Source organism: uncultured Jannaschia sp., from assembly GCF_947503795.1.
GTDB lineage: Bacteria > Pseudomonadota > Alphaproteobacteria > Rhodobacterales > Rhodobacteraceae > Jannaschia.
Genome location: NZ_CANNEZ010000003.1, coordinates 1 through 53,952 on the forward strand (window position 1 = coordinate 1; position 53,952 = coordinate 53,952).

60 protein-coding genes and 1 tRNA gene (1 of these 61 only partly in view) are annotated in these 53,952 nt (G+C 68.3%); 27 read left to right on the plus strand and 34 right to left on the minus strand.

The window, feature by feature from the left end; all coding sequences use genetic code 11:
• Positions 1–224: 224 nt before the first annotated feature.
• The gene (locus Q0833_RS15415; RefSeq protein ID WP_298436947.1) at positions 225–434 is read right to left on the minus strand and encodes a zinc-finger domain-containing protein; all 210 of its coding nucleotides are present in this window, start codon (positions 432–434) and stop codon (positions 225–227) included.
• A 105-nt stretch (positions 435–539) separates the two neighbouring features.
• Between Q0833_RS15415 and Q0833_RS15420 the strand changes: the two genes are divergently transcribed.
• Entirely contained in the window at positions 540–1,469 is a 930-nt protein-coding gene (locus Q0833_RS15420; protein ID WP_298436950.1) for an ABC transporter ATP-binding protein, read from the plus strand.
• Between the two features lie 170 nt (positions 1,470–1,639).
• Here the strand turns inward: Q0833_RS15420 and Q0833_RS15425 are convergent, their stop codons facing one another.
• Positions 1,640–2,485, minus strand: coding sequence for an EamA family transporter (locus Q0833_RS15425; RefSeq protein ID WP_298436953.1), 846 nt, complete (start codon positions 2,483–2,485; stop codon positions 1,640–1,642).
• Positions 2,486–2,553: 68 nt separating this feature from the next.
• Between Q0833_RS15425 and Q0833_RS15430 the strand changes: the two genes are divergently transcribed.
• The 3 genes from Q0833_RS15430 (at position 2,554) to Q0833_RS15440 (ending at position 5,188) form a co-directional block, all read left to right on the plus strand.
• Positions 2,554–3,729: an FAD-binding oxidoreductase gene (locus Q0833_RS15430; RefSeq protein ID WP_298436956.1), complete on the plus strand. Its 1,176-nt coding sequence runs from the start codon at positions 2,554–2,556 to the stop codon at positions 3,727–3,729.
• 59 nt (positions 3,730–3,788) lie between these two features.
• Positions 3,789–4,367, plus strand: a complete 579-nt coding sequence (locus Q0833_RS15435) for a VPLPA-CTERM sorting domain-containing protein (RefSeq protein ID WP_298436959.1) — start codon at positions 3,789–3,791, stop codon at positions 4,365–4,367.
• Positions 4,368–4,513: 146 nt separating this feature from the next.
• Positions 4,514–5,188, plus strand: a complete 675-nt coding sequence (locus Q0833_RS15440; RefSeq protein ID WP_298436962.1) for a hypothetical protein — start codon at positions 4,514–4,516, stop codon at positions 5,186–5,188.
• Here the strand turns inward: Q0833_RS15440 and xylA are convergent.
• The 5 genes from xylA to xylF form a co-directional block, all read right to left on the minus strand.
• On the minus strand, positions 5,124–6,425 hold the full coding sequence (xylA, locus tag Q0833_RS15445; protein ID WP_298436965.1) for a xylose isomerase: 1,302 nt from the start codon (positions 6,423–6,425) through the stop codon (positions 5,124–5,126). The two genes, Q0833_RS15440 and xylA, sit on opposite strands and share 65 nt — an antisense overlap.
• On the minus strand, positions 6,422–7,837 hold the full coding sequence (gene xylB / locus Q0833_RS15450) for a xylulokinase (protein ID WP_298436968.1): 1,416 nt from the start codon (positions 7,835–7,837) through the stop codon (positions 6,422–6,424). The genes xylA and xylB overlap by 4 nt, the downstream gene beginning before the upstream one ends.
• A 67-nt stretch (positions 7,838–7,904) precedes the next feature.
• Positions 7,905–8,657 carry an ATP-binding cassette domain-containing protein gene (locus Q0833_RS15455; RefSeq protein WP_298436971.1) on the minus strand — a complete coding sequence of 251 codons (753 nt, stop codon included), beginning with the start codon at positions 8,655–8,657 and terminating at the stop codon, positions 7,905–7,907.
• On the minus strand, positions 8,657–9,955 hold the full coding sequence (locus tag Q0833_RS15460) for a sugar ABC transporter permease (protein ID WP_298436974.1): 1,299 nt from the start codon (positions 9,953–9,955) through the stop codon (positions 8,657–8,659). Before Q0833_RS15460 ends, Q0833_RS15455 begins: the two co-directional genes overlap by 1 nt.
• Positions 9,956–10,061: 106 nt before the next feature.
• Positions 10,062–11,093, minus strand: coding sequence for a D-xylose ABC transporter substrate-binding protein (gene xylF, locus Q0833_RS15465; RefSeq protein WP_298436977.1), 1,032 nt, complete (start codon positions 11,091–11,093; stop codon positions 10,062–10,064).
• Positions 11,094–11,378: 285 nt separating this feature from the next.
• Between xylF and Q0833_RS15470 the strand changes: the two genes are divergently transcribed.
• Together Q0833_RS15470 and Q0833_RS15475 are read left to right on the plus strand one after the other, a co-directional pair.
• Entirely contained in the window at positions 11,379–12,551 is a 1,173-nt protein-coding gene (locus tag Q0833_RS15470) for an ROK family protein (protein WP_298436980.1), read from the plus strand.
• The gene (locus Q0833_RS15475) at positions 12,548–14,008 is read left to right on the plus strand and encodes a CRTAC1 family protein (protein ID WP_298436983.1); all 1,461 of its coding nucleotides are present in this window, start codon (positions 12,548–12,550) and stop codon (positions 14,006–14,008) included. Before Q0833_RS15470 ends, Q0833_RS15475 begins: the two co-directional genes overlap by 4 nt.
• A gap of 62 nt (positions 14,009–14,070) precedes the next feature.
• Here the strand turns inward: Q0833_RS15475 and Q0833_RS15480 are convergent, their stop codons facing one another.
• A complete protein-coding gene (locus Q0833_RS15480) occupies positions 14,071–15,354 on the minus strand; it encodes a cytochrome c peroxidase (RefSeq protein ID WP_298436986.1) in 1,284 nt (427 codons plus the stop codon).
• A gap of 143 nt (positions 15,355–15,497) precedes the next feature.
• Between Q0833_RS15480 and typA the strand changes: the two genes are divergently transcribed.
• The 5 genes from typA to Q0833_RS15505 all read left to right on the plus strand — a co-directional run bounded on the left by typA (position 15,498) and on the right by Q0833_RS15505 (position 21,039).
• Entirely contained in the window at positions 15,498–17,318 is a 1,821-nt protein-coding gene (typA, locus tag Q0833_RS15485; protein ID WP_298436989.1) for a translational GTPase TypA, read from the plus strand.
• Positions 17,319–17,609: 291 nt separating this feature from the next.
• Complete coding sequence (locus Q0833_RS15490; RefSeq protein ID WP_298436992.1) at positions 17,610–18,350, plus strand: leishmanolysin-related zinc metalloendopeptidase; 741 nt, start codon at positions 17,610–17,612, stop codon at positions 18,348–18,350.
• A gap of 68 nt (positions 18,351–18,418) precedes the next feature.
• Positions 18,419–19,432, plus strand: coding sequence for an ABC transporter substrate-binding protein (locus tag Q0833_RS15495; RefSeq protein ID WP_298436995.1), 1,014 nt, complete (start codon positions 18,419–18,421; stop codon positions 19,430–19,432).
• A complete protein-coding gene (locus Q0833_RS15500; RefSeq protein ID WP_298436998.1) occupies positions 19,432–20,181 on the plus strand; it encodes an ABC transporter ATP-binding protein in 750 nt (249 codons plus the stop codon). Before Q0833_RS15495 ends, Q0833_RS15500 begins: the two co-directional genes overlap by 1 nt.
• Positions 20,182–20,208: 27 nt before the next feature.
• The gene (locus Q0833_RS15505; RefSeq protein WP_298437001.1) at positions 20,209–21,039 is read left to right on the plus strand and encodes an ABC transporter permease; all 831 of its coding nucleotides are present in this window, start codon (positions 20,209–20,211) and stop codon (positions 21,037–21,039) included.
• A 13-nt stretch (positions 21,040–21,052) separates the two neighbouring features.
• Here Q0833_RS15505 and Q0833_RS15510 read toward each other — a convergent pair.
• From Q0833_RS15510 to Q0833_RS15525, 4 genes are all read right to left on the minus strand, one after another.
• Positions 21,053–21,129, minus strand: a tRNA-Arg gene (locus tag Q0833_RS15510).
• Between the two features lie 42 nt (positions 21,130–21,171).
• Positions 21,172–22,185, minus strand: coding sequence for a glycosyltransferase family 2 protein (locus Q0833_RS15515; protein WP_298437004.1), 1,014 nt, complete (start codon positions 22,183–22,185; stop codon positions 21,172–21,174).
• Positions 22,182–22,658, minus strand: a complete 477-nt coding sequence (locus tag Q0833_RS15520; RefSeq protein ID WP_298437007.1) for a GNAT family N-acetyltransferase — start codon at positions 22,656–22,658, stop codon at positions 22,182–22,184. Before Q0833_RS15520 ends, Q0833_RS15515 begins: the two co-directional genes overlap by 4 nt.
• Complete coding sequence (locus Q0833_RS15525) at positions 22,655–22,966, minus strand: ETC complex I subunit (RefSeq protein WP_298437010.1); 312 nt, start codon at positions 22,964–22,966, stop codon at positions 22,655–22,657. The genes Q0833_RS15520 and Q0833_RS15525 overlap by 4 nt, the downstream gene beginning before the upstream one ends.
• Positions 22,967–23,219: 253 nt before the next feature.
• On the opposite strand from Q0833_RS15525, the gene uvrB reads away from it, so the two are divergent.
• The 3 genes from uvrB to Q0833_RS15540 all read left to right on the plus strand — a co-directional run bounded on the left by uvrB (position 23,220) and on the right by Q0833_RS15540 (position 27,214).
• On the plus strand, positions 23,220–25,379 hold the full coding sequence (gene uvrB / locus Q0833_RS15530; protein ID WP_298438335.1) for an excinuclease ABC subunit UvrB: 2,160 nt from the start codon (positions 23,220–23,222) through the stop codon (positions 25,377–25,379).
• Positions 25,380–25,446: 67 nt separating this feature from the next.
• Complete coding sequence (locus tag Q0833_RS15535) at positions 25,447–26,142, plus strand: hypothetical protein (RefSeq protein ID WP_298437014.1); 696 nt, start codon at positions 25,447–25,449, stop codon at positions 26,140–26,142.
• 160 nt (positions 26,143–26,302) lie between these two features.
• Positions 26,303–27,214, plus strand: coding sequence for a hypothetical protein (locus Q0833_RS15540; RefSeq protein ID WP_298437017.1), 912 nt, complete (start codon positions 26,303–26,305; stop codon positions 27,212–27,214).
• Positions 27,215–27,233: 19 nt separating this feature from the next.
• Here the strand turns inward: Q0833_RS15540 and Q0833_RS15545 are convergent, their stop codons facing one another.
• From Q0833_RS15545 to dacB, 3 genes are read right to left on the minus strand one after another with little or no spacing between them, the layout of a single operon-like run.
• On the minus strand, positions 27,234–27,566 hold the full coding sequence (locus tag Q0833_RS15545; RefSeq protein WP_298437020.1) for a DUF5665 domain-containing protein: 333 nt from the start codon (positions 27,564–27,566) through the stop codon (positions 27,234–27,236).
• 29 nt (positions 27,567–27,595) lie between these two features.
• Positions 27,596–28,048, minus strand: coding sequence for a TrmH family RNA methyltransferase (locus Q0833_RS15550; RefSeq protein ID WP_298437023.1), 453 nt, complete (start codon positions 28,046–28,048; stop codon positions 27,596–27,598).
• Positions 28,045–29,499: a D-alanyl-D-alanine carboxypeptidase/D-alanyl-D-alanine-endopeptidase gene (gene dacB / locus Q0833_RS15555; RefSeq protein ID WP_367274977.1), complete on the minus strand. Its 1,455-nt coding sequence runs from the start codon at positions 29,497–29,499 to the stop codon at positions 28,045–28,047. Before dacB ends, Q0833_RS15550 begins: the two co-directional genes overlap by 4 nt.
• Before the next feature lie 101 nt (positions 29,500–29,600).
• Here dacB and Q0833_RS15560 point away from each other — a divergent pair, with 101 nt between their 5' ends.
• Entirely contained in the window at positions 29,601–30,443 is an 843-nt protein-coding gene (locus Q0833_RS15560) for a DMT family transporter (RefSeq protein WP_298437026.1), read from the plus strand.
• Here the strand turns inward: Q0833_RS15560 and Q0833_RS15565 are convergent.
• Complete coding sequence (locus tag Q0833_RS15565) at positions 30,440–31,039, minus strand: nicotinate-nucleotide adenylyltransferase (RefSeq protein WP_298437029.1); 600 nt, start codon at positions 31,037–31,039, stop codon at positions 30,440–30,442. The genes Q0833_RS15560 and Q0833_RS15565 overlap by 4 nt on opposite strands.
• Positions 31,040–31,131: 92 nt before the next feature.
• Here Q0833_RS15565 and Q0833_RS15570 point away from each other — a divergent pair, with 92 nt between their 5' ends.
• Positions 31,132–31,839 (plus strand): YIP1 family protein, encoded by a 708-nt coding sequence (locus tag Q0833_RS15570; protein WP_298437032.1) that lies wholly within the window; start codon positions 31,132–31,134, stop codon positions 31,837–31,839.
• Between the two features lie 74 nt (positions 31,840–31,913).
• Positions 31,914–33,569, plus strand: coding sequence for an energy-dependent translational throttle protein EttA (gene ettA / locus Q0833_RS15575; RefSeq protein ID WP_298437035.1), 1,656 nt, complete (start codon positions 31,914–31,916; stop codon positions 33,567–33,569).
• Here ettA and Q0833_RS15580 read toward each other — a convergent pair.
• The 5 genes from Q0833_RS15580 to fliF are packed head-to-tail and all read right to left on the minus strand — an operon-like array spanning position 33,559 to position 37,405.
• Positions 33,559–34,191, minus strand: coding sequence for a hypothetical protein (locus tag Q0833_RS15580; RefSeq protein ID WP_298437040.1), 633 nt, complete (start codon positions 34,189–34,191; stop codon positions 33,559–33,561). The two genes, ettA and Q0833_RS15580, sit on opposite strands and share 11 nt — an antisense overlap.
• 8 nt (positions 34,192–34,199) lie before the next feature.
• Positions 34,200–34,913: a flagellar type III secretion system pore protein FliP gene (fliP, locus tag Q0833_RS15585; RefSeq protein ID WP_298437043.1), complete on the minus strand. Its 714-nt coding sequence runs from the start codon at positions 34,911–34,913 to the stop codon at positions 34,200–34,202.
• Positions 34,910–35,185: a FliM/FliN family flagellar motor switch protein gene (locus tag Q0833_RS15590; protein WP_298437046.1), complete on the minus strand. Its 276-nt coding sequence runs from the start codon at positions 35,183–35,185 to the stop codon at positions 34,910–34,912. The genes fliP and Q0833_RS15590 overlap by 4 nt, the downstream gene beginning before the upstream one ends.
• The gene (locus Q0833_RS15595) at positions 35,178–35,786 is read right to left on the minus strand and encodes a hypothetical protein (RefSeq protein WP_298437049.1); all 609 of its coding nucleotides are present in this window, start codon (positions 35,784–35,786) and stop codon (positions 35,178–35,180) included. The genes Q0833_RS15590 and Q0833_RS15595 overlap by 8 nt, the downstream gene beginning before the upstream one ends.
• A complete protein-coding gene (fliF, locus tag Q0833_RS15600) occupies positions 35,783–37,405 on the minus strand; it encodes a flagellar basal-body MS-ring/collar protein FliF (RefSeq protein ID WP_298437052.1) in 1,623 nt (540 codons plus the stop codon). Before fliF ends, Q0833_RS15595 begins: the two co-directional genes overlap by 4 nt.
• Positions 37,406–37,536: 131 nt before the next feature.
• Here fliF and fliL point away from each other — a divergent pair, with 131 nt between their 5' ends.
• Genes fliL through Q0833_RS15645 form a run of 9 tightly spaced genes read left to right on the plus strand, consistent with a single transcriptional unit; the run spans position 37,537 to position 45,929 of the window.
• Complete coding sequence (gene fliL, locus Q0833_RS15605) at positions 37,537–38,019, plus strand: flagellar basal body-associated protein FliL (protein ID WP_298437055.1); 483 nt, start codon at positions 37,537–37,539, stop codon at positions 38,017–38,019.
• A 2-nt stretch (positions 38,020–38,021) separates the two neighbouring features.
• Positions 38,022–38,402 (plus strand): hypothetical protein, encoded by a 381-nt coding sequence (locus Q0833_RS15610; RefSeq protein WP_298437058.1) that lies wholly within the window; start codon positions 38,022–38,024, stop codon positions 38,400–38,402.
• Positions 38,399–38,986: a hypothetical protein gene (locus tag Q0833_RS15615; RefSeq protein ID WP_298437061.1), complete on the plus strand. Its 588-nt coding sequence runs from the start codon at positions 38,399–38,401 to the stop codon at positions 38,984–38,986. Before Q0833_RS15610 ends, Q0833_RS15615 begins: the two co-directional genes overlap by 4 nt.
• Entirely contained in the window at positions 38,983–39,846 is an 864-nt protein-coding gene (gene motA / locus Q0833_RS15620) for a flagellar motor stator protein MotA (RefSeq protein WP_298437064.1), read from the plus strand. The genes Q0833_RS15615 and motA overlap by 4 nt, the downstream gene beginning before the upstream one ends.
• Positions 39,847–39,875: 29 nt before the next feature.
• Positions 39,876–41,666 carry a hypothetical protein gene (locus tag Q0833_RS15625; protein ID WP_298437067.1) on the plus strand — a complete coding sequence of 597 codons (1,791 nt, stop codon included), beginning with the start codon at positions 39,876–39,878 and terminating at the stop codon, positions 41,664–41,666.
• A 45-nt stretch (positions 41,667–41,711) separates the two neighbouring features.
• Positions 41,712–43,769, plus strand: a complete 2,058-nt coding sequence (locus Q0833_RS15630) for a flagellar biosynthesis protein FlhA (protein ID WP_298437070.1) — start codon at positions 41,712–41,714, stop codon at positions 43,767–43,769.
• Positions 43,766–44,521 carry a flagellar biosynthetic protein FliR gene (locus Q0833_RS15635; protein WP_298437073.1) on the plus strand — a complete coding sequence of 252 codons (756 nt, stop codon included), beginning with the start codon at positions 43,766–43,768 and terminating at the stop codon, positions 44,519–44,521. Before Q0833_RS15630 ends, Q0833_RS15635 begins: the two co-directional genes overlap by 4 nt.
• On the plus strand, positions 44,518–45,591 hold the full coding sequence (locus Q0833_RS15640) for a flagellar biosynthesis protein FlhB (protein ID WP_298437076.1): 1,074 nt from the start codon (positions 44,518–44,520) through the stop codon (positions 45,589–45,591). Before Q0833_RS15635 ends, Q0833_RS15640 begins: the two co-directional genes overlap by 4 nt.
• On the plus strand, positions 45,588–45,929 hold the full coding sequence (locus Q0833_RS15645; RefSeq protein ID WP_298437078.1) for a hypothetical protein: 342 nt from the start codon (positions 45,588–45,590) through the stop codon (positions 45,927–45,929). Before Q0833_RS15640 ends, Q0833_RS15645 begins: the two co-directional genes overlap by 4 nt.
• Positions 45,930–45,935: 6 nt before the next feature.
• Here the strand turns inward: Q0833_RS15645 and Q0833_RS15650 are convergent, their stop codons facing one another.
• Genes Q0833_RS15650 through Q0833_RS15690 form a run of 9 tightly spaced genes read right to left on the minus strand, consistent with a single transcriptional unit; the run spans position 45,936 to position 50,423 of the window.
• Positions 45,936–46,391 carry a hypothetical protein gene (locus Q0833_RS15650; RefSeq protein WP_298437081.1) on the minus strand — a complete coding sequence of 152 codons (456 nt, stop codon included), beginning with the start codon at positions 46,389–46,391 and terminating at the stop codon, positions 45,936–45,938.
• Positions 46,391–47,113, minus strand: coding sequence for a flagellar basal body L-ring protein FlgH (gene flgH, locus Q0833_RS15655; protein ID WP_298437084.1), 723 nt, complete (start codon positions 47,111–47,113; stop codon positions 46,391–46,393). The genes Q0833_RS15650 and flgH overlap by 1 nt, the downstream gene beginning before the upstream one ends.
• Before the next feature lie 18 nt (positions 47,114–47,131).
• A complete protein-coding gene (flgA, locus tag Q0833_RS15660; RefSeq protein ID WP_298437087.1) occupies positions 47,132–47,563 on the minus strand; it encodes a flagellar basal body P-ring formation chaperone FlgA in 432 nt (143 codons plus the stop codon).
• Positions 47,560–48,345: a flagellar basal-body rod protein FlgG gene (gene flgG / locus Q0833_RS15665; RefSeq protein ID WP_298437089.1), complete on the minus strand. Its 786-nt coding sequence runs from the start codon at positions 48,343–48,345 to the stop codon at positions 47,560–47,562. The genes flgA and flgG overlap by 4 nt, the downstream gene beginning before the upstream one ends.
• Before the next feature lie 10 nt (positions 48,346–48,355).
• Positions 48,356–49,069, minus strand: a complete 714-nt coding sequence (locus Q0833_RS15670) for a flagellar hook-basal body complex protein (protein WP_298437092.1) — start codon at positions 49,067–49,069, stop codon at positions 48,356–48,358.
• Positions 49,069–49,335, minus strand: a complete 267-nt coding sequence (locus tag Q0833_RS15675) for a flagellar biosynthetic protein FliQ (protein ID WP_298437095.1) — start codon at positions 49,333–49,335, stop codon at positions 49,069–49,071. The genes Q0833_RS15670 and Q0833_RS15675 overlap by 1 nt, the downstream gene beginning before the upstream one ends.
• A gap of 2 nt (positions 49,336–49,337) precedes the next feature.
• Positions 49,338–49,613, minus strand: coding sequence for a flagellar hook-basal body complex protein FliE (fliE, locus tag Q0833_RS15680; RefSeq protein ID WP_298437098.1), 276 nt, complete (start codon positions 49,611–49,613; stop codon positions 49,338–49,340).
• A 31-nt stretch (positions 49,614–49,644) separates the two neighbouring features.
• Positions 49,645–50,037: a flagellar basal body rod protein FlgC gene (gene flgC, locus Q0833_RS15685; RefSeq protein ID WP_298437101.1), complete on the minus strand. Its 393-nt coding sequence runs from the start codon at positions 50,035–50,037 to the stop codon at positions 49,645–49,647.
• 5 nt (positions 50,038–50,042) lie between these two features.
• Positions 50,043–50,423 carry a flagellar basal body protein gene (locus tag Q0833_RS15690; protein WP_298437104.1) on the minus strand — a complete coding sequence of 127 codons (381 nt, stop codon included), beginning with the start codon at positions 50,421–50,423 and terminating at the stop codon, positions 50,043–50,045.
• 54 nt (positions 50,424–50,477) lie between these two features.
• Here Q0833_RS15690 and Q0833_RS15695 point away from each other — a divergent pair, with 54 nt between their 5' ends.
• Positions 50,478–51,824: a FliI/YscN family ATPase gene (locus tag Q0833_RS15695; RefSeq protein WP_298437108.1), complete on the plus strand. Its 1,347-nt coding sequence runs from the start codon at positions 50,478–50,480 to the stop codon at positions 51,822–51,824.
• 140 nt (positions 51,825–51,964) lie between these two features.
• On the opposite strand, the gene Q0833_RS15700 is transcribed toward Q0833_RS15695, so the two are convergent.
• The 4 genes from Q0833_RS15700 to Q0833_RS15715 all read right to left on the minus strand — a co-directional run.
• Entirely contained in the window at positions 51,965–52,753 is a 789-nt protein-coding gene (locus tag Q0833_RS15700) for a DUF1217 domain-containing protein (protein WP_298437110.1), read from the minus strand.
• Complete coding sequence (locus Q0833_RS15705) at positions 52,750–53,154, minus strand: flagellar biosynthesis repressor FlbT (protein ID WP_298437113.1); 405 nt, start codon at positions 53,152–53,154, stop codon at positions 52,750–52,752. Before Q0833_RS15705 ends, Q0833_RS15700 begins: the two co-directional genes overlap by 4 nt.
• Position 53,155: 1 nt before the next feature.
• Positions 53,156–53,530, minus strand: a complete 375-nt coding sequence (locus Q0833_RS15710; RefSeq protein ID WP_298437116.1) for a flagellar biosynthesis regulator FlaF — start codon at positions 53,528–53,530, stop codon at positions 53,156–53,158.
• Between the two features lie 111 nt (positions 53,531–53,641).
• Positions 53,642–53,952, minus strand: the 3' portion of a protein-coding gene (locus tag Q0833_RS15715; protein ID WP_298437120.1) for a flagellin. Its footprint extends 955 nt past the window's final position; 311 of the gene's 1,266 nt are visible here — the last part of the coding sequence; its start codon lies off the right edge, out of view — the gene reads right to left on this strand; it ends in the stop codon at positions 53,642–53,644.

Sequence of the window (53,952 nt, forward strand, 5' to 3'; positions counted from 1 at the left end):
ACCACTACGGCGAGGCGCTTATCGAGAAGATCTGCCACGGCAACTGGCTGCGGCTTCTGGAGCGGAATTGGGGCGGCTGACCGCGAGCGCGCCGATCCGTTCGAGGGACGGCATGTCGGGATGATAAGCGCCGGACGGAGTGCGCTCCCCAGCCATATGCATCGCCCCAAAGGGGGAGATCTATTCGGAACCGGTTCATGGGCGACCATCCGCCCCGAACCGGCTCAGTGGCCGTCGCCGTCCAGCACGAATCGCTTGTCGCAATAGCCGCATTCGACATGACCGATGGCCGGGTCGATGGTCAGCCAGACGCGTGGGTGGCCCAGCGCCCCTTCGCCGCCGTCGCAGGCGACGCGCAGGACCGAGACCGTCTCGACCTCCGGCGGGGGCAGATCGTGCGGGCCGGAAGGGGAGCGCGGGGTGCCGGTCGTCATGGTCGGGGCCTCGGGTTGTCGCGTGGGGGCCGCCCCGCTAGGTGGGGCATTGTCCCGGCTTATGCGACAGCCGCCGGGTCGCGTGCAACCGCGCCCGGAGGCCCCATGTCGAACGCCATCGAAATCGAGGGCCTGCGGAAGGTCTATGCCGGCGACGGCCGCATGCCCGAGAAGCAGGCGCTGAAGGGCCTCGACCTGACGATCCCGACCGGGTCGATCTTCGGTCTGCTGGGCCCAAACGGCGCGGGCAAGTCGACCACGATCAACATCATGGCGGGGCTCGTCCGCAAGACCGCCGGACGCGTCCGCATCTGGGGCTTCGACCAGGACCGGAACCCGCGCCAGTCGCGTGCCGCGATCGGCGTGATGCCGCAGGAGTTGAACCTCGATCCGTTCTTCACGCCGGAAGGCGCGCTCGAGGTGCAGGCCGGGCTCTACGGCGTACCCAAGCGCGACCGGCGCACGGCCGAGATCCTCGACCTCGTGGGGCTGGCCGACAAGGCCGACGCCTACGCGCGCACGCTCTCGGGCGGGATGCGCCGGCGTTTGCTGCTGGCCAAGGCCCTCGTCCACCACCCGCAGATCCTCGTTCTCGACGAGCCGACGGCGGGCGTCGATATCGAGCTGCGCCAGATGCTCTGGCGGAATGTCCGCCGTCTCAACGAAGAGCGTGGGATGACCATCATCCTGACCACCCACTATCTCGAGGAAGCGCAGGAGATGTGCGACGAGATCGCCATCATCGCCGATGGCGAACTGGTGATCCGCGACAAGACCGCCGCCCTGCTCGACCGGCTCGACGGCAAGACCATGGTCATCGTCCCCGAAAGCCCGGTGGAGACCATCACGCTGCCCGACGGTGTCGAACTCGACCGCCGCCCGGACGGCGCGCTGGCGCTGACCTACAACCGGGGCCGCGTGTCGGCCGAGCAGCTTCTTTCCGCCGTTCACGCCGCGGGCATCACGATCCGCGATGTCCGCACCGAGGAGGCGGATCTCGAGGACGTCTTCGTGTCGCTGACCCACAAGGACTGAGCGGCGTTCATCTTCCGTTAGGACCCGCGATGTCACCATCGGGTCATGGCTTTCGATCCGACCCTCGGCACCGCGCTCGTCGCATGGCTCCTCATCTCGCTCGGGATCGTCGCGTTGGCCTTTCCATTGCGCGCAGGGATCCTCTTGCGAACGACCTGCAGGCCCGCAGGCTATCCGCGCCGCAGCAGGTCTTTCGCGGCCAGCACCGCACCGCCCGTGATCAGCGCGCAGGCCGCGCCAAGGGTCCAGCTCGCGTCGGCCAGTCCCGCGGCCACCAGAACCAGCGTCGAGAGCAGCGGCGCGGCGTAGCTCGCCGCCCCCAGCACGGCCAGGTCGCCGCGCTTGCACCCGATATCCCAGAGGAAGAACGCCGCCCCGAGCGGGCCCATCCCCAGCCCCGCGATCGCCAGCCAGCCGCCCGCATCCGGCCAGACCCACGTTTCCAGCGCCAGATGGGCGATCGCCGACAGGATCGCAGCCGCCACGCAGAAGCCGCCCACGATCTCGGTCGGCACCTCGGCCACCCGCCGCGAGAGCACCGAATAGCCCGACCAGACGAACGCCGCCGCAAACGCCACGCCATGACCGGCGGAGGGCGCGAAGACCTCGAACCGCCCGCCCGTCACCACGAGGACCGCCCCCGCGAGCCCGAGGAACGCGCCCGCGACGTGGAACCACCGCAGCCGCTGCACCGTCGCCGACATCAGGACGATGAGGAGCGGCCAGAGATAGGCGATGAGGCTCGCCTCGACCGGTGGCGCCATCCGGAGGCTCAGGACGTAGAGAAGGTGGTAGCCGAAGAGGCCTCCGACCCCGAGCGCCCAGACGCCCCACGGCTGGCGCCACGTTCGCCACGCGCCGGGCCGCAGCAGAAGGGACGCGCCGCCGCCGATGGCGAAACACAGCGCCAGGAGCTGGAGGGGCGGGACACCCTGCGCCCGCGTCGTGAACAGCGCCAGCACCGCCCAGAGCAGCACCGCACCGAAACCCAGAGCTGTCGCAATGCCGCGCGTCATGCCGCATCCATCCTCGCTTGCCGGGCTTTTCGCAAGATGCCAGCGTCGCACGGCAAGGGGGATCAGCCATGGCCGAACGGATCGTCATCGTGGGCGGAGCCATCATGGGCGCGTCGCTGGCGTGGTGGCTGACCGAGCTGGGCCATCCGCCGGGCGATGTCACCGTGGTCGAACGCGACCCCAGCTACGCGGCCTGCGGCACGGCCTTCTCCAACTCCTGCATCCGGCAACAATTCGGCAATCCGCTCAATATCGCGGTCAGCCAGTTCGGCGTCGCGTATCTCAAGGCGTTCCGCGCCCATATGGGCGACGACCGCGTCCCGCCGGTGCATCTCCATCCGTTCGGGTATCTCTACCTGGCGGGTGACGCGGCCGAGGTCGCCCGGCTGACGGCGGCCCATGCCGTTCAGGTCGCCGCCGGTGCGGGCACGCGGCTCATGTCTCCCGATGCGATGGCCGCCGAATGGCAATTCTACGATCTGGACGGCATCCTCCTAGGGTCGCACGGGACGCGGGACGAGGGCTATTTCGATGGCACCACCATGTTCGACTGGTGGCGCCGCATCTCGCGCGAAAGGGGGGTGCGGTGGATCGACGGCACCGTCACCGCAATCGACACCGGCGGCGGTGCGGTGCGCGGCGTGGCGCTGGCCGACGGGACGGCGCTGGCGGCCGATATCGTGGTGAACGCGGCGGGCACGCGAGGGGCGGAGGTCGCGCGAATGGCCGGCCTCGACCTGCCGGTGGAACCCCGGAAGCGCTACACTTGGGTGTTTGAGGCCGAGACGCCGCTCCCGACGGACCTGCCGCTGACGATCGATCCCTCGGGCGTCCACTGCCGCACTGACGGCGCGCTCTACATGGCCGGGGCCACACCCGCCCACGACCCGGCCGTCGATCCCGACGATTTCACCGGCGACTGGTCCATCTGGGAGGACCGCGTCTGGCCCGCCCTCGCCGCGCGCATCCCCGCCTTCGAACGCCTCCGCGTCCGTCGCTCCTGGGTCGGGCATTACGATCTCAACGTGCTCGACGCGAACGCCATCCTCGGGCCGCATCCCGAGCTTCCCGGCTTTCACATCATGAACGGGTTCTCCGGCCATGGGCTGCAGCAATCGCCGGCCATGGGACGCGGGCTGGCCGAGCGGATCATCCATGGTCGCTACGCCACGCTCGACCTGTCCCCCTTCGCACCCGACCGCGTGCTCTCGGGGCAACCCTTCGCGGAGGCGGCGATCATCTGACCCGGCATTTCCCCGTCGCCGCCGCAATCGCGTCCGAATCGACGATTAACCATCGATTCATGAAACAGCTCCGCCCCCTTTTCGCCGCTGCCGTGATCGCGATGGTCGCGCTACCCGCGCAGGCCGCGCCGCTGGTGACGTATCAGTACGACTACAACACCACCTTCCCGGAAAGCGCGACGACGACCTTCTCGCAGGTTTTCGACTGGAGCGTGATCTCGCATTACGACATCCAGTCCCTGACCTTCGACCTGACCTTCGCGGATACCGGACCCTCGCTGATCGGCGGCGGCCTACTCGGCCCGCTCGTGCCGCTGGAGCTCTGGCGCGCGAACCTGAACGGCGGCAGCGTGCCTTGGGCGGTGAACAGCATCTCGCGGCTTCTCGAGGATTCGCTCGGCGTGATCTCGGTCACCTTCGACGCGACGAACAACGCCGACGTCTTCGCCGACGCGCTGGGGGCTTCGGCCCTGACCTTCAGCCTTACCGAGGGCGGACTCAACATCAACGACTTCCAGCTCCTCAGCGCCTCGCTGACCCTGGACGGTACGGTCGTGCCGCTGCCCGCGCCGTTCTGGCTGCTGGGCGCGGGCCTCCTCGGCCTGACCGCCGCGCGCCGGCGCCGCCGCACCGCCTGATCCTCTCGATCCACGACCACACGGGCCTGCGCGCATCGTCGATGGCGCGTGACCGCGGATGCGCGACCCCGCCATAGTCTCTCTCGGCCTCATCATTGCGAAACGATCGCCCGAATTCCGTCGAATTGTGACGCCATACCGGCTGCATGGGACGCCTACGATCCTTCGCCCTCGCCGGAGCCCTCGCGCTTTTGCCAAGCCTCGCACCCGCTGCGGTGCTGGGCATCTACACGCATGATTACGGGATCGGGGAGTACGACCCGCAGGGCGACGACGTGCTTGGCGCAGGCTTCGTCGAGGTCACCGAGAACATCGCCAATCCGTTCTTCGACAGCTTCGACTTCTCCGATCTGGCCGGGGCCACGATTGACAGTATCTCGCTGACGATCGACTTCGCGAATGCCGGTCCGAATTCGATCGATTTCGGGATCTTCACCATCGACACCGAGATCTGGGAGCTGGTGATCGGCGGCGCGGACGACACCAGCCTCGCCGACGATCTCGTGACGACGATGTCGGACGATACCGCGCCGCTGACCGTCGCGCTGACCGCGAGTTCCGGGCCCGCGGCGGCTGATATCTTCTCGAACGCCGTCACCGATCTCGGGCTGTCCTTCTGGTTCCAGGAACCGGCGCTCTTCGTGACGGACAGCTTCCAGCTGGCCTCGGCGACCCTGACCGTCTCCGGGGTCTCGGCCGTGCCGCTGCCTGCGCCATTCGCGCTGCTGCTGGCCGCGCTGGGCGGTCTCGTCCTCGTCAGACGTAGCGGTTCCAGATGTTCTCCAACCGCTCCTGGCGACCCGAACGCGGCCGCGGGTTGATCCCGTCGCGGGCGACGCGATCCGCGATAGACCCGAGATCCGAGCTCAGCAGGTCCGATCCCTCCCATCCCGCGTAGCGCGCGTCCCGCGCCCCCTCCAGCTCGCCCGACTCCAGCAGCGCCGCCGCCGCCTTCAGCCCGCGCGCGCAGACATCCATCGCGCCCACATGGGCCGCGATCAGGTCGACGGGATCGAGCGACTGGCGCCGCAGCTTGGCATCGAAATTCGTGCCCCCGGTGGTGAACCCCCCCGCGCGCAACACCTCGTAATAGGCGCGCGCGACCTCGGGGACGTTGTCGGGGAACTGATCCGTGTCCCAGCCCGACTGGTAATCGTTCCGGTTCATGTCGATCGACCCGAGAATGCCCAGCGACGCGGCCAGCGCCAGTTCGTGCTCGAACGAATGCCCCGCAAGGATCGCGTGGCCCTGCTCGATATTGACCTTCACCTCGCCCTCGAGGCCGAACTCCCTGAGGAAGCCATAGACCGTCGCGACGTCGTAATCATATTGGTGTTTCGTCGGCTCCTGCGGCTTGGGCTCGATCAGGATCGTTCCGTCGAAGCCGATCTTCTTGGCGTAGTCGACGACCATGCACAGGAAGCGCCCCGCCTGCCGCCGCTCGCGGGTCAGGTCCGTGTTGAGCAGCGTCTCGTAGCCTTCGCGCCCGCCCCAGAGCACATAATTCTCGCCGCCGAGCTTCCGCGTGGCGTCGATGCAGGTCTTCACCGTCGCCGCGGCGAAGGCGAACACGTCCGGATCGGGGTTCGTGGCTGCCCCCGCCATGTAGCGGCGATGCGAGAAGAGGTTCGCCGTCCCCCACAGAAGCTTCGGCCCGCCGGCCTCCATCCGCGTCCCGATATGGTCGGTGATCTCGTCAAGCCGGGCGGTGTTCTCGGCGAAATCCGCACCCTCGGGACGGATATCGGCGTCGTGGAAGCAGAAATAGGGCTGGCCGAGGATCCCGAACATCTCGAAGGCGGCGTCGGCCTTCATCTTCGCGGCGTCCATCGTGTCGCCCGCCACGTCCGCGAACCACGGCCGCTCGAAGGTCTGCCCGCCGAACGGATCGCCGCCGGGCCATGCGAAGGAATGCCACCACGCGACCGCGAAACGCAGGTGATCCTCCAACCGCTTTCCCATCACCATCTCGTCGGGGTCGTAGTGGCGGAAGCTCAGGTCGTCGGTGGCATCGGCGTCGAAGCGGACGGGCGCGATGCCCTCGAAGAAATCGGTCATAGGGTCCTCGTTGGGGCGTAGGCGGCTTTGAAACGGGCATGGCCATCGGCGAAGGCAGCGGTCAATTTAGGGGTTGGGGCGATGGTGCGCGCGATGGCGGGCGTGGCGGCGACCGAAACATCCGCCCCGTCCGCCATCATCGCAAGGCGGCAGGCACCGAGCGCCGCGCCGAACGCGCCGTCGGCAGGCACCTCGAGGGGCAGGTCGAGGATCGTCGCGATCATCGACAGCCAGTGCTCCGAACGCGAACCGCCGCCCACCGCGAGCAACCGGTCGACCGGCGTGCCTGTCGCCCGCAGCGCATCGAGGCTGTCGCGGAGGGCGTAGCCCACGCCTGCCATCACCGCGCGCCCGAGGGCGGCCGCATCCGTCGCGTGCTCTATGCCGGCCAGCATCCCGCGAATGGCGGCGTCGTTATGCGGCGTCCGCTCGCCGCCGAGATAGGGCAGGAACAGCGTCCGGCCCGGCGCCTTCAGCGTCCCCTCGGTCAGTTCGGCCGCGCGCTTCCCGGTCAGCCGCGATGCCCATTCGAGGCTGTCGGTCGCTGACAGGATCACGCCCATCTGGTGCCAGGTGTCGGGGACCGCGTGGCAGAAGGTGTGCACCGCGCTCGCGGCATCGGGAGAATAGCGGGCCGTCGATACGAAGAGGACGCCCGACGTCCCCAGCGACACGAAGCCCTGCCCCGGCGCGACCGCGCCCGTTCCGACCGCGGCGGCCGCGTTGTCGCCCGCACCGCCCGCGACGGGCGCGCCCTCGGGCAGGCCGGTGGCAGCCGCGCAGGCCGCCGAGATGCGGCCCGCGATGCCCGTGCCCTCGGTCGCGGCCGGCATATGCGCGAGGCTCAATCCGGACCGCGCCAGCAGGTCGTCCGACCAGTCCCGCGCGCCGACATCCAGCCACGCCGTGCCCGAGGCGTCCGACATGTCGGTCCAGGCCTCACCCGTCAGCCAGAGCCGCAGGTAATCCTTCGGCAGAAGCACGAGCTCCGTCGCGGCGAAGATGTCGGGCTCGTGCCGCCGGACCCATTCGACCTTGGGCGCGGTGAAACCGGGGAAGACGATGTTGCCGGTGACCGTCCGCGCCTCGTCGTCGTCCATTTCGGCGGCCTCGGTCGCGGCGCGCGTGTCATTCCAGAGAAGACAGGGCCGCAGGGCCCGGCCCTCGGCACCGACCAGCGTCGCGCCGTGCATGTGCCCGGCCAACCCGATGGCCCGCACGCCGGAGAGATCACCCAGCTCGGCCAGCACCGCGCGGCAGGCGGTGATCCAGCTTTCGGGATCCTGTTCGGACCAGCCGGGATGCGGGCGCTCGACCGTCAGGGGCGCGGTCGCCTCGCCCAAGACCCGCTGCGCGTCGTCGATCAGGAGCGCCTTCAGCGACGAGGTCCCGAGATCCAGTCCGAGATACATCAGGCCGCCTCCGTCCGCCGCGTACCGGCCAGGGGGAGGCCCGCAAGGGCGACCGGGGGTTTCGCCCTCACGCCGCCTCGCGCTTGGGGTTCTTGCCGAGGATGATCATGCTCAAGATATCGTCCTCGGTCACGTCCTCAACTCGCTCGGTGCCGACCATCTGGCCGTTCTTCATCACCGAAACCCGGTCGCAGAGCTCCATCATCTCGCGCGTGTCGTGGGAGATCAGGAAGATCCCAAGCCCTTGCGCCTTCAGCTCCTGGATCAGGTCAGCGACCATCTTGGTCTCGTGCACGCCCAGCGCTGCCGTCGGCTCGTCCATGATGAGGATGCGGGCGTTGAAGTAGACCGCGCGCGCGATGGCGACCGATTGGCGCTGACCGCCCGAGAGCGCGCTGACCGGCTCGCCGATCTTGCGGAAGTTTGGGTTCAGACGCGCCATGATCTTGCGCGTCTCCGCCTCCATCCGGGCGTCGTCCACGAGGCCCAGCGCCGTCGTCAGCTCGCGTCCGAGAAAGAGGTTCGCGGGGGCATCCAGATTGTCGGCCAGCGCCAGCGTCTGGTAGATCGTCTCGATGTTGTAGCGCCGCGCGTCGGCGGGCGACCGGATATCGGCCTCCTCGCCATCGATGCGGATCGTGCCCGAGTCGCGCTGATACGCACCCGACAGGCATTTGATCAGCGTCGACTTGCCCGCGCCGTTATGCCCCAGCAGGCCCACGACCTCGCCCGCATGCAGGTCGAGCGACACGTTGTCGACGGCCTGCACGCCGCCGAACGCGATCGAGATGTTCTGAAGTTGAACCAGCGGTGTCGTCATCAGTCCCGTGCCCCCGTGCGCTTGCGATACCAGATGTCCAGAAGGACCGCCGCGACCAGCACGCCGCCGACGACGATGTTCTGCAAGGGCGCATCGACGCCCACCATCGCCATTCCCGATTGCAGCGACTGCATGATGAGCGCGCCGATGATCGCGCCGTAGATCGTGCCCACCCCGCCCTTGAGCGCGGTGCCCCCGATCACGGCGGCGGCGATGACCCGCAGCTCGTCGAGGATGCCGATATCGTTGGAATGGTTGGTCAGGCGGGCCGACGCGACCAGTGCCGCCAGCGCGCAGAGCACGCCCATCAGCGCGAAGACCTTCACGGTCAGCATCCGCGTGTCGATCCCCGACAGCTCGGCCGCGTCCGGGTTGCCGCCGGTGGCGAAGATGTAGCGACCGAACCGCGTCTTCTTGGCGATGACCGTCATCACGATGGCGACTGCGATCAGCAGGAGGACCGAAATCGGGACGCCGTAGCCCTCGACATAGCCCTCGGGCATGGTCAGGCCCTCGGCCTCGAACCGGCGCTCAAGGACGCGCGACGGCACGGTATAGCCGTTCAGGAGTGCCACGAACCCGAGGATCGCCCCGGCGATGATGGCGGCGACCACGCCCTCGGCCCAGAGCGGCTTGACCGGCGCCTCGTGGGCGATCTTGCCGCGCCGCGCCGACCAGAGTCCCCAGAGCGCGGCGGCCACGGCGATCAGGCCGACGATCCACGACCAGGTCGTCCCGAGCGTGCCGTTGATGCCCCCGAAGAGCTGGAACGTCTCGTCGAGCGGGCCGATCGTCTGGCCGTTCGTCAGGTACCACGCCACGTTGCGCCAGATCAGCAGGCCGCCCAGCGTCACGATGAAGGCCGGGATCGTCAGGTATCCGATCAACCAGCCGTGGAATGCGCCGATTGCGGCCCCCGCGATCAGGCCCATGATGATGGCGATCGGGGCCGTCGCGGGCGAGCCGAGCCCGAAGCCCAGCAGGTCGGGGACGATCATCGTCTGCGTCATCGCCATCACTGCCGAGCAGGTCGCGAGGACCGAGCCCACCGAAAGATCGATGTGGCGCATGACGATGATGAAGACCATGCCGGTCGCCATGATGGCGACGGAGACGGTCTGGATTGTCAGATTGAAGAGGTTGCGCGGCGTCACGAAGCGGCCATCGGAGGCCAGGTGGAAGGCCAGCGCGATCAGGACGAAGGCGCCGATCATGCCGAGAAGGCGCGTATCCAGTTCGAGGGCCGCCAAGCCGGTGCGGCGCGGCGCGCTCGGCGGCGCGGAGGTGGCGTCAGTCATCAGATATCTCCTCAGTGGACATTTCCTTCGAGAAGAAAATGGCCGACGCCTTCGCCGAAGACGTCGCGTGGCGGCCCGCCCGTGGGGGCGGGCCGCCGGTCTTTGGTCAGTTGCAGGGCGCGGGGCCGTTCTCGACGCCCTGGCAGAGCGCCTCGACGGTGATCCAGCCCGCATCCGTGACCGTGGTCAGGTTGTCGGCAGTGACCGGGATCGGCTCGAGGAAGATCGCGGTCATCTCGGTGCCGGCGGGCGAGGTCCAGGACTGCGCGCCCTCGACATCGGCCTTCTCGGTGCCACCGGCCAGGGCGACGGCGATCTCGCCGGCCGCACGACCCAGATCGCGGGCGTCCTTCCAGACCGAAACCGTCTGCGTGCCCGATGCGACGCGGTTCAGCGCGGCATGGTCGCCGTCCTGGCCCGAGACGGGGATGCCGTCGAGGCCCTGCGCGGTCAGCGCGGCCACTGCGCCACCGGCGGTGCCGTCGTTCGACGCGACGACCGCGTCCACGGCGTTGTCCTGCGCGGTCAGGATCTGCTCCATGTTGCGCTGGGCGTTCGCGGGAAGCCAGCCGTCGGTATAGGCTTCGGCGACGATGGTGATCTCGCCGGCGTCGATCGCCTCCTGCAGGACCTCCTGCTGACCGCCGCGCAGGAAGTCCGCGTTCGGGTCGGTGGGCGAGCCCTTGATCATCACGTAGTTGCCCGAGGGCTGGGCCTCGAGCACGGCGCGGGCCTGCATGCGGCCGACCTCGACGTTGTCGAAGGTCAGGTAGAACGCGGCCGGGTCCTCGATCAGGCGGTCATAGGCGACGACCGGAATGCCTTCGTTGCCGGCGGCGGTGACGGCCGGGCCGATCGCCTGCGCGTCCTGCGCGAGGATGATCAGCGCGTCGGCGCCCTGTGCGATCAGGCTCTCGACGTCCGAGAGCTGCTTGGAGGCGGACGACTGGGCGTCGGCCGAGATGTAGCTGGCGCCGGCTTCTTCGAGGGCGGCGCGGATCGCGGCTTCGTCCGTCTTCCAGCGCTCCTCCTGGAAGTTCGACCAGGACACGCCCACGACGGGCGCGTGACCATCGGCGAAGGCGGCGTGGGTCAGCGTTGCGGTGGCGAGCGCGGTCGCCGTCAGAATCTTCTTCATGTAATCCTCCCGTTGGATCGCCCTCCGCGGCCGGGGCCGGGGAGCGAATGCGGCGACCATTCCGCATATTAATTCGATTGTCAAAATTAATTTGACCCCGGACGGAAAGAATCGTTCAATCCGACCCCATGTCGAGTGCAGGATGCGATAGGCGACGGGGGGCGTGGCCCTCCGGGGAAGGTTTTATGTTCCGAGGTCGAACAAATGGGGCTTGACGCACCGAACGGCTTGTCCGGACCCGCGGCGACTCACCTCGCCGACGGTCAGCGGCCCGGTTGCGGCCCATTGCGCGGGTCACATGCGGCGGGCACGCTCCCGCCCCTGCGCCAGCGCATCTACGAGGCCGTTCGCTCCGCCGGCCAGATCAGCCGCGCCGCCCTCGCCAAGGAGCTGGAGGTGTCGCCCGGCTCGGTCACGCCGCTGGTCTCGGACCTCCTTGCCGGCAAGCTCCTGCGCGAACCCGAGGGCGATGATCTGCACCATTCGGGGCGGGGCCGCCCGCCGGTGACGCTGGAGGTGGAGCCGTCGCGTGGTGTCGTGATGGGCCTCAAGGTTTCGGACCACGAACACTCCGCGATGCTCGTGGACCTCGCGGGTCAGCCCGTCGCACAGGCGACCGTGCCCCGTGGGCCCGGTCGCAGCGTAGAAGGGATGCTGGACGAGGTCGCGGCGCTGATGGCGACCGTACTCGAGGGGCACGACCCGGCCCGCCTCCTGGGGGCGGGGCTCGGCCTGCCCGGAATGGTGGACCATTCCAGCGGCATCATGCGCTGGTCCCCGATCCTCAGCGGTCGCGATGTCGATCTCGCCGGCCTTGCCGCCGACCGGCTCGGGGTGCCGGTGACGGTCGACAACGACGCGAACCTCCTGACCATGGCCGAGCTGTGGTTCGGGCGCGGGCGCGAGCTGTCGGATTTCGCGGTCGTCACCATCGAATACGGCGTCGGCCTCGGCCTCGTGGTCGATCACGCGCCCTATCGCGGCGCGCACGGTCACGGGATGGAGCTGGGGCACACCAAGGTCCAGATCGACGGCGCGCTTTGCCGTTGCGGCCAGCGCGGCTGCCTCGAAGCCTATGTCGCCGATTTCGCCCTGGTGCGCGAGGCGGCGGTGGCCATCGACGGCGACCTGCCGCCGCGGGGCGAAGTGCTCGAGGTGCTCTTCGCGCAGGCCAAGGGCGGCAACGAGGCGGCGCGCGCGATCTTCGACCGGGCGGGCAAGTACCTCGCCCTCGGGCTTGCCAACGTCGCGAACCTCTTCGATCCGCGGCGCATCATCCTGTCGGGCAGCCGGATGCGCTACGACTACCTCTACGCCGAGGAGATGCTGGCCGAGGTGGCCGGGTTGACCCTCAACGACCCGCCGCCGATCGAGGTGAACGCGTGGGACGACCTGGTCTGGGCGCGGGGGGCGGCCGCGATGGCGCTGGCCGACGCGACCCCGCGCCTGCTGACATGAGGGCACTGCTGATCGCGGTCCTCGCCGCCGGGCCCGCCGCAGCCGACCCGATCTTCGAGCGCGTCCCCGCCCCCGATCATGTCTATGCCGGCGGCTGGGAGCATTTCGTTGGCGGCGGCGTGGCCGTGTTCGATTGCGACGGCGACGCGCGGCCGGAGATCGTGGCCGCCGGCGGCACCAGCCCGATGGCGCTGCTGCGTGCCGCGGATGCGGGCTACGCGGTCGCGCCTTTCCCCAAGATCACCGGGGCCACCGGGGTCTATGCACTGGATCTCGACGCGGACGGGGCGCTGGACCTCGTGATCCTGCGCGTCGGCCCGAACGCGACGCTGCGTGGCGACGGCGCCTGCGGCTTCGCGCCCCACGACTTCGGCATCGCGGATGGCGGCGACACGTGGACCACGGCCTTCTCGGCCACGTGGGAGCCGGGTCAGGACCGCCCGACGCTGGCCTTCGGCAACTATGTCGACCGTGACGATCCCGAAGGGCCATTCGGCGCTTGCGACACGAACCTCCTGCTGCGCCCCGACGCCGACGGCTGGGCCGAGACCGTACTCGACCCGGGCTTCTGCGCGCTGTCGGTCCTCTTCTCGGACGAGGATCGCGACGGCACGCCGACCCTGCGCCTCTCGAACGACCGCCATTACTACCTCCGCGACGGGTCCGAACAGATGTGGCACCTGGGCGAGGCGCGGTTCCTCGGGCCCGAAGACGGGTTCGCCGCGCCCTCGATCTGGGGCATGGGGATCGCGTCGCGCGACATCACCGGCGATGGCCGACCGGACCTGATGCTGACCTCGATGGGCGACCAGCTGACGATGCTGTCGACGCCCGAAGGGCACGCGATGGCTCCCTTCGAGATCGGCACCTTCGCGCAGCGTCCCCATATCGGCGGGGACGGGCGGCCGTCGACGGGCTGGCACGCGGAATGGGGCGACGTGGACAATGACGGCGACGCGGATCTCTTCATCGCCAAGGGCAATGTCGACCAGATGCCCGGCATGGCGATGAAAGACCCGAACAACCTCCTCCTGAACGAGGGTGCCGCGTTCCGCGAGGTGGCCGCGAGCGCGGGCATCGCGACGACAGACCGGGCGCGGGGCGCCGCACTCGCCGATCTGGATGGCGACGGGCGGCTGGACCTCGTGGTGGTCAATCGCCGCGCACCCCTGGAGATCTGGCACAACCTCTCGGAGGCGGGCGGCGCCGTCACCGTCACGCTGCGACAAGCGGGCGGCAATCGCGACGCCATCGGCGCCTGGGTCGAGCTTCGGACCGAGGCCAGCCTCCAGCTTCAGGAGCATACGCTCGGGGGCGGGCACGCGGGCGGCGCGGTCGGGCCGCTGCATTTCGGGATCGGGACGGCGGACGAGGCGGACCTCCGCGTCACCTGGCCCGACGGCACGGTCGGCCCCTGGACGGCGGTGGCACCGGGGCGCGTCACGATCGAACGCTGATCGCGCGGGAGAGGCCGGGGGCCAGCCCCCGGACCCCCGAGGTATTTACGGCCAGAGGATCCCTAGTCCCGATCCACGTTCAGACCCGACGGAACCGTCTCGGGAATGCCGCTCCGGTCGAAGGCGTCGGGGTCGCGCAAGGTCTCGAGGAAGGCCATCAGCGCGGTCACCTCTTCCTCGGCAAGCACCCGGTCGGAGCCTCTGATCGCGGCGGCGATCGCGGCCGTCTCCGCCGGGTCGTCCATGATACGCCAATCCTCGAACGGCCCGTCGCTCAGCACGGCGTCGCGGGGTGCATCGGCCAGGGCTGCGCGCGGCGCGGCGTGGTCGCGCAGGAACGAGCGCAAATTGACATAGGCGCCCGCATGGCCCCACGGGCCCGTCTCGGTCACGTTGCGCAGCGATGGCGTGCGGAAGGCGAAGCGATCCGCCGCATCGCCCGTCACGCGAAAGCGCCCCTCATCGCGCGCGTGCGTCTCGAACCGCGCGGCCTTGCCCGGCCCGAGTTGCGGCTGGCCCGTGGCATGGAACCCGTGATCGGTCTGGAACGGCCCGGAATGGCATGCGACACATCCCGCCGATCCGTAGAAGAGTTCGATGCCCTCCAGCGCGGTCTGGTTGAGATCGCCTTCGCCGCGCAGCCACGCGTCGAAGGGCGACGTATCCGAGCGCCACTCGGCCTCGACGAATTGCGCGATGGCATCCGAAATGGCGGTGAAGGTGATGTCGCGACCCGGCATTGCGTCCTCGAACATCTCGGCATAGGCGGGGATGTCGCGCACGCGCCCGGCCAGACGGTCCCACGCGCCGCCCGGCCCGGTGATGATGCCTTGGCGGACGGCGCGACTGATCTCGTTCTCGGAATAATGGCCCGCCATCTCGTCGGCCGAAAGCACCGGGAACATAGTCTGGGCCGACAGGAGCGTGGCGAACCCCGCGTCCATCTCGTCGCCCATCGGGGTCCGGAGCCCGTCGGCCAGCGCCTCGATCCGGCCATCGTGGAAAAGCGTGTCGAATTCATGCGCCCCGAGGTTCCAGAGACCCGGCGCGTTGCGAGGAATGCGCTGCTCGGGCGGGTTGGCGGCGTCCATGCCCCGCTCCGGCCCGAGTCCGAGGCCGCCCTCGCCCAGGCCCAGCGACAGCCCGTCGCCCGTGCCGAAGGCGGGGTGGTGGCAGGTGCCGCAGGAGATGTTGCGATTGCCCGACAAGATCGGATCCCAGAAGAGAAGGCGCCCCAGCGCCACGGTGTCGGGATCGGTTGCGCGGTAATCGGCATCGGTCACCGGCGCCGGGAAGTCCATCGCGGCGGCGGGCAGGCCGAAGAGGATAAGGAAGACGCGAAGCATATGCGTATCAGAACCACGTCCGCGCGCGATGCAGAAGGGGCAACGACGTCGCGTCGGCGCCGATGCGCACGACCGACGCTGCCCCTATCTTTCTGCGGCGCGGCGTAGTATCGCGCGCGCAATCCGACATTCGAGGCATTCCCATGGACCTTCGCAACATTGCGATCATCGCACACGTCGACCACGGCAAGACCACGCTCGTGGACGAGCTGCTCAAGCAGTCCGGCACCTACCGGGCGAACGAGGCCACGACCGAACGGGCGATGGACTCCAATGACCTCGAGCGTGAGCGGGGCATCACGATCCTCGCCAAGGCGACCTCGGTCGAGTGGAAGGGCACGCGCATCAACATCGTCGACACGCCCGGCCACGCCGATTTCGGCGGCGAGGTCGAGCGGATCCTGTCGATGGTCGACGGCGTCGTCCTGCTGGTGGACGCGGCCGAGGGCCCGATGCCGCAGACCAAGTTCGTGACTTCGAAGGCGCTGGCGCTGGGCCTGCGGCCGATCGTGGTGCTCAACAAGGTCGACAAGCCCGATGCCGAGCCCGACCGCGCGCTGGACGAGGTGTTCGATCTCTTCGCCAATCTCGGGGCCGATGACGACCAGCTCGACTTCCCGGCCATGTATGCCTCCGGCCGATCCGGCTGGGCGGATATGGAGCTCGACGGCCCGCGCGAGAATCTCGACGCGCTGTTCGATCTGGTGATCGACCACGTTCCTGCGCCGAAGCAGATCGCCGACCGCGAGAAGCCGTTCCGCATGCTGGCCACCACGCTGGGGGCCGATCCGTTCATCGGCCGTATCCTGACAGGCCGGGTCGAATCGGGCACGCTGAAGGCCGGTCAGACGCTTCACGCCCTCAGCCGCGAGGGCCAGAAGATCGAGACGTTCCGCGCGACCAAGATCCTCGCGTTCCGCGGGCTGTCGCAACAGGCGATCGACGTGGCCGAGGCGGGCGACATCGTGACCATCGCCGGCATGGCCAAGGCGACCGTTGCCGACACGCTGGCCGATCCGTCCATCGACGTGCCCCTGCCCGCGCAGCCGATCGACCCGCCGACCATCACGGTCACCTTCGGCATCAACGACAGCCCGCTTGCGGGACGTGACGGCAAGAAGGTGCAGTCGCGCGTCATCCGCGACCGCCTGATGCGCGAAGCCGAGACGAATGTGGCCATCAAGATCACCGACACGCCCGGCGGCGAGGCCTTCGAGGTCGCAGGTCGGGGCGAGCTCCAGATGGGCGTGCTGATCGAGAACATGCGCCGCGAGGGGTTCGAGCTGTCGATCTCGCGCCCGCAGGTGCTGTTCCGCGAAGAGGGCGGTCAGCGGCTGGAGCCGGTCGAGGAAGTCACCATCGACGTCGACGACGAGTATTCCGGCGCGGTCATCGAAAAGATCACCGGTGTCCGAAAGGGCGAGCTGGCCGAGATGAAGCCCGCCGGTGCGGGCAAGACGCGGATCATCGCGCATGTCCCGTCGCGCGGCCTGATCGGCTACCACGGCGAGTTCCTGACCGATACGCGCGGCACCGGTGTGATGAACCGCGTGTTCCACGAATGGGCGCCCTACAAGGGGGCCATTCCGGGCCGTCGCGCGGGTGTCCTGATCTCGATGGAGGACGGGGTTTCGGTGGCCTACGCGCTCTGGAAGCTGGAAGATCGCGGCAAGTTCTTCATCGGCGCGCAGGAGCAGGTCTATCAGGGCATGATCCTGGGCGAGCACAGCCGGGAGAACGATCTCGAGATCAATCCCCTCAAGGGCAAGCAGCTGACCAACGTGCGTGCATCGGGCACGGATGAGGCCGTGCGCCTGACGACACCGGTCAAGATGTCGCTCGAGCAGGCCATCGCCTATATCGACAATGACGAACTGGTCGAAGTGACGCCGAACGCCATCCGCCTCCGCAAGCGCTTTCTCGACCCCCACGAGCGCAAGCGTCAGGCCCGAGCTGCTGGGTGAGACGCGCCCGGACGGGGGGATAGTGGACCTTTCGACAGCTCCGAACGCGGCCCGCGCAAGCGGGTCGCCGGAGCAAGCGCCGGTCCGACCAAAGATCGGTGATCGCTCCGGTGGGGCGATCAAGGCAGGAACGGGCGGAGCGCCGGCGGGGACGTAGGTCCGGTGGGCCTCGGCGCGCACCGATTGCGACCTGCCCCATAGGTGGCTCTCCGCCCAATCGGCGTGCCCGCGCAGCCCGCTCTGGCAGGGCCCGGCTCCGTCGCATCTCCTGATGCCGGATCGGAGCGCGCCATGATCGACTTGTCCTATCTGACCGATATCGGCCCCGCCCGGCGGGCCGTCTTCGAAGCCGCGGCGCGTCGCTGGGACGATGTGATCGACACCGCCTTCGAACCTCTTCGCATCGCCGGGCGCACCATCAGCCAGCTTCGCATCGACATCACGATCGAGCCGCTCGACGGCAGCGGCGGGGTGCTGGGACAGGCAGGACCGACGATCCTGCGACCCGGCAGCGAGTTGCCCGCCATCGGCGTGATGCAATTCGATACGGCCGATGCCGACGCGCTCGACCGCGAGGGCCGCCTCGCCGACGTCATCCTGCACGAAATGGCGCATGTGCTGGGCTTCGGCACCCTCTGGGCGAGGCGCGGCCTTCTGACCGGGGCGGGTACGGCGGATCCGCGCTTTTCGGGGCCGGCCGCGATGCGGGAATGGGCCTTGCTCTACCCGGAGGGCGGGACCGGCGTGCCGGTGGCCAATACCGGCGGGCCGGGCACGCGCGAAGGCCATTGGCGCGAACTCGTGTTCGGTGACGAGCTTCTGACCGGGTTTCTTTCGGGCGCGGACCGCCCGCTCAGCCGTCTCTCCATCGCGGCGTTCGAGGATCTGGGCTATGCCGTCGACTATGCGAGAGCCGACCCGTTCGTGCTCCCCGACTTCCGCGCGCTGGCGCTCATGGGCGTGACCGAGGCGGTGCGAGTCTGCGACCTCTGCCGTATGGGCCGGACCGACCCGGTGGTGGCGCCCGGCTGACCGCCCCCCGTTGACTTGCCGCGCCGCACGGCTTCCACTCCGCCCCGATTGCACGGGAGGAGACCGATATGACCGTCACACGCCGCCAGACCCTTGCCCTGATGGGCGCCACCGCCGCCGCTTCGCTGGCCGCGCCTGCCATCGCGCAGGGCACCAAGCTGAAGATCGGCGCGCTGCGCTTCACGTCCCACGCCCCGAGCTTCATCGCGCTCGAGAAGGGCCTCTTCGCCGAGGCCGGCCTCGACGTCGAGCTGGAGTTCTTCCAGGCCGCGCAACCCATGGCCGTGGCCATCGCGAGCGGCGACGTCGACTACGCGATGACGGCCATGTCGGGCGGTCTCGTGAACCTCGCCGAGAAGGGTGCGATCAAGGTTATCGGTGGCGGCCTCTCCGAAGAGCAGGGCATCGATGGCCAGAAGATCCTCGCCTCGGACGCGGCGTTCCAGGCCGGGCTGACTTCGCCCGCTGCGTTGGGTGGCAAACGCTTCGGCATGACGACCGCCGGATCGAGCTTCCACTACATGGGCTCGAAGATCGCGGCGGCCGAGGGCGTCGAGATGGAATTCGTGCCGCTCCAGAAGGTCGGCGCCATCATCGGTGCCCTCAAGACCGGCCAGATCGACGCCTGGTCCATCGTGCCGCACATCGCCAAACCGATCGCGGGCGGCCCCGAGGTCCACATGATCGGGAACGTCGCCGACTACCTGCCCGACTACCAGGTCACGACGGTCTTCACCTCGACCGCGAACGCCGCCGACCGCGCCCAGACCGAGGCGTTCCTCGGGGCTTTCTCGGCGGGCGTGACCGACTACAATTCGACCATGATCGACCGCGCCGGCGGCGATGCGGGCGTCGATGCGATGGTCGATCTGATCCACAAATACGTCTATACCGACCGCGAGCGCGAGAAGGCCGCGCCCCCCATCATCAACGGCACGATGCGCATCAACGAGGGCGCGGCGCTCAACATCGCTTCGATCCGCGACCAGCTCGAATGGTTCCAGTCCGAGGATCTCGTGGATGCGGGCATCTCGCTCGACCAGATCATCGACGCCACCTATGTCGAAACGATCGGCAGCTGATGGACCTTCGGGTCGAGGGGCTGTCGCATAGCTATGGCGACACGGTGGTGCTGGACGACGTCACGCTGGATATCCCGGCGGGGCGCATCGTCTGCATCGTCGGCCCCTCGGGCTGCGGAAAGTCCACGCTCCTGCGGCTGATTGGCGGGCTGGAGCGGCCCGAGGCGGGGGCCGTCCACCAGATCGGCGCACCGCGCGCAACCTCGCTGAACCCACTTACCTTCGTGTTCCAGGATTTCGCCCTTCTGCCGTGGCGCAGCGCCGCGGGGAACGTGTCGCTCGTGCTCGAGGATCATGGCGGGATCGACCGCGACAGGATCGTCGCCGACGTGCTGGAACGGACGCGCCTGTCGGAGTTTCGCGACGCCCTGCCCCGCCAGCTCTCGGGCGGCATGAAGCAGCGCGTCGCCATCGCGCGCGCCCTCGCCGTGTCGCCGGAAATCATGCTGATGGACGAACCCCTGTCCGCGCTCGACGCGCAGACACGCGAGCTTCTGATGGATGACCTGATCGACCTTTGGCACCGCGAGCGCTTCACGGCCGTCTACGTGACGCACAACCTCGCCGAGGCGGTTCGGCTGGGCCACCGCGTCGTCGTCCTCTCGCGCCGCCCGGGCCGCATTCGCGAGGTGGTCGAGATCGACACGCCGCTCGCCGAACGGGGTGCGATGGAGGACGTCCAGCGGCATCTCTGGGACCTGATGCGCGACGAGGCACGCGCCGCAGACGCGGAGCTGATCGATGCCTGAACGCGGCCCGCGATCGCCCGTCACGTCATGAGTTCGGTCCCTGACCCCCGTCCGCGCCCCGATGCGCCGGCCGCCCCGAGGACGGTTCCGTTTCGGGGCGGCGGCTTCCGGCCCGTCTCGAACCGGTGGGCGGGGCTTCTGGTATTCGTCCTCCTCATCGCGTTCATTGAGCTGGCGCTGCGGCAGGGGTGGATCAGCCGCCTGACGCTGCCGCTGCCGTCCGAGGTGTTGGACACGTTTCGCCAGTTGCACGAGACCGGGCTGCTCTATCGCCATCTCGGCCCCAGCCTGTCGCGCTTCGTGGTGGGCGGGGCGCTCGGCGCGCTCGCCGGGATCGGGGTCGGCACGCTGATCGGCCTCTTCGGGCTGGTGCGGGCGGGGCTCGTGCCTTTGGTGGCCGCGATCTTTCCGATCCCGAAGATCGCGCTTCTGCCGCTCTTCGTGATCTGGTTCGGCATCGGCGAGGGCTCGAAATACGCGCTGATCGCCTTCGGCACCTTCACGCCCATGGTCGTTGCGACCTATGGCGCGGTCGACAACGTGGACCGCACGTTGATCCGGATGGGGCAATCCTTCGGCCTGTCGTGGTGGTCGATCGTGCGCAAGATCGTGTTGCCGGGCGCGATGCCGGGCATCCTCTCGGGCCTGCGCATCGGGCTGGCCATCGCGATCATCCTGCTGGTCGCGGCCGAGATGCTGGGCGCGCAATACGGCATCGGCGCCTACATCCTCGAGGCCGGGTCGCTCTATGATCTCGAACGGCTTTTCGCGGGGGTCGTGATCCTGTCGGTGCTGGGCGTGCTGACCAGCGGCGCCATCGGTCTCGTGGAGCGTCGCGTGCTGCGCTGGCGGAGCTGAGAAGGTTGGGGAGTGGCGGGCCCTGAAGGATTCGAACCCTCGACCTGCCGATTAGAAGTCGGCTGCTCTATCCAGCTGAGCTAAGGGCCCCTGCGCCACGCATGCCACCCGACCCGCCGCCGGGCAAGGGCATCAGCGTTCGTCCTCGGTCGACCCCCAGGTCCGCGTGTGCACCACCTTCGTGCGGTTCGAGAGATGCGCGAATTCCGGCACTTCCTTGAGGGCTGCGATCTTGGCGCGATGCGCCTCGACGCAATGGGCATGCAACCGCGCGAGTTCCTCATCCTCGAGCAGTCTCGCGATCTCGGCCCGCACCGGCTCGATCCAGCGGGCGATGGCATGGTTCTCGACATCGTTGTGGTCGTAGCGCCGCCAGTAGGTCATCGACGCGGCCTTGTCGGGATGGTTCGCATTGCCCCGCGCCGCCTGCACGAGGAAGCTGTCCGCCGAGCGCAGCGCGTAGTGGTTCAGCTGCGCGAGGTCGTGGTTCACCATCGGCCCCTGCAGCACCTTGATCTCGGTCGTGCGGTTCTCCATCGGCACCGGGTCGCCGCCGGCGTTCACCCAATTGACCTCGGCTGCCCGGTCCGCGTCGAAGCGTGGCGAATGGTTCGACAGCCGCGCCATCCCCGCCCGCCGCGAGGTCAGCGTCTTGATCCCGCGCCGCGACGGGCGCCCCTCGTCGGGCACCTCCAGCGCCTGGCACCGCACGAAGCGCTCGATCTGCAACCGCTCGTCGAAGGACCGCTCGCCGCCCGACCCGAAGGCCAGTTGGTTGACCGAGATCACCTCCGCGTCGGGCAGAGCCGCAAAGAGCGCGGCCAGCGTCCCGTCACCCGTGTTGATGCAAAGGAACTCGTCCACGTCGAAGCTGAAGACCCAGTCCGCCGTCTTCAGGCGGCCCATCAGGTTGGCGTATTCGATCACGGCCCAGTGGTGGCGCCCGTGCTCGAGCATCATCGACGGATTGGGCAGATGCCGCAGATAGCCCAGCACGTCCAGCCGATCGAGCAGCAAATCGCTGCCGTCGGTGCAGTCGTTCGTGAACACGATCGGATCGTCGAACCCGATCAGCCGGTGATAGGCCAGCCATTCGAGGATGAACGGCCCTTCGTCCTTCATCGGCGTGATCGACGTGACCCTCATGCCAGCTCCAGCCGGAAGAACGCGCTGGCCGGATCGTCGCGATAGCCCGGCAGCACGCCGCACGGCCCGTAGCCCAAGCCGCGATAGAGCGCCCGCGCCGCGTCGTAGCCCGGCAGCGCCTCGGACCCGGTCTCCAGCACGAGGGCGCGGTGCCCGGCCGCCCGCGCCGCCTCATGCAGGTGTTGCATCAGACGGCGGGCCAACCCCTGACCGCGATAGGCGGCGGCCACGTGTACCGACTTCACCTCGGCCATGCCGTCTCCAAGGTCGCAGAGCGCCCCGATCGCCGCGACCGTGTCACTATCCGCCAGGGCCCATATCGTCACCTGCGGCGCCGACAGCGCCGCGACCCCGTAGGTGTAGTCATTGGTCTCGGGCGCGGCTTCGGCCCCGTGGGCCAGCTGCGCCGCGATCAGCGCGCGGACCCCCGGCTCGGTCGCCTCGGCGCGGCGCAGGCGCAGCGGGTCGCTCAATGCGTCCAGGCGCCTCGGCGGTTGGTGGCGAAGTTCTCGCCATAGCCACCCGCCCGCAGGTTCGCCTTGCGCGCCTGTGCCCGCAGCACGACATAGTCGACCCCCCGGTCGCGGGCGTAATCCTCGGCCTCGGCCTGGCTCTCGAAATGGAGCTTGATCTGGCTCTGCGTGTCGCTCGACCCGGTCCAGCCCGTCAGCGGATCGACCTCGCGCGGGGTTTCGGAGACGAATTCCAGCACCCAGTCGCGGGTCTTGGCCGTGCCCGAGGACATTGCCGTCTTGGCCGGCTTGTAGATACGCGCGCGCATGGGTCTCTCCGGGTCGGTCGGTCTCCGCGTGCATATCGGGCCGGGGGCCGTCCGCGCAAGAGCCGGGCGATGGCGGCAGAGCGTCCGCAGGCCCGAGCCGGCACCTTGAACCCGGCGCGAAAGGGCGCACATCCTGAGGCAACCCCGACACGCGCCGAAGACAGGTCCCGCCATGGCCCATAACAATGACAACCGCCCCAAGGGCGAGATCCTGACCCTGCCCCCGCGCGAGGACGTGACGGGCCACCTGCCGATGATGCAACGCCCCGCCGCCGCGCGGCCCAAGCTCGAGGGCGGCAAGCGGTTCCGTATGGCGACCGACTTCAAGCCGGCCGGGGACCAGCCCGGCGCCATCGCCGAGCTGGCGCAGGGCGTGGACGATGGCGAACGCGATCAGGTGCTGCTGGGCGTGACGGGCTCGGGCAAGACCTTCACCATGGCCAAGGTCATCGAGGAGACGCAGCGCCCCGCCATCATCCTCGCGCCCAACAAGACGCTGGCCGCCCAGCTCTACGGCGAGTTCAAGGGCTTCTTTCCGGACAACGCCGTCGAGTACTTCGTCAGCTACTACGACTACTACCAGCCCGAGGCCTACGTCCCCCGGTCGGACACCTTCATCGAGAAGGAATCCCAAATCAACGAGCAGATCGACCGGATGCGCCACTCGGCCACCCGCGCCCTGCTCGAGCGGGACGACGTCATCATCGTGGCCTCGGTCTCCTGCATCTACGGCATCGGCTCGGTCGAGACCTACGGCGCGATGACCCAGGACCTTCTGGTCGGCCGGGAATACGACCAGCGCAAGGTGATGGCGGATCTCGTGGCGCAGCAGTACCGGCGCAACGACGCGGCCTTCGCGCGCGGCGCGTTCCGGGTGCGCGGCGACAGCGTCGAGATCTGGCCCGCCCACCTCGAGGATCGCGCGTGGCGGCTGTCGTTCTTCGGCGAGGAACTTGAGAGCATCGTCGAGTTCGATCCACTGACCGGGGCCAAGACGGGCGACATGGACAAGATCCGCATCTACGCCAACAGTCATTACGTCACGCCGCGCCCGACGATGCAGCAGGCCATCAAGGGCATCAAATCCGAGCTTCAGATCCGCCTCGACCAGCTTGTCGGCGAGGGCAAGCTTCTGGAGGCCCAACGCCTCGAACAGCGCACCAAGTTCGACCTCGAGATGCTGGAGGCCACGGGCGTCTGCAACGGGATCGAGAACTACTCCCGCTATCTCACGGGTCGTGCACCCGGCGAGCCGCCGCCCACCCTGTTCGAGTACATCCCCGACAACGCCATCGTCTTCGCCGATGAAAGCCACGTCTCGGTCCCGCAGATCGGCGGCATGTACAAGGGCGACTTCCGCCGCAAGATGACGCTGGCCGAGCATGGGTTCCGCCTGCCGTCCTGCATGGACAACCGTCCGCTCAAGTTCGAGGAATGGGACGCGATGCGGCCCCAGTCCGTCTTCGTCTCGGCCACGCCGCAGACCTGGGAGCTGGAGCAGACCGGAGGTGTCTTCACCGAACAGGTCATCCGGCCCACCGGCCTTCTCGACCCACCGGTCGAGATCCGGCCCGTCGAGATGCAGGTCGACGACCTCTTGGACGAGATCCGGAAGGTGACGCAGGCCGGATTCCGCACGCTGGTCACCACGCTGACCAAGCGCATGGCCGAGGACCTGACCGAATACCTGCACGAGCAGGGCATCAAGGTCCGCTACATGCATTCCGATATCGACACGATCGAGCGGATCGAGATCCTGCGCGACCTGCGCCTCGGCGCCTTCGACGTGCTGATCGGGATCAACCTGCTGCGCGAGGGGCTCGACATCCCCGAATGCGGGCTCGTCGCGATCCTCGACGCCGACAAGGAGGGGTTCCTGCGCTCCGAGACCTCGCTGGTGCAGACCATCGGCCGCGCCGCGCGGAACTCCGAGGGCCGCGTCATCATGTATGCCGACCGGATCACCGGCTCGATGGAACGCGCCATCGGCGAGACCAACCGCCGCCGCGCCAAGCAAGAAGCCTACAATATCGAGCACGGCATCACCCCCGAGACCGTCAAGAAGAACGTCGAGGACGTCCTCGCCGGTCTCTACCAGGGCGACGTCGACATGAGCCGCGTGACGGCCAAGGTCGACAAGCCGCTGGCCGGCGCGAACCTTCAGGCCCATCTCGACGGCCTGCGCGCATCGATGCGCAAGGCGGCCGAGAACCTCGAATTCGAGGAGGCCGCCCGGCTGCGCGACGAGGTCAAACGGCTGGAGGCCGTGGACCTCGTGGTCTCCGACGACCCGCTGGCGCGGCAATCGGCGGTGGCGCAGGCGGTCGAGGACGCGCGCAAGGCCGAGGGCCGCAGCACGGCCGGACGGCCCGGACAGCGCGGCGGCAACGTCAAGCGGCGCAAGAAGCGCTAGCGGTCCCGCCGTCAAGGCATCGCCTGCGTTAACACTCGCTTAACCGTTTCTGCGTCTGCTGGGCGCGATGCGCGTCCTCGTCTTTCTGTTCTTCTGCCTGCTGCCCGAATTCGCGCTCGCCGGTCCGTGGCCCAGGGACCGAGGGCAGGTCTACGCGCTGGTCGGCCACCAGGGCGGGCACAACGGGTGGTCCGGGCTTTATCTCGAGTATGGCGGGCCCCGGCGCCTGACCTTCGGGCTCGAGATCGGGGGACATCTGGGCGGCTCGTCCACACCGGGTGTGCCCGGCTTCTCCGACCGGCTGACCGACGGGCGCATCCGCGCCTTCGTCCGCGCACCCGTCCCGCTGGCCGGCCAAGGCGGCACGGGGCTCTTCGCACCCTGGCTGGCGGCCGTCGAACTCAGTCTCGGGCGCGATCTGCGGGACGATGGACGCAAGGTCGAACGGCTCGGTCTCGGGGCCTCGATCGGGCGCGATATCTCGACGCGCTACGGCGACGGCTGGATGGCATTCGACCTTCTCGTCTCGGGCGGCTCGGGGGTGGAGACGCGGATGAATTACGGGGCCGTGGCCGGGATCAGGCCGACCGACAGGATCACCGTCGAGCTGGGTCTCTTCGGCGAAAGCGATGGCGACGCGAACGTTCAGCTCGCCCCGACGATCCAGTACGATTTCGGTCGCATCGGGCAAGCCCGGCTGGGCCTGAGCTTCGATCCGGACAAGGACACCGCGCTCGTCCTCGGCTGGTCGCGGACGTTCTGATGCGCCCGCACGCCCCGCGTACCGGCAGAAACCGGCCAGCATCGATGCCGCCCGCAGTCGCGCTTGCCAGACCCAACACACCCCGCCAGCCTGCCCTTACGTAAGCCACGCGCGACCCTGGCCCGACCGGCGTCGCCACACATCATTCGAGGAGATTTCGATGGCCTGTCGGACCGCCAAAGCCAAACGCGCCGCCACCGCGACGAAGGAGGCCACCAAGGCCGTCGACGACCTCGAACAGATGATCAAGGGACAGGAAGCGGCCAAGAAGAAGGACTTCTTCGCCCGGATCGCGGACGATCTCGAGCAGACCGGCGCCTCGGATGCCGAGCAGATCGAGTACAACATGGACATCAAGACCGAGTATTCGAGCGAGTTCAGCCTCGATGCCGTCGCCGACGCCGTCTCCAAGACGATCCACGCGGCCGCCGCGACACTGAAAGCGCAGGAAATGCCCAGCCCGGCGACCTCGGCCGAGGCGCTGGAGGCCTATTCCGACGTCGTGGTCAGCGTCGCCGAGGCCGCGCGCTCGTCCTCCGAGACCGCGACCAGCATCTCGTATTCGATGAACCGCATCGGGCGCGGCCTCTTCGCCTTCCTTTACGCGACCTCGGCCAAGGCATCCGACAAGGAGACATTTGGCGAGGAGGCGATCACGGCGACCGCCATCTTCTACCGCATCATGCGCAGCGGCGAGGACGCCAAGCGGCAGGAGCGGTTCGACACAGTGCTGCTCTATGTCGACGCGCTGCATAAGGCCAAGGTGATGCAGGTCGCCCTGCTCGACGATCTCGGGAACGGCACGTACGACCCCGACGAATACATCGCCAAGGACGCCCAGATGCAGAAGGTCGTCGACCTCTGGCAGAAGCGGGTGGACGAGGCGAAGCTCGACCGCGCGGATGGTCCGGTGATGATGGGCGCGGGGCCCGGTGGCCCCATGGGCACAGGCGGTCCCGATCTCGAGGCGGTAGCCAAGCGCGCGCTGTCGAAGATCTCGGCCGGGGACGACCGCCTGAAGGCCATCGTCGAGCGCTCCGAGGCGCGGCTGGCTGCCGGACACTTCCGTTAAGCACGGCGCGGCACCGGGCCTAGTCCGGCGTCGGATCCTCTTCGACGGTCACGTCCCCATCCCCCTCGACCGTCACATCGACCTCGAGTTCCGGCCGGATCAGCCGGATCACCTCGGACGCCCAGTCGCCGATGATGGGGATGAAGTTGATCTGGCTCAGTGACCAGACGAGCACCGACAGCACGACCGTCGCGCCGAGAACGCCGCCAAGGCCGAAGGCGATGCCCCGGTAAAGCTGGAACATGATCAGCTTCGGGACGGAATTGTGGATCTGCAGCCAGCGGTGCCGGTTCAACCGGGCCACCTCGCGCCGCAGGGCCGCGACCTCTTCGTTCAGCTCATCGCGTTCCATCGGACTGTTCCTATCACGATCGCCGCCGCTCACAACACGCCCCTGAGCGCCTGATACGCCGCCGCGGTCGCCGCGTTGGCGAGGTTCAGCGACCGGATATGGGGCGACCGCATCGGCAGGTGGACGACCCGCTGTCCGGCCAGGATCTCGGGCGGCAGGCCCACGGTCTCCTGTCCGAAGACGAGGTGGACGTCCTCCGGGTAGGACGCGTCGTAAAACGACGTCGGCCCGAACTCCTCGAAGCAGACGATCGCCTCGGGCCGGGGCGCGCGCCGCTTCAGGAAGTCGCCCCAATCGTCGTATTCTTCCAGCCGGACGTGCTTCCAGTAGTCCAGCCCCGCTCGGCGCACGTTCCGGTCGGTGATCTCGAACCCGTAGGGCCGGATCAGGCAGAGATCGAGATCGAGCGCCACGCAGGTCCGCCCGACGCTGCCGGTGTTTCCGGCGATCTCGGGGCGGTGCAGGACGATGGCGGGCCTCACTGGTGGACCAGCGCCCAGCGTTCGATGAGGTCGAATTGCAGACTGCGCGCGGTGCGTCCCCAGCTTCGGCCGCCCTGCGGCCGTTCGCGTTCGGCCACCGAGAGGCGGTTTCGCCGGTCGGTGTCGGCCACGAAGGTCGCGAAGGCCAGCGACCGCCCCGACCGCGCGTCGAAATACCCCGCGAGGCCCGAGACGAAGTTCAGCGTGCCGGTCTTGGCCTGCACCGGTATGGTGAGGTCGCCGTCGATGGTCAGTGTCTTCATCAGCGGACGCAGCCGAGCTTCGGCCCCCGAGGCCGTCAGCGCCTTGGCCATGTCCGAGGCCGAGATCCGCGTGGTGCCGTTGAGGCCGGAATGGTCGTCGAAATCGGGGCGTCGCGCGCCGGTCCGCCCCGAGAGCCAGTTCGACATGACCGCTCCGGACGCATCGAGCGAGCGCGGCACCGTGCCCCGGCGGACGGTCGAGGTCAGACCGAGAAGCTCGGCCGTGAGATTGTTCGAGAAGCGCAGCATGGCCCGCGCCACGCGGTCGAGCGGTGCGCTCACCTCCTGCGCGAGGGTCGTGCCCTGCGGCGCGGTGCCCGTCCGCGCCGCCACACCCACGGCGATCCCGTTGGCGCGCAGCATGGTCCGCATCACGTCGCCGGCATAGAGCGCGGGGTTACGGACCGGCAGCCACCGGCTACCCGAACTGCCGAGCTGCCCGCGCGCCACGGTCCAAGCGTCGATATCGCCGCTGCGGTCGTAGGTGTAGACCGGCAGCGACCGGTCCGCGATGCGCATCCGCGAGGTCGAGACGGCGGGACGGAAGCGTTCGGTCCGCCCGTCCATCGTCGTCTCGTAGCCATTGCCGCCGCGGCGCCACTGGAAATGCACGCGATTGAAGTTGAGATTGATGCCGCCGACCGCCGGGTTGTAGCCGACATGGTCCGGCTGGGCGCGGTCGATCCGCTCGAAGGTCGGGAGCGCGCCATCATAGACCAGCAGCCGCCCCGATACCTCGCGTAGTCCGACGGATGCGACCTGCGCGGCAAGATTGTTCAGCCCGTCGCTGTCGAGCGAGGGGTCGCCGCCGCCGACGAGCACGAGATCGCCGTTGAGCCGTCCGCCCGAGATCGGGCCCGTCGCCACCAGCCTCGTCTGGAAGCGATAGTCGGCCCCCAGCGTCTCGAGCGCGTAAAGCGCCGTCACCGCCTTGAGCACCGAGGCCGGCGGCAGCGCACGGAGGGGGTTGTACGTCTCCAGTACCTCGCCCGTGCGCGCGTCCGAGACGACGAAGCCGACCTTGCCTCCGAGCCCCGCCTCCTCGACCATCCGGCTGGCCGCGGGGGCGGCGCGCGACAGCGCGTCGGCGGGCTTCAGTTCCGGCCGGGCCGAGCGTTCGGGCGCGTTCGCGCAGGCCGGCAGGGCCGCCGTCGTCAGCGCCCCGGTCAGGAAAGAACGTCGCCGCATCAATGTCATCCTTTGTACCCGCGGCCACGATGCCCGCCCCGATAGCGGAAGGGAAGCCCGGTTTGGCTGGGCGCGACCGCCCCCGGATGCTAGCGCGGGCCATGGACCGGACAACGATCGGATCGGTGGCGCTGATGTTCGTCGCCATGTCGCTCATTCCCTTGGGCGACAGCGCGGGCAAGCTCCTGACGACCGCACATGGGGCGTCGCCCTTCTTCGTGGCGTTCTCGCGCTTCGCCGTCGGCGCGGCGATGGTTGCGGTGATCCTCGGGGGGCGGGTCGAATGGGGCCTCTACCGCGACTGGCGGGTCTGGTTCAGGGCCTTCCTCATCGCGGCCGGGATCGCCTGCATCCTCAACGCGCTCCGCACCGAGGATATCGCCACCGTCTTCGGCGCGTTCTTCGTCGGCCCGATCTTCAGCTACGTCCTCTCGGTCTGGCTTCTGGGCGAACGCGTGCGCCCGCTGCAATCGGTCCTTCTGGCCGTCGGGTTTTGCGGCGTCCTTCTGGTCGTGCGGCCCGGTTTCGGCATGACGGCCGGCCTCGGGTTCGCGGTCGCGGCGGGCCTGTTCTACGGGGCGTTCCTCACGGCGTCCAAATGGCTGGCCGAGATCGCGCCGCCCCGCCAGTTGATGCTGACCCAGACGCTTCTGGGGACGGTGATGCTGGCCCCGCTCGGCCTCGTTGAGCTGCCCGAGGCGACGGTTGCGGTCACCGGCCTCGTCCTCGTCTCGGGGCTGGCCTCGGCCACGGGAAACCTGCTCCTCGTGCTGGCCTATCGCCGGTCTAGCGCCACGATGCTGGCGCCGTTCGTGTATTTTCAGCTCATTTCGGCCACGGCGCTGGGTTGGCTCGTCTTCGGAACTTGGCCCGATCCGCTGGCTCTTGCGGGACTTTTCATCCTCGTGGCCGCAGGCTTCGGGACGCTGGCGCTCCGCCGCTAGGACCAGTCGCCACCCGCGCGGATCGCGGTCGAGGAGGCGGCGTGCATGGGCATGTTGACGAAGGCCCAGGCCGGCGGGTCGCGATACGCGAGGCCATAGGCCGAGGCGGGCGGGACCTTGAAGCGGCGGAAGATCTGCGCGGCGGGCGAGGTCCGCGCCGAGATCCGTTCGCCCGGTCGCGCAAGCACGCCGACGGGCACGCGCCCGAGGATGCCGCGCCAATCCTCCCAGAGATGGAACTGCGCGAGGTTGTCCGCGCCCATCAGCCAGACGAAGCGCACCCCCGGATAGCGTGCCTGCAGGCGGGCAATCGTCGCGGCGGTGTGGCGCGTCCCGATATGCCGCTCGATATCGGTGATCACGACCCGAGGATGCCGCATCAATGCACGCGCCCGCTCCATCCGCTTCGCCAGCGGCGCGGGACCACGGGTCTTGAGCGGATTGCCCGGCGAGACCAGCCACCACACCCGGTCCAGCCCGAAGCGGCGGAGCGCCTCGCGCGTGATGTGGACGTGGCCCGCATGGGCCGGATCGAAGGACCCGCCGAGCAGGCCCACCGCCTGCCCCGGCACAGCGGGCGGAAACCCCTGGCGCATGCGCCACGCTTCCCGCGGGCGGGGCGCGGACGCAAGCCGTGATTGTGCCGAGGCGCGCCGCCGCGCTCGCCTGCGGGGCGGAGGTGTCCGCCATGTCCGACCTCGTCAAGACGATCCTGACGGCCCTCAGGAACTACATCCCGGCGCTCCTCGCGGTGATCTCTGATCCTCGCCGCACGATCCCCGATCGGGTCGGATCGGGCGACGACGCGCTCGATGCGGCGCTCGCCTTCTTCGGCATCACGCTGGCGCTGTCGCTCCTTCTTCAACTGCCGCTCCTCGGTCCGGCCGACGATCCGGTCGCCGTCTTCGGAAGTCTTCCTGTCGTCCGGATGCTGATGTTCGCGATCTTCACTGCCTGCGTCGTCCTCGCGTTCCGGGCGGTCGGGGGACGCGGCGGGTTCATTCCCACGCTCTGCATCTCGCTTTACGTCAACGCGCCCGCCTACCTGGTGCAGGTCACCACCGCGTTGATGTCGCGCGGCCTCGTCGCGCGGTCCGGGGCCATCGACCTTGCGGATCTGCAGGATGCCGACACGCGGCCCGCCGCCTCGGCCGCGCTCGCCGCCGCCGACCCGACGACCGCGACGCTCCTCGTGGCCACCGGCGTCCTCGGGATCGGCATCGTCGTGGCGTGGTTCCTCTATTGCTGGCCGATCTACCGCGCCCAGCACCGCGTATCGCGGGCCCGGAGCGGTGTCGCCTATGCCGTCGCCTTCGCGGCCTACCTTGCGTCGCTTTGGCTGGGTGCCAACCTGATGCGCGGCCTGCATGGCGACGCGCTGCCCGCGATCGTCTGACGCCGCCCCCGTCCGGATTGAACCCCGCCGCGTCCCGACATATGCGGGACCGGACCCTGCGACGGAGCGAGACGATGGCAGCCAATCAATACGTCTATCACATGGACGGGGTGTCCAAGACCTATGGCGGCGGCAAGAAGGTGTTCGAGAACATCCGCCTGTCCTTCCTGCCCGGCGTCAAGATCGGCGTCGTCGGCGTCAACGGCACCGGCAAGTCTACCCTGATGAAGATCATGGCCGGGCAGGATCCCGATTACACCGGAGAGGCCTGGGCCGCCGAAGGCGCCCGCGTCGGCTATCTGCCGCAGGAGCCCGCGCTCGACGAGGCGCTGACCGTCCGCGAGAACGTCATGCTGGGCGTGGCCGAGAAGAAGGCCGTGCTCGATCGCTACAACGATCTCGCGATGAACTACTCGGACGAGACCGCCGAGGAGATGGCCAAGCTCCAGGACGAGATCGACAGCGCCAATCTCTGGGATCTCGACAGCCAGATCGACGTCGCGATGGAGGCCCTGCGGTGCCCGCCGGACGACGCGATGCCCGCGAACCTCTCGGGCGGCGAGCGGCGGCGCGTGGCGCTCTGCAAGCTCCTCTTGGAAGCGCCCGACATGCTCCTGCTGGATGAGCCGACCAACCACCTCGACGCCGAGACGATCGCCTGGCTCCAGCGGCACCTGATCGACTACAAGGGCACCTGCCTGATCGTCACCCACGACCGGTATTTTCTCGACGATATCACGGGCTGGATCCTCGAGCTCGATCGCGGACGTGGCATCCCCTACGAGGGCAACTACTCGGCCTGGCTCGAACAGAAGGCCAAGCGGCTGGAGCGCGAGGCCAAGGAGGACAAGTCCCGCCAGAAGACGCTGGAGCGCGAGCTGGAATGGATCCGCGCCGGGGCCAAGGCGCGGCAGGCCAAGTCCAAGGCCCGGATCAACGCCTACGAGGAGATGGCCGGCCAGTCCGAGCGCGAACGCGTCGGCCGCGCCCAGATCGTGATCCCGAACGGGCCGCGGCTCGGCTCGAAGGTGATCGAGGTCAACAACCTATCGAAGGCCTATGGCGACCGTCTCCTGATCGACGACCTGTCCTTTGCCCTGCCCCCCGGCGGCATCGTCGGCGTGATCGGTCCGAACGGCGCGGGCAAGTCGACGCTCTTCCGGATGCTGACCGGGCAGGAACAGCCCGACAGCGGCACGGTCGAATACGGCGATACCGTCAAGCTGAGCTATGTCGACCAGTCGCGCGACGATCTCGAACCCGGCCAGACCGTGTGGGAGGCGATCTCGGGCGGGGCCGAACTTATCAAGCTCGGCGATGCGGAGGTGAATTCCCGCGCCTATTGCGGATCGTTCAACTTCAAGGGCGGCGACCAGCAGAAGAAGGTCGGCCTCCTCTCGGGCGGCGAGCGCAACCGCGTCCACATGGCCCGGCTCCTGAAGGAGGGCGGCAACGTCCTGCTGCTGGACGAGCCGACCAACGATCTCGACGTCGAGACGCTCCGCGCGCTCGAGGACGCGATCGCCGATTTCGCGGGCTGCGCGGTGGTGATTTCGCACGACCGCTTCTTCCTCGACCGCCTCTGCACCCATATCCTCGCCTTCGAGGGCGGCAGCCATGTCGAGTGGTTCGAAGGCAATTTCGAAGCCTACGAAGAAGACAAGGCGCGTCGCCTCGGTCCCGATGCGCTGGAACCGACGCGGGTGAAATACAAGAAATTCACGCGCTGACGGTATCGGCTCCCTGCGCCTCGATCTGGCGCAGGGCACGGTGCACGGCACGGACGCGACCACCGGACAACTGGCGAAGCTTCGCCGCCTGCTCGAGCGGCGGGCGCCCTGCCATCGCCGAGGCGACGACGGCCGGGTGCTCGCGCGCGAAGCCCGACGGATCCGTGGTCGTCTCGATCAGGCGCCGCACGTCGCGCCGCCCCAGGATGGGCGAAGGCATCGACGGATCGGCCGCCGCGCGATTCGCGATCGGCATCGGCGCCGATAGGGTCAACCGCGGTCTCGCCGCGGGTCGGTGATCGACCCGAGGCTCGGGGCTGAGCGTGAGCGGCGGGATGTTCTGGAACAGGCGCGTTCGGGCCGGTGAGGCCCCTGTGCGATCTGCTCCCGGCTTCGCCGAAATCCGCAGGCGAGCGCCGGGGCCCGGGGCCACGACCGGGTGCCGGTTGGCCCTCGCCCCCTCGACCGACGCGACGAGGGCACGCGCGAAGTCGCGCAGATGGGCCGGGGGCCGCGCCGTCCGGTCGGGCGATTCGAGCATTGCCAGCAACGCGCGGGCCTTGTCGGCATCGGTCGTCTCGGCGGGCGACGGGCCCGCGGTCTTCGGGTTCGGATCGGACATGGGACCTCCTAGAGATAACTGCGGACAAGCGCGCCGGACACAAGGGTCCAGCCGTCGACCACCACGAAGAACGCGAGCTTGAAGGGCAGCGAGACGATTGCCGGGGGCACCATCATCATGCCCATCGACATCAGGACGGCGGCTGCGACCATGTCGATGATCAGAAACGGCATGAACACGAGAAAGCCGATCTGAAAGGCCCGGCTCACCTCTGACAACAGAAAGCTCGGGATGAGGATGGCGAGCGTCTCGGGGTCGCTCTCGGGGCGCAGCCCGGCGAGATGCGCCAACGTGTCGGGGTCGACGCGGGCCAGCATGAAGGCGCGGAACGGCGCGATCGCCTCGGTGAATGCGACCCCCGGCTCCATCTCGCCGCGCGAAAGCGGGCCGATGCCCGCCTCCCATGCGGCGGTCGCGACCGGCTCCATCACGAAATAGGTCAGGAACATCGCCAAGCTGACGATCAGCATGTTCGGCGGCGATGCCTGGAGGCCCATCGCCTGCCGCATGATCGACAGGACGGTGACGATGAACGGAAAGCAGGTAACCGTGATCGCAATCCCCGGCGCGAGGCTCAGCACGGTCAGAAGGGCGATCAATTGGATCGAGCGCAGCGTCAGGCTATCGTCGCCCAGCGACAGCGCGACGTCCTGCGCGGCGACCGGGCCGCCGATGGCGACGGCACCGGACAGGACCAGTGCCAGCCCGAGGGCGCGGCTCATCCGGGTTCATCCGTCCGCGCCACCTCGGTCAGGCGCACGGCCAGCCGACCCGCGTGGTCGCCCTCCATCTCCTGCAGCTCGCCCCGGCCGATCAGACGATCGCCCGCGAAGAGTTCCACGGGGTCGCCGATGCCGCGGTCGAGCGTGAGGACAGCGTCGCGTTCCAACGACAACAGCTCCGTCACGGTCGGATGCGCCCGGCCCACAGAGATGGTGATCTCGACGGGGACGCGACCCAGCGCCGATGGGTTGTCGGGGGATGCGTCAGCCATGGTTGGCCTCCTTTGGCGTTGTATCGGTCGGGGGGTTCGCGCATCCGGGCAGGAGCCCGTGGAGGAACGTGTCGAGCGCGGCATCGAGATCGGAGAGAACCGCTTCGAGATCGACTTGTCGTTCCTGCCCCTCCCATCGGATCATGGCCTGCGAAAGGGCCAGCGCGGGCTCCGGCCGGATGGTCACGCGATCGGCGAGCTCGGCCTGGTCGATCAGCCGGGTCAGCGGCGGCTCCTCCTCCGGGGCCACCAGGAGGACCGGCCGCGCGTCGCCATCCGCCATCACCTCCGTCAGCTCCTGCATGAGGATCGGCAGGAATGCGGATTGCGCGGCCCGCGGCAGGAACGTGTCGAAGATGTCCCGCAGCGCCGGCTCGAGCATCGCCACGAGGCCGTCGACCGCAGCCGCACGGCTCTCTGTCAGGCGGGCCAGCGTTTCCTGCAGCCGGGCCCCGAGAAGGCCATTCTCCTCGTCGAGACGGGCGACCGCATCGTCCCACCCGGCGGCGTAGCCTTCGTCGAACGGACCAGGCGCCGCTTCGGCCAAGGGCGAGCTCTGGACCATCGCGCTGCCGAAATCCTCGAGCGCGAACGCGGTCATTTCGCCTCCTCCGGGCTTTCGTCCATCCAGCCGCGCAGAACCTCGAGTGTCTCGTCGCGGCGCTCGGTGATGAGGGTGCGAAGGCGGTCGACCGGATCATCCGCCTCGCCATCCTCCGTCTCCGCCGGCAGAAGCGTCCCTTCCGTCGACATGGCCGCGTCGGACGGCGCAGGAGGCGCGAGCGGCGCGGGGCTCGGGGCGCCGATCTCCTCGGGCGCGATAGCCGTGACGCCGTCGTCGGATGCGGCGGCCGGCAGGGCGGGGTTGGCAGGCGGCGGCGCAAGCGCGCGCGTCATCAGGGGGCGCACCACGAATGCGAGCACCCCGAGACTGACCAGCGCAAGCAGCGCGGCAATCGAGATCCGCCTGACATCACCCCCACTCAACCAGGGCAGCGACAATCCGGGGGCAGCCTCGGGCATGGCCGCGATGTCGAATTCCATGCTGCGGACGGTCACGACATCGCCGCGATCCGCGCGAAACCCGACGGCCGACTGCACGAGATCGCGAATGACGTCCAGTTCGGCCTCGCTGCGTTCGGACCACCCGGCTGCACCGTCCGCGTTCGTCTCCCGCATCCCATCGACCATGACCGCGACGGTGACCCGCTCGATCGCGCCCGGTGCACGCTCGATCTGACGCTCGGTCGCGGAGAAGTCGTAATTCACCCGCTCGCGCGTTTCGGCGTTCGAGCTTTCGGACTGCCCTTCCTCTTCCGCGGCATCACCGTCGGGCAGGTTGCTTGCGACGGTGACGCCGGCCCCGGCGGCGCCGCGGTCGCTGGCGCTGCGCTCCTCGGTATCCGTGCTGATGACCACGCGGCTCTCGGGATCGAGCACACGCTCGGTGATCAATTCGCGATCTTGGGTCGTCTCGATCGCCAGCTCGACAACGAAGCGACCGGGTCCGACACGGGCGGCCAGCAGGTTCTCGACCGCTGCCCGCATCTCGATCGCGCGGGTCTCGCGCCGCTCGGCCTCGGGGTCGATCGCGCCACCGCCGACGACACGCCCGCTGGCCGCATCGATCACCGTCACATCCTCGGCCGCGAGGTTCCGGACCGCGCCCGACACGAGGGACTGGACGGCGTGCGCCAAGGACGCATCGACCGTTCCCGATACCATCTGGAGCGTCACGGAGGCCGTGGCGCTGCGGTCGCGCGCGAACGGAGAACTGTCGGCCGTCGCGAGGTGGACGCGGGCCGAACGAACGCCCGGAGACGCGAGGATCGTGCGCGTCAGCTCGCCCTCGCGGGCCCGCCAATAGGCCGCGTCGAACATCTGAGACGTCGTGCCGAAGCCCGTCAGCCCGTCGAGCAGTTCGTAGCCGCTCCCGTCCATGCGCGGCAGGCCGTCGCCCGCCAGCTGCATGCGGAGCCCGTCGCGCATCCTGTCCTCGACGAAGATCGAGGACCCCCGCACCTCGTAGGGCGCGCCCCTCGCCTCGAGGCCGGCGATCACCTCGGACGCCGCGGCCGGTTCGAGCCCGGCATATAACAGCTCCATTCCGGGCGCCGTCGCGAGTCGGGTCAGAACGAATACCATCGCGAAGGTCAGAACCGTCGCACCGGCCAGGATCGCGAGCCGTCGCTTGTCCTGTCGACCCCATAGGGCGGTCATGTTGTCCAAGGCGTATCCTCTCGCAGGCGACCACCCGTTCTGGGGATCGAGGGCGAGGATTCCGCAATTCCTTTAACATTCGGTTAGCTCCCGAGGGCTAGGACGGAAGGTGAACGATCGAGGAGCAGGTCATGGCAGACGACGCGGATAACGGGGCGAAATCGGCCTCCAGGGGCGGGGCTCTCAAGTGGATTGCCGTGCTGGTGCTGGGGCTCGGGCTGGGCGCGGGCGGCTTCTATGTCATGTTCACCGGCGCCGCCGATGACGTCCTTGCGTGGAAGGGCGAGTCGGATACCGGATCGGTTGCGTCATCCAGTCTGACCTTCCTCGAACTCGAGCCGATCATCGTGTCGATCGGCGGTCCCGGTTCGATCCGGAACCTCCGCTTCCGCGCCTCGCTACAGATCGCTCCCGATGCCGATTCGCTGGCCCGCTCGCTTCAGCCACGGATGATGGATATCGCGACGACCTATCTGCGCGCCGTTCCGATGGACATGCTCGAGGAACCGACCTCCCTGATCCGCATCCGCGCGCAACTGCTCCGCCGGTTCCAGATGCTGACCGGCCCGGACGCGGTTGAGGATCTTCTCGTTTCCGAATTCGTGATGACCTGACCATGATTGATCTCCTTCCCGATGTCCTCCTGCTGGCCGCCACGATCGGGCTCGCCGGATATTGCCACCACCTCTCGCGGCGTCTGCAAGCGTTTGACGCGGCAGATACAACGCGGGTCTCCATGCTCGACGAATGGTCGCATCAGGTCGACGCGGCCAAGTCCACGCTGGAGACGGCTGCACGGACGGGTCACGACCTCGAGCAGCGCCTCGACGGCTTGGTGGCGTCCGCCGATGACCGCATCGGCCGGATGGAGATGCTCCTGAACAGCCTCGACGACCTCGAGTTGGACCGGCACCGCCGCGAAGCCGACGAGATCGCCGCGTCCGAAGTCGTGCCGGGCTTCCGGGCGATACGGCACGCAGCCGGGAGCGAAGCATGATGTCGGGCGGCGCGGTGGCCGCGCTGAAACGAGTGTCGCTGACGCTCCTGATCGGGGTGCTCGCGATGTCCTTCGTCACGCGCATCGTGTCGGCGGGACTGGCTGTTCTACCGGATGATGGTTCGGGCGAACACGCCGACACGCAGGGGCTGCTCTGCCCGCCCTCGACGGAGGTTCGGGACCTGCTCGACCGCTTGGGCGAACGCGGTGCCGATATCGACGCACGGGAAGCTGCGGTTGCCTTGCGCGAACAGGACGTGGCCGTCGCCCTGGACGAGGTGATGGCCATGCTCGACGACCTCTCGACCGCCGAAGCGCGCCTGGCGGCACGGATGCAGCAATCGTCCGAGGCCTCGGCCGAGGACGTCGCGCGGCTCGTTTCGGTCTACGAAGGCATGAAGCCCAAGGACGCCGCGATCCTCTTCGAGGCGATGGCCCCGGATTTCGCCGCCGGATTCCTCGCCCGCATGCGCCCGGCCTCGGCCTCGGCGATCTTCACCAGTCTCGCACCGGACACCGCCTATGCTCTCAGCGTGATCATGGCCGGTCGAAACGCCAACGCGGCGACGGAGGACCGGGAATGATCGGGATCGTCGGCATCGCCTGCGTGTTCATCATGGTCTTCGGCGGCTACATGCTGGCCGGCGGCAAGCTCGACATCATCCTCAAGGCGCTTCCCTTCGAGATGATCATCATCGGCGGCGCCGCCATCGGCGCATTTCTCGTAGGCAACAGCCTGGGCGAGGTCAAACACACCATCAAAGATATCGGCAAGATCTTCAGGGGGCCCCGCTGGCGACCCGATGACTACCGCGATCTCCTCTGCCTTCTGTTTGAACTGGTACGACTCGGACGGCAGGATCCCATGGCCCTCGAAGAGCATATCGAGGCGCCGGAGACGTCTTCCATCTTCGGCGAGTATCCACGCATCACGGCCGATCGCGAGGCCGTCGCGATGATCTGCGACACGCTGCGTGCGATGTCCATGAACTACGACGATCCCCACCAGGTCGAGGAAGTGCTAAGCGCCCGGATCGAGGAAAATCAGCACCATGCGCTCCATTCCAGCCACGCGCTTCAATCCATGGCGGACTCGCTGCCCGCTTTGGGTATCGTCGCGGCCGTCCTCGGGGTGATCAAGACGATGGGCTCGATCGATCAGCCGCCGGAGGTCCTCGGCAAGCTGATCGGCGCAGCGCTGGTCGGCACGTTTCTCGGAGTCTTCCTCGCCTATGGGATCGTGGGTCCATTCTCCGTACGACTGAAGAACGTCAGCGAACAGGACGGCCATTTCTATCGTCTGATTCAGGAGGTCTTGGTCGCGAACCTCCACAATCACGCGACCAACATGTGCATCGAGGTCGGGCGCCAATCCACGCCGACTCCGTTGCGGCCCAGTTTCGCGGACCTCGAGGATGCCCTCAAGAGCCGGAAGGCCGCCTGATGCTTCGGGCGGCATGCACCGTCCTTGCGATGTTGTTCGCCTCGGCGGTCTCGGCGCAGATCATTGTCCGGAGCGGAGAGCATGCCGCGTTTTCTCGGCTGGCCTTCGCCGCGCCGAGTGATGCGACGTGGACAGTGGATGGTGTCGCGCCCGGCAACGTCACGGTGGGGTTTCAGGGCCTCGACGGTACCCTCGACGGCGGTGCGATCTTTGACCGTATACCGAAAACCCGCCTTCAGATGGCGACGGCCGATGATCAGGCGCTCCGGCTCGGCGTGGCCTGTCGTTGCGACATCCGGATCAGCCACGTCCCCAGCGGCCACATCGCCCTGGATATCGTCGACCGCACCGATGTCGGATCGCAACCCGGGCCGGGCCAGTCCTTCGTGATGGCCGCAACAACGACGCTGTCCTTCCGCAGGCCGACCGAGCGGCCCGTTCGGGTCCATTCGCCCCTGTCGGACCTTCTCATGGCCGGACCGCGGGTCCCGTCCTCCCGCGCCAACCGAGGACCCCAAAACGATCAACTGCAGGTCCTCGCACCTGCCTCCACCCCGCAATTCGTCGTACGATCGAGCTCTCGCCCCGCGGTCTTTCCGGCGCCCGACCTGCCCGAACCGCCGCCGGAGAAGGACGCCTGCGAAGTCGAGGACCGGCTCGCGGACATCCTGAATGCGGATCCCGAAGCATCTTGGACCGCGTTTTCGCGGGCTCGGCGCACGCTGCTCGATGCCAAGGGGGCATATGCGACTGAGCGCCTGCATGACCTGGCGCGCGCGCATGCGGCGATGGGCATGGGCCAGGAAGCGCTTCAAATCCTCGACATCTCGGAGGAGGACGAGCCCGCGATCCGTATGGCCGCGAGCGCGCTGGACGACCTCCCCATTGCGATCTCGGACGCCCTGTCACGCTGCGGGCCCGCGTCGATGCTCGTCGTGCTCCTGTCGGGCACGGACGATCCCGAACGCGCGGTGGCGGATGCAGATGGGCTGGCGCTTTTCATTGCGGGCCTGCCGCCGACGCGATGGGCCGATCTGGCGCCGCGCGTGACCCGCATTCTGGCCGACGCCTACCAAGACGAGCTTTTGGTCGCCCTTCCCGCGGGCCGGCCCGGCGCCACCCTGGCGGGATCGGGATCCGAGGTAGATGCCGGGACCGGCTATGCGGCGATGAGATCGATCATCACGACGTTCGACAATGCTGCGAACGCGGGCATGACCGTGTCCGCAGCGCAGATGGAGAACGCACTGGCCCTCAGGATTTCGCTCCCTGCGGGCGCGGCGACACGGGAATTCGACCGCGCCGTCGCCGACGCACTCCTGCGGGACGACCGCGTGGCGGATGCAGTGCGGCTTCTGGACAGCTCTGCCATAACGGCGGATGAGCTTCTCGCGCTCGCCGTTCCCCTGCTCGATGACGGGGCGCTTCTGGATCTCGGTGCGCGCCTTCGAAAGAAGATCACGCCCGAGCATCCGGCAACCCACGCGCTTTCGGACGCCTACGTTCGTCAGGGTCTCGACGACTTCGACCGTCGTGTTGCACGTCGGGACGCCCGAGACTCGCAGCCACGAGCGATCGACGCGGGCGAACGGGTCGGGTCCGACGCCTGGATCCAACGCAGGTTCGTGCCGCTGGCGGCGGACCCGGGCGGCGGAGCAAGATCCGAACTGGCGCGCCTCGTCGTCGAGCGGAACGCAGTCATCAGCGACGTCGATGGTGATCTTGCCCACGCCCGATCTGTCTCGGAGCGGAGTTCGCGGCTTCGCACGGTGATCGCCGAGCTTGCCGCCGAACCCCCAGCCGCGATTACGGTGGATTAACCTTCTTTCGTTATGGATCCGGGGACCCTCCCAGGATCGGACCGGATGCGAGCGATTTTCCAACCCACCGTGCTGATGGCCGTCGCGCTGATGTCCGTCATACTGATGATGATCCTGCCGATGCCGTCTTGGGTACTTGATGCCGGGCTCTCGGTCAGCTTCGCGCTCGCCATCCTGATCTTCACGACGACCCTGTTCATTCAGCGGCCCCTCGACTTTTCGGCCTTTCCGACGATCCTGCTGGCATCTCTGATGCTGCGCCTGTCGCTGAATGTATCCTCGACGAAACTCATCATCGGCGAGGGGCATACCGGGACCGACGCGGCCGGACACGTGATCGAAGGCTTTGCGAGCTTCGTGATGGGCGGCTCCATCGCGCTCGGGCTGGTGGTGTTCGGCGTCCTCCTGATCGTGAATTTCATGGTCATCACCAAGGGTGCTACGCGGATGGCCGAGGTCGGCGCGCGGTTCGCGCTCGACGGCATGCCCGGCAAGCAGCTCGCCATCGACAGCGACATGTCGGCCGGCGCGATCGACCACGAGGAAGCCAAGCGTCGCCGCGAGGTCGAACTGGCCGAAACGACATTCTTCGGCTCGCTCGACGGGGCGTCGAAATTCGTGAAGGGCGATGCGGTCGCCGGGCTTCTGATCACGATCCTCAACTTGGTGGTCGGTCTCTCGGCGGGCATGCTGGCCCATGGCATGCCGTTCGGGGAGGCCGTCGAGACCTACGCGATCCTGACGGTCGGAGACGGCTTGGTGAACCAGATCCCTGCGGTCATCATTTCCATCGCGTCCGGCCTCCTTCTGGCGCGCGGGGGCGGCACCGGCACCGTAGATGTCGAGATCGTCGCCCAGATCGGGCGCCACCCCGCGGCGCTGGGTACCGTGGCCGTCATCATGGCGGTCTTCGCCTTCGTTCCGGGCATGCCCTTCGTTCCGTTCTTCCTCGGGGCCGCGACGCTGGGCGGAGCTGCCTTCTGGCGGCAACGCATGATTTCCCGCGTCGACGACGTGCCGGAGGATCTCGAAACCCCCGAGCCGCGCCGCGAGATGGGCGACGTCCTCTCGCTCGACGACATACGGGTCGAATTCGCGACCGACCTCGTGGATCTGGCGCTGGACCCATCGAACGGGCTTGAAAGCCGGATGTCTGGCCTGCGCAATCACATCGCCGAAAAGTTCGGAATCATCCTGCCGGAGATCCGGTTGACCGACGACCAGGGGCTTCCGTCGGGGACCTATGTCATCCGGATCCAGGGGGTCGAGATGGCGCGCGATCGGCTGGAGCGCGATCACATCCTTCTGTTACTGGGGTCTGGAACGCCGGCGCAGATGCCCGGCCGCGCGGTCAAGGAACCGGTCTATGGCGCCCCCGCGCGGTGGATTCCAAAAGGCAAGGCCGAGACCCTGCTCGGCGAGACGCTGGTGACGCCCGGAGAGGTGCTCGCCACGCATCTTCTCGAAGTGATCAAGAGCAATTTTCCGCAATTGCTCGGGCTTCGTGGACTGCAATCCCTGCTCGACGCCTTCGCCCGCGTATCATCCGCCGAACGCTCCGAGGCCAACCGCCGCATGCTCGACGACCTGATCCCGTCGAAGGTGACGCCGGAAACGCTGCTCGCCGTCCTGCGGATGCTGCTGGCCGAGCGAATCTCGGTCCGCAACCTGCCCGTGATCCTCGAGGCGCTGGCGGAGCGGCGCGACGGTCCGCCGTCGGTCGAGGACCTGACCGAGCATGTCCGGCAGCGGCTGGCCGAACAAATCACGGCCGAGCTGCGCCGCGACGATGGCAGCCTTCCCCTGATCCAGCTCGCACCGGCTTGGGAAGAGACCTTTTCCCGCCATCAGATCGATGGACCCGGTATCAGCCGCGAGATCGCGCTGCCCGGCCCAGAATTCCAGAAGCTGGCACAAGGGCTGGCCGAAGCGATCGCGGGCGTGGCCGAGTCGGGTCACCATGCGGCCGTCGTGACATCGGCGCGGCGGCGCCGGTTCGTCCACACCGTCCTGTCGGCGCGCGGGCTGACGAACCCCGTGATCTCCTACGAGGAGATCGGGGCCCGCGCGACGCCCGCAATCCTCGGGTCGGTCGCGGCGTGATCGAAGCGCTCCTCGCGCTGCACGATGCGGCCAGGCCCATCGCGATGGCCTCCTTCGCAGTGTTTCTGCGGATCGGCGCCCTGATGCTCGTCCTGCCGGGGCTGGGCGACCGCCTGATCCCGGCCCGGATCCGCCTCGTCACGGCCTTCGCCCTGACGGCGGCGGTGGCCCCGGCCGTCGAGCTTCAAGCCGAGATCGGACCCGGTCTGATCGTCGCCGAAACGGTCACCGGGCTCGCGCTCGGGGCCGTGCTGCGCTTCGTGGCGCAGGCCCTTTCGATGGCCGGCGTGATGGCCGCGCAATTGACGTCGCTCGCTCAGCTCTTCGGCACGGTCGAGCCGTCCTCGGCGATCGGCAACGTTCTGAACCTTGCGGGGCTCTGCCTGATCATGGCCAGCGGCCTTCCCCTGATGGTCGTCGAAATGATGATCCGCAGCTATGACATCCTGCCGCTCGGGGGCCATCTCGACGGCAGCGACGCGGCCCGTTGGGGCGCGGCGCGGGTGGCTCAGGCCTTCGCACTCGCAATCGCCATGGCCGCGCCCTTCGCACTCGCCGCGCTGATCTACAACGCGGCCATGGGCGTCATCAATCGCGCCATGCCGCAGCTGATGGTCGCCCTCGTCGGCGCGCCCGCGATCACCGGGGCCAGCGGCGTGCTCCTGCTGCTGTCGGCACCGCTTCTGCTGGCGGTCTGGAAAGCCGCGATGATCGCGACCTTGGCCGACCCGGTCACGGGCGGCGTGCCATGAGCCAGGAGGACGGCGCCGATCGCAGCCATGAGGCGACACCGCAAAAGCTCCTAGAGGCGCGCAAGAAGGGCGAGTTGGTCAAGTCGCAGGATGTCGCCGTCGCGGCATCCTATGCCGGGATGCTGCTCTGCCTCGCGTTCGCGGCGCCCGCGATTTCGAACCGCCTGACCGATCTCGGCGGCGCGCTCATCCAGAATGCGGACCTGATCGCCGAGGCGACGACCGGCGGCGGCGACGTCGCGGGCGGGCGCATCTTCGCCGAAGCGATGACGTTGACCGGCTTCCTGATCGCGCCGGCCGCGCTACTGGTGGTGGTCGGATTGCTGGCTCAACAGGCGATCGTGGTCGCGCCGTCGAAGCTCGCGCCGAAGCTGCAACGCGTCTCGATCCTGGCGAACGCGAAGAACAAATTCGGCCCGAGCGGCCTGTTCGAATTCCTGAAGTCCGCCGTCAAGATGGCCGCTTATGGAGGCCTGATGGCCTGGTTCCTGTTGGGTGAGGCCGATCGGATCGTAGCCGCAGCCGCGCTCGAGCCGCGCTTCCTCGGCCACGCCCTGGGCGACATCCTCTTCGATTTCGGCCTCGCGGTCGTCCTCGTCTCAAGCAGCATCGCGGCCGTCGACTACGGCTGGCAGCGGCACAGCCATCTCGTCAAGAACCGCATGACCCGACAAGAGGTGCTCGACGAAACGAGGCAATCCGAAGGCGATCCGCATCTGCGCGCCAGGCGGCGCCAACGCGCCCAGGAGATCGCGACGAACCGCATGTTGCGCGACATCCCCGAGGCGACGGTCGTCATCGTCAATCCGACGCATTACGCGGTCGCGTTGAAGTGGTCGCCGCTCGACCCGTCGCCGCCCATCTGCGTGGCCAAGGGGGTCGACCTCGTGGCGGCCCGTATCCGTGAGGTCGCGGGCGAGGCCGATATCCCGATCTTCAGCGATCCGCCGACAGCGCGCGCGCTTCATGCCGGTGTCGAGATCGGGGCCCCGATCGACCGCGCCCACTTTGCCGCCGTCGCGACCGCGATCCGCTTTGCCCGCGAGCTGACAGAAAGGGCACGCCGATGAAGGCCAAGGAACTCGCCGCGCTGACAGAACTGGCCCGGCTTCGGCGCACGAAGACCGCCGCGCGTCTGGCAGGGATCCAAGCCCAGATCAACGTGCTGGAGGACCGTCGGGGCGCCCTGGCACGGGTCGCCACCGCGCCGCCGGACAGCATCGACGAGGCCATCATGCAGGATCGCTGGCATCGCTGGCGCCAGCAGGAACTGGCGCGGCTGATGACCGAGATCGCGCGCCTCCAGGCCCGCGCCCAGCCGTTTCGAGAGGATCACGCAAAGAACGTTGCTCGCGTCGGCGTGGCAGAACGGCTTCCGATCCGTCCAAGGCGCGCCGCGCCGGACTGACGCGGCTCAGCCGTCTTGGCGCGCCATTGAGATCAGGAGGATGCGGGCCTGGTCATCACCCAGTCGCTGGTTCACCACTTCGTTCAGCCGCGTCCGCAGCCGATTGAGCGCGATGGCATCGGTGAAATCGCCATCGAATCCGCCGAGGCTGCCATAGCGGAACAATGCCTCGGTCAGGCCGTCGCGCAGCACCGGCTCCTGCAGCAGGATCGTGTCGCGGCTGACATGCACGGCCTCGACCCCGAGGGTCAGCACGACATGCCCCCACACACGTCCGTCGCGCAGGACGGGCACGATGAAGTTGTCGCGCAGCGTCACCACACGCTCGTCCTGCGGAACGGGCGACCGGATCGGGGCCGCCGCCTCTGCCCCGTCATTGTCTGGGCGCAGAACGAAACCGGCCGCTGCCCCGCCGGCCAGCGCCACGAGCATCACGACCAACGGGAGGAGTTTGCCCATCATCAGAACGGCAGCACGATATCGGCGAGCTGCTGGCCATAGCGCGGCTGCTGGACATCGGTGATCTGTCCGCGCCCGCCATAGGAAATTCGCGCCGCCGCGATCTTGTCATACGTGATCTCGTTCTGGCGCGTGATATCCTCTGGTCGCACGAAGCCGGTCACAAGCATCTCGCGCAGTTCGAAATTGACCCGAACCTCTTGCCGCCCCTCGATCCGGAGGGCGCCGCTCGCCATGACATCGACGACGGTCGCGGCGATGCGGAGCGTCAACCGCTCGTTGCGCCGCACGCCGCCGCCGCCGGACGACCGGCTCTGGGAGTTGGTCTCGACCGCCGAACCCAGCGTCGCGCCCGCGGGGAGACGCGGGTCGATGCTCTGTGGCAGGCCGAAGAACTCGGGGATTGCCAAACGTTCCGAGCCACTGCGTGAGCGGTTCGAGGTGTTGTCGAACTCGGCCTGCTCGTCGATCTCGACCACGACCGTCATGATGTCACCCCGTTGCCCGGCGCGCCGGTCTCCGAGCAGCGATTTCGGCCCTGCCGTCCAGAGCGAGGCGCGCTCCAGCACGGTGGGCGGTACGGTCACCGCGGGCGCCAGCGCGGCCATCGCCACATGCTCCCGGCCATCGGACGGTGGCGTCAGCTCGGGGGCCTGCCCGATGGCGCCGATCCGCGCGCAGCCGGCCAGAAGGACGAGCGTGAGAAGACCGATTGTTCGATACATGGCGGACGCTCCTGGCGTTCAGTTGATGGCGACGGTGCCGTCGGCCGAGGCGACGCCCGTGACGGTCGTGCGGGATGACAGGTTCATCACCCGGACCGGCTCGCCCTCACCGGCGCGGCCCAGCGCCCGACCTTCGGATGTGATGGTCAGGCCGCTTCGCCGGAAGACGAGCACGACCAAGGTGTTGCGCGCGATGACGGTCGGGGCGCCGACATCGCGGATCCGGATCGGCCGACCGGGATAGAGGTTCACGCGCGCCTCGAGCCCGACGATGTCGCGCGGATCGCTGAAGCCTTCGGCGCTCGTCCCGTCGCCGAAGGCGAGGTCGGCCGCCTCGATCGGCGTGCCCGCCCGGATCGGCTTGATGACCATGACCGTCTGCGCGGCGGCCATCGCCGCGGGCAGGCCGAGTGCCAAGATCGCGGCGAGGAGGCCGGCGCGCGTCTTCATCGGATCTGCGTCGTCGCGCCGAGCATCTGGTCGGCGGCGGTGATGACCTTGGCGTTCATCTCGTAGCCGCGCTGCGCTTCGATCAGGTCGGTGATCTCGCGCACGGCATCGACCGAACTGTCCTCGAGATAGCCCTGCCGGAAGAACCCGAGCCCGTCCTCGCCCGGAAAGCCCACGAGCGGTGCGCCCGATGCGCCCGTCTCGGCATAGAGGTTCGATCCCAGCGCCTCGAGACCCTTCTCGTTGGCGAAGTTCACGAGGCTGAGCTGCCCGAGATTCTCGGGTTCGACCCGGTCGATGAAGTGGGCATAGATCTCGCCCTCGGGATTGATCGTGATCGAGCGGGTGTCGTCGGGGATTGTCACGTCCGGCACCACCGGGTGGCCGTCCGACGTCACAAGCTGTCCTTCGCCCGTCCGCTTGAGCGCACCGTCGCGCGTATAGGCCGAGGCGCCGGAGGGCAGCGTGACCTCGAGATAGCCGCGCCCCTCGATCGCGACGTCCAGATCGCCGCCCGTGGCCCCCAGCCCGCCTTGCGCCACCTCCATGCTGACGGACGCCGCGCGGACGCCGAGGCCCAGTTGGACGCCGGTCGGCACAACCGCCCCGGTCGACGCCGAGATCGCTCCGGCGCGCGTGATCTGCTGGTACTGCAGATCCGCGAACTCGGCGCGACGGGCGTTGTAGCCCGTGGTGTTCATGTTCGCGAGGTTGTTCGAGATGACCTCGACACGCATCTGCTGGGCGCTCATGCCCGTGGCGGCGATACTCAATGCACGCATGTTCGTCTCCTCATCTGTCCATCAGCCGCATGATCGAGCGCATGCGCTGATCCTCGCGATCCATGAATCCCTGTCCCATTTCGTAGGCGTTCTGCACCGCGATCATCCGGGCGATCTGCATCACCGGCGAGACGTTGGATGCCTCGAGAAAGCCCTGCTGGATCGACGGCGCCTCGACCGCGACATAGCCGTCCGCGACAAAGGTCGTGCCGGCGCCACGCCGCATCGCGTCGGGGGCGTCGGGGCGTACCACGCCGATCTGCGCCAAGGGCGCGCCGTCGGCAGAGAGCGTGCCGTCGCGGCCGACATGGATGTCCGATGTCCCCGGCGGCACGAAGACCGGCGCGCCGCCCGCATCGAGGACCGGGTGCCCCTCGGGCGTGACGATGCCGCCATCGGCGGCCGCGACGAACGCGCCCGCGCGGGTGAGGTGCGGCGTGCCCCCGACATCGACGAGGAAATAGCCATCCCCCTCGATGGCGAGGTCCAGTGCCCCGCCCGTGCCTTCCAGCGCGCCCTGCTCGCGGCGGACATGGCGTCCGTCGGCCAGCGCGAAGGACACGGACGGCCCCCCGTCCGGGGCCTTCGTGACATGCTCGGAGAACACCAGGCCCTCGGCCCGGAACCCCGTCGTGGCGGCGTTCGCGATGTTCTGCGCGATGACATCCATCTCGCGGAGCAGCCCGACCTGGCGGCCTAGCGTCGTATAGATGCCATCGGCCATCAGAAGCCCTCGATGATTGGCAGGAGCGTGTCGTGGAAATACCGGCCGAGCGTCAGGCTCATGAAGCTCATCGAGACCCAGAAGACGCCGAGGATCGCCGCCATCTTCGGCACGAAGGTCAGCGTCATCTCCTGCACCGAGGTCAGTGCTTGGAAGAGGCCGATCGCCAACCCGACCACCAGCGCCACGCCGAGCAGCGGCGCCGAGATCAAGACCGAGATCCAGAGCCCCTGGCGGAGCGTGTCGAAGAACAGAAGCTCCGACATGGTCAGACCGGCATCCGGAGGATTTCCTGATACGCCTCGACCACCCGGTCGCGGATCGTGACCACGGTGTCCACGGCCAGCTTGCTCTCGGCCATCGCGGTCACGAGCATATGGGGGTCTGCACCGGTCGTCATGGCCGCTTCGGCCTGCGCCTCGGCCGCGCGAAGGGCGTCGGCGAAGCCTTCGACTGCGCGCTGCGCCGCCGCGGCGCCTGGGGTCGGTCCGGGGTCGGTCCGGCCGGTCACGGCCAGACCTGTGAGGGTCGCGTTCAGGTCCATTCTGGGCCTCCATCTCGCTATGTTCGGGGCATTATCGCTTGAGGATGTCCATGAGGCTGGTCGACATGCGTCGGACCTGCTCGAACATCTTGAGGTTGGCCTCGTAGCTGCGCTGCGCCTCACGGGCATCGGCAAGCTCGGTCACGATCTCGACGTTCGAGCCGTCGTAGAACCCGTCCTCGCCCGCCATTGGGTGGGACGGATCGTGGACCCGTCGCGGCTCCGTCCGGTCGAGCCTGACGTCACCAGGCGCTACCATCCCCGAGCGGCGACCGTCCTGCACCATTTCGACGAAGTCGATGACCTTGCGGCGATAGCCGGGGGTGTCCGCGTTCGCCACGTTCTCGGAGATATGGCGCAGGCGCTGGCCCTGGCTGCGCATTCCCGAAGACAAGACCCTGAGAGCATCTGAGAATTCGGCCATCTCGCCTACCTCCGCCCGAGCGACGCGCGCATGATGTCGAGCGCCGTCCGGTAAACGGTGACCGCCCGGTCATGCGCCCGCCCGGCATCGATGCCGCGCAGGATCTGATCCTCCAGATCGACGCTGTTGCCGTTGGGGTCGGCGGGAACATCCGTCGTCTCGAAGCTATGGATGCCGGTCGGGCCATCCCCCAGATGGGCCGGGCGCGTCCGGCGAAGTGGCATGTCGCCCGCATCCGGCGCGAAGACCACCACGTCACGCGCCCGGAACCCGGGCGTGTCGGCATTCGCGACATTCACCGAAAGCGTGGCCTGCCGCGTGGCCGCGTGGCGGGCGGCATCGGCGGCCAGTCGCATGATACTCGGCATTTCGTTCACGGGGTTCATCCTCCGTCATCCGTGAAACGAAGCCTTAAGGGAGATTCCTTTAGAAACCGTTGCATGGACCAGCAACTCACCACACCCGACCCCTTCGCGACCCTGCGGGCGCGCTTGCCTGGCATCCGTCCGACCCATGATGTCGGCCGCGTGCGGCGGATCGAGCCGACCGGCCTCGAGATCGAAGGTCTGTCGGACCGCGTCGGGCTGGGGGACGAGCTTCTGTTCGACGGCGGGGCCGGTGCGACTGACCGCGCCGAGGTCGTGCGAATCGCCGAAGGCACGCTGTGGGCCACGCCGCTGGGGCGGGTCGACGGACTGGGCATTGGGCACGCGGTCCGCGCGGGCGGGCGCCCCTCGATCGCGCCAACGCGGCAGTGGTTGGGCCGGGTGATCGACTCGGTCGGGCGCCCGCTCGACGGCCGCCCCCTCAGCAGCGGCAAGCCGATCGGCCTCTTGGCGCGACCGCCATCGGCCACCGATCGCCGCGGCATGGGGGACCGATTGACCACGGGATTCACCGTGCTCGATACGATGTTACCCATCGCGCGCGGCCAGCGGGTCGGTCTCTTCTCCGGGTCCGGCGTGGGTAAATCGACCATCCTCGGTCAGCTCGCGCGCGGGATGGATGCGGATGTCTGCGTTCTGGCGCTCGTCGGTGAGCGCGGGCGAGAGGTTGCGGACTTCGTGCGTCGCGTGCTCGGTCCGGAAGGGATGGCGCGGACCGTGGTTGTCGCCGCGACCTCGGACATGTCGGCAGGCCTGCGTCGCCGCTGCGCCGTGACGGCAATGGCCGTGGCCGAGCGGTTTCGCGATGATGGGCATCACGTTCTCTACCTCTGCGACAGCGTCACGCGCCTCGCCGAAGCCCATCGCGAGGTCGCCGTTGCGGCGGGTGAGCCGGCCAGCCTGCGCGGCTTTCCCGCCAGCCTGACGTCATTTCTGGCCGCGCTCTGCGAACGCGCGGGGCCGGGCATCGCCGGACAGGGTGATATCACGGCCGTCCTCTCCGTGCTCGTCGCGGGATCGGACATGGACGAGCCGATCGCAGATATTCTCAGGGGCCAGCTCGACGGCCATGTCGTCCTTTCGCGCGACATCGCGGAAGCCGGGCGATTTCCCGCCGTGGACATCCTGCGGTCCGTCTCGCGGAGCTTGCCCGGCGCGGCCAGCCCGTCCGAGAACGCCATCATCGCCGAAGTCCGGCGGGTGCTGGCCGTGCAGGACCGGACGGCGCTGATGGTCAGCTCAGGCCTTTACGAGAAGGGCTCCGACCCCGAGATCGACCGCGCGATCGCCATCGTTCCGCGACTGAACGAGCTGTTCTCCACGGACGGATCGACGGACACGCAGGACGCATTTCGAAACTTGGCCGGCACGCTGGGCCTGACGCTGGCGGACGGGGGCTGATTCGCCCCGTGGGGGCCTTGCCAGCATTGCTCCGCCTAAAGTCCCCTCCAATTCACCGCGAGCGTCATAGAGGCGAGTTTGGTCGGCGATGCCGATGCGGTTCATCCGCCATCCTCATGGGTATTCCTGCAATGGTGCGGTCAGAAGCCGCGCAGCAGCACGAGCGCGGGAGACGTGACTTGGGCGGCGTCGGTCGAGAGACCAGCCAGAGTGGTGAAGCGGTCCAGAACCTCGGCGAGTAGCGGTTCGGCCCCGAGGCGGGACAGGCTGGATGTCCCGAAGATCGCCTCGGCGCGGTCGGTGAACTCGGTGACCTGACGGTCGATCGGCAGCGTTCCGATCGAGGCCGGGAGCCCGAGAGCCACCTCCATCACCTCGCGGAGCGGAGGCGTGCCCATCAACGTGAACCATTTCGTCCGGGACGATCCCCCGCCGCCGGCAAGATCGGCCAGCTCGCGCGACGCATTCAGGGCAAGACGCATATCGGGCGCCACGTCGCCGACCGCCACCTCGAACGTCCGCTCGCGATAGAGGGCCTCGATCCTGTCCGGAAAGCCCGCAAGCTGCGAGTTCGGCGTGGGGAAATCACCAAAGCCGAAGGCTCGGGCCATGGTGCGATACCGCCGGTCGGTCAGCTTGTTGGCCAGCGCATCTTCCTGGATCGTGCCCTCGCCCAACACCCGGCGGATCAGGGCGCGGCTGCCGATCTCGTCCGACAGGCCGAACGCGCCGAGGGCCACGCGCAGCAATCGGTAATCCGAGACCAGCTCCTCCGCCGACTGGACGTCGCCGATCCGCGCGCGAAAGTAGTCGAGGTCGCGCGCGATGCCGGGCGACTGGTCATGGATCTCGCGCTGGCGCGGCATCGACTGCTGGAGCGCGCGCCAACCTGCGAGGCCGTTCCCGATGACCGCCGGCTGAAACGTCACGCCGCGGTCGCCGCCAGGATCTGCGCCTCCCGGTTCTTGAGGTCACCGAGGCGACGGAGCGCCTGATAGTCCTGCCCCTGCAACAGATGCGTCGAGATTCGGTCGATCAACGCGCGATCCCCCGGCTCGACGAAGGCATGGCGCAGGGGGACCAAGGCGCGCAACGCATCAGTCCGCGTCTGTTCGATATCACACTCCCCGACGAGCATGATCTGCACGAGGTTGGCGAGCCGCGCGACGGGCGTCACGGCCCGCGCGGGATCGACGGCGTCGCGCAGGCGCAGAAGCTGGGTATCCGGCGTCAGAAGGCGGAGGCGCGCGCCGCGACCCGCATTCTCGATCACCGCCCCGTTGACGACGATCCGGTCGCCGCTCGGCAGCTTGAGCATCAGGCCCGCCATGTCACAGGGCCCCCGCGGTCAGGCCGTTGGCCATCCGTTGGTTGATCTCGATCAGGGGGGACACGCTGCCTTCGCCACGCAGGAGCGCGGTGGTCGTGCGATCCACGTAGCCCGCGAGGCCAAGCAGCGCGGCACGAAGATCCTCCGGCAGGGCGTTGGTGTCGTCCGCGCAGGCCGATGCTGCGGCCCGCCAGAGCCGGCGATTGTCGTGGAGCGCGCGGGCGCGGGCCGGGCCGGCGGTGGTCGGGTCGGCGTCGAAAGCACTTCTCAGGTGGCGCGTGACGCGCGCGAAGACCAGTGCCTCCGCCCGTCCGGGGTCGGTCAATTCGGTGGCCAGCGTCGCGTAGGCCATGTTCGCCGTCTGGGGATAGCCCATCGGTTGATCTCACTTTCTGCGAGGGCCGCGGAGCGGCGGCCATGCGACGCGAAGCGCCGGTCATCGGAGGAGTTCGCCGCCCCGAAGGATCGGGACGGCGACGGCCGTTCGTCAGCGGAAGAGCGACAGGATCGACTGCGGCGCCTGGTTGGCGATCGAGAGCGACTGGATCGCCAGCTGCTGCTGCACCTGCAGGGCCTGCAGGCGGGCCGAGGCCTCCTCCATGTTCGCATCCACCAGGCTGCCGATGCCGGATTTCAGCGAGTCGCTCAGCTTGCCGATGAAGTCCGACTGCGTCTCGATCCGCGACTGGACCGAACCGAAGGAGGCGGCGGCGTCGATCGAGGTCTGGATCATGCCTTCGATCTGGCTCAGCGCGGTGGCGGCACCGGATTCGGTGGAGACGTCCATCGTCTCGAGCT

Coding starts and splice junctions, on each gene's coding strand:
- Q0833_RS15415 (WP_298436947.1), bottom strand. CDS start 434: ATGACGACCGGCACCCCGCGCTCCCCTTCCGGCCCGCACGATCTGCCC.
- Q0833_RS15420 (WP_298436950.1), top strand. CDS start 540: ATGTCGAACGCCATCGAAATCGAGGGCCTGCGGAAGGTCTATGCCGGC.
- Q0833_RS15425 (WP_298436953.1), bottom strand. CDS start 2,485: ATGACGCGCGGCATTGCGACAGCTCTGGGTTTCGGTGCGGTGCTGCTC.
- Q0833_RS15430 (WP_298436956.1), top strand. CDS start 2,554: ATGGCCGAACGGATCGTCATCGTGGGCGGAGCCATCATGGGCGCGTCG.
- Q0833_RS15435 (WP_298436959.1), top strand. CDS start 3,789: ATGAAACAGCTCCGCCCCCTTTTCGCCGCTGCCGTGATCGCGATGGTC.
- Q0833_RS15440 (WP_298436962.1), top strand. CDS start 4,514: ATGGGACGCCTACGATCCTTCGCCCTCGCCGGAGCCCTCGCGCTTTTG.
- xylA (WP_298436965.1), bottom strand. CDS start 6,425: ATGACCGATTTCTTCGAGGGCATCGCGCCCGTCCGCTTCGACGCCGAT.
- xylB (WP_298436968.1), bottom strand. CDS start 7,837: ATGTATCTCGGACTGGATCTCGGGACCTCGTCGCTGAAGGCGCTCCTG.
- Q0833_RS15455 (WP_298436971.1), bottom strand. CDS start 8,657: ATGACGACACCGCTGGTTCAACTTCAGAACATCTCGATCGCGTTCGGC.
- Q0833_RS15460 (WP_298436974.1), bottom strand. CDS start 9,955: ATGACTGACGCCACCTCCGCGCCGCCGAGCGCGCCGCGCCGCACCGGC.
- xylF (WP_298436977.1), bottom strand. CDS start 11,093: ATGAAGAAGATTCTGACGGCGACCGCGCTCGCCACCGCAACGCTGACC.
- Q0833_RS15475 (WP_298436983.1), top strand. CDS start 12,548: ATGAGGGCACTGCTGATCGCGGTCCTCGCCGCCGGGCCCGCCGCAGCC.
- Q0833_RS15480 (WP_298436986.1), bottom strand. CDS start 15,354: ATGCTTCGCGTCTTCCTTATCCTCTTCGGCCTGCCCGCCGCCGCGATG.
- typA (WP_298436989.1), top strand. CDS start 15,498: ATGGACCTTCGCAACATTGCGATCATCGCACACGTCGACCACGGCAAG.
- Q0833_RS15490 (WP_298436992.1), top strand. CDS start 17,610: ATGATCGACTTGTCCTATCTGACCGATATCGGCCCCGCCCGGCGGGCC.
- Q0833_RS15495 (WP_298436995.1), top strand. CDS start 18,419: ATGACCGTCACACGCCGCCAGACCCTTGCCCTGATGGGCGCCACCGCC.
- Q0833_RS15500 (WP_298436998.1), top strand. CDS start 19,432: ATGGACCTTCGGGTCGAGGGGCTGTCGCATAGCTATGGCGACACGGTG.
- Q0833_RS15505 (WP_298437001.1), top strand. CDS start 20,209: ATGAGTTCGGTCCCTGACCCCCGTCCGCGCCCCGATGCGCCGGCCGCC.
- Q0833_RS15515 (WP_298437004.1), bottom strand. CDS start 22,185: ATGAGGGTCACGTCGATCACGCCGATGAAGGACGAAGGGCCGTTCATC.
- Q0833_RS15525 (WP_298437010.1), bottom strand. CDS start 22,966: ATGCGCGCGCGTATCTACAAGCCGGCCAAGACGGCAATGTCCTCGGGC.
- uvrB (WP_298438335.1), top strand. CDS start 23,220: ATGATGCAACGCCCCGCCGCCGCGCGGCCCAAGCTCGAGGGCGGCAAG.
- Q0833_RS15535 (WP_298437014.1), top strand. CDS start 25,447: ATGCGCGTCCTCGTCTTTCTGTTCTTCTGCCTGCTGCCCGAATTCGCG.
- Q0833_RS15540 (WP_298437017.1), top strand. CDS start 26,303: ATGGCCTGTCGGACCGCCAAAGCCAAACGCGCCGCCACCGCGACGAAG.
- Q0833_RS15545 (WP_298437020.1), bottom strand. CDS start 27,566: ATGGAACGCGATGAGCTGAACGAAGAGGTCGCGGCCCTGCGGCGCGAG.
- dacB (WP_367274977.1), bottom strand. CDS start 29,499: ATGCGGCGACGTTCTTTCCTGACCGGGGCGCTGACGACGGCGGCCCTG.
- Q0833_RS15560 (WP_298437026.1), top strand. CDS start 29,601: ATGGACCGGACAACGATCGGATCGGTGGCGCTGATGTTCGTCGCCATG.
- Q0833_RS15565 (WP_298437029.1), bottom strand. CDS start 31,039: ATGCGCCAGGGGTTTCCGCCCGCTGTGCCGGGGCAGGCGGTGGGCCTG.
- Q0833_RS15570 (WP_298437032.1), top strand. CDS start 31,132: ATGTCCGACCTCGTCAAGACGATCCTGACGGCCCTCAGGAACTACATC.
- ettA (WP_298437035.1), top strand. CDS start 31,914: ATGGCAGCCAATCAATACGTCTATCACATGGACGGGGTGTCCAAGACC.
- Q0833_RS15580 (WP_298437040.1), bottom strand. CDS start 34,191: ATGTCCGATCCGAACCCGAAGACCGCGGGCCCGTCGCCCGCCGAGACG.
- fliP (WP_298437043.1), bottom strand. CDS start 34,913: ATGAGCCGCGCCCTCGGGCTGGCACTGGTCCTGTCCGGTGCCGTCGCC.
- Q0833_RS15590 (WP_298437046.1), bottom strand. CDS start 35,185: ATGGCTGACGCATCCCCCGACAACCCATCGGCGCTGGGTCGCGTCCCC.
- Q0833_RS15595 (WP_298437049.1), bottom strand. CDS start 35,786: ATGACCGCGTTCGCGCTCGAGGATTTCGGCAGCGCGATGGTCCAGAGC.
- fliF (WP_298437052.1), bottom strand. CDS start 37,405: ATGACCGCCCTATGGGGTCGACAGGACAAGCGACGGCTCGCGATCCTG.
- fliL (WP_298437055.1), top strand. CDS start 37,537: ATGGCAGACGACGCGGATAACGGGGCGAAATCGGCCTCCAGGGGCGGG.
- Q0833_RS15610 (WP_298437058.1), top strand. CDS start 38,022: ATGATTGATCTCCTTCCCGATGTCCTCCTGCTGGCCGCCACGATCGGG.
- Q0833_RS15615 (WP_298437061.1), top strand. CDS start 38,399: ATGATGTCGGGCGGCGCGGTGGCCGCGCTGAAACGAGTGTCGCTGACG.
- motA (WP_298437064.1), top strand. CDS start 38,983: ATGATCGGGATCGTCGGCATCGCCTGCGTGTTCATCATGGTCTTCGGC.
- Q0833_RS15625 (WP_298437067.1), top strand. CDS start 39,876: ATGTTGTTCGCCTCGGCGGTCTCGGCGCAGATCATTGTCCGGAGCGGA.
- Q0833_RS15630 (WP_298437070.1), top strand. CDS start 41,712: ATGCGAGCGATTTTCCAACCCACCGTGCTGATGGCCGTCGCGCTGATG.
- Q0833_RS15640 (WP_298437076.1), top strand. CDS start 44,518: ATGAGCCAGGAGGACGGCGCCGATCGCAGCCATGAGGCGACACCGCAA.
- Q0833_RS15645 (WP_298437078.1), top strand. CDS start 45,588: ATGAAGGCCAAGGAACTCGCCGCGCTGACAGAACTGGCCCGGCTTCGG.
- Q0833_RS15650 (WP_298437081.1), bottom strand. CDS start 46,391: ATGATGGGCAAACTCCTCCCGTTGGTCGTGATGCTCGTGGCGCTGGCC.
- flgH (WP_298437084.1), bottom strand. CDS start 47,113: ATGTATCGAACAATCGGTCTTCTCACGCTCGTCCTTCTGGCCGGCTGC.
- flgA (WP_298437087.1), bottom strand. CDS start 47,563: ATGAAGACGCGCGCCGGCCTCCTCGCCGCGATCTTGGCACTCGGCCTG.
- flgG (WP_298437089.1), bottom strand. CDS start 48,345: ATGCGTGCATTGAGTATCGCCGCCACGGGCATGAGCGCCCAGCAGATG.
- Q0833_RS15670 (WP_298437092.1), bottom strand. CDS start 49,069: ATGGCCGATGGCATCTATACGACGCTAGGCCGCCAGGTCGGGCTGCTC.
- Q0833_RS15675 (WP_298437095.1), bottom strand. CDS start 49,335: ATGTCGGAGCTTCTGTTCTTCGACACGCTCCGCCAGGGGCTCTGGATC.
- fliE (WP_298437098.1), bottom strand. CDS start 49,613: ATGGACCTGAACGCGACCCTCACAGGTCTGGCCGTGACCGGCCGGACC.
- flgC (WP_298437101.1), bottom strand. CDS start 50,037: ATGGCCGAATTCTCAGATGCTCTCAGGGTCTTGTCTTCGGGAATGCGC.
- Q0833_RS15690 (WP_298437104.1), bottom strand. CDS start 50,423: ATGAACCCCGTGAACGAAATGCCGAGTATCATGCGACTGGCCGCCGAT.
- Q0833_RS15695 (WP_298437108.1), top strand. CDS start 50,478: ATGGACCAGCAACTCACCACACCCGACCCCTTCGCGACCCTGCGGGCG.
- Q0833_RS15705 (WP_298437113.1), bottom strand. CDS start 53,154: ATGGCGGGCCTGATGCTCAAGCTGCCGAGCGGCGACCGGATCGTCGTC.
- Q0833_RS15710 (WP_298437116.1), bottom strand. CDS start 53,530: ATGGGCTATCCCCAGACGGCGAACATGGCCTACGCGACGCTGGCCACC.